This window comes from Bradyrhizobium sp. HKCCYLRH2015, assembly GCF_051168215.1.
Lineage (GTDB): Bacteria > Pseudomonadota > Alphaproteobacteria > Rhizobiales > Xanthobacteraceae > Bradyrhizobium.
Window position 1 is genome coordinate 336,148 of record NZ_JBNPUO010000007.1, and the last position, 55,078, is coordinate 391,225.

At 65.9% G+C, this 55,078-nt stretch carries 55 protein-coding genes and 2 tRNA genes (2 of these 57 running past the window's edge); 23 read left to right on the forward strand and 34 right to left on the reverse strand.

Going from position 1 to position 55,078, the window contains the following annotated elements; translation table 11 throughout:
- Both ACQR1H_RS20375 and ACQR1H_RS20380 read right to left on the reverse strand, forming a co-directional pair.
- On the reverse strand, positions 1-19 hold the 5' end (the start) of the coding sequence (locus tag ACQR1H_RS20375; RefSeq protein WP_434908100.1) for a methylated-DNA--[protein]-cysteine S-methyltransferase. Its footprint begins 881 nt before the window's first position; only the first 19 of its 900 coding nucleotides appear in the window; its start codon is at positions 17-19; its stop codon lies off the left edge, out of view.
- A gap of 493 nt (positions 20-512) precedes the next feature.
- A complete protein-coding gene (locus ACQR1H_RS20380; protein ID WP_434908101.1) occupies positions 513-1,046 on the reverse strand; it encodes a DUF2244 domain-containing protein in 534 nt (177 codons plus the stop codon).
- Between the two features lie 22 nt (positions 1,047-1,068).
- Between ACQR1H_RS20380 and nth the strand changes: the two genes are divergently transcribed.
- The 4 genes from nth to ACQR1H_RS20400 all read left to right on the forward strand — a co-directional run bounded on the left by nth (position 1,069) and on the right by ACQR1H_RS20400 (position 5,286).
- Positions 1,069-1,905: an endonuclease III gene (nth, locus tag ACQR1H_RS20385; RefSeq protein ID WP_434895458.1), complete on the forward strand. Its 837-nt coding sequence runs from the start codon at positions 1,069-1,071 to the stop codon at positions 1,903-1,905.
- A 209-nt stretch (positions 1,906-2,114) separates the two neighbouring features.
- Positions 2,115-3,167, forward strand: a complete 1,053-nt coding sequence (locus ACQR1H_RS20390; protein ID WP_434874511.1) for a type III polyketide synthase — start codon at positions 2,115-2,117, stop codon at positions 3,165-3,167.
- Positions 3,164-3,670, forward strand: coding sequence for an isoprenylcysteine carboxyl methyltransferase family protein (locus ACQR1H_RS20395; protein ID WP_315805622.1), 507 nt, complete (start codon positions 3,164-3,166; stop codon positions 3,668-3,670). The genes ACQR1H_RS20390 and ACQR1H_RS20395 overlap by 4 nt, the downstream gene beginning before the upstream one ends.
- Positions 3,667-5,286, forward strand: a complete 1,620-nt coding sequence (locus ACQR1H_RS20400) for a DHA2 family efflux MFS transporter permease subunit (RefSeq protein ID WP_434874512.1) — start codon at positions 3,667-3,669, stop codon at positions 5,284-5,286. Before ACQR1H_RS20395 ends, ACQR1H_RS20400 begins: the two co-directional genes overlap by 4 nt.
- Here the strand turns inward: ACQR1H_RS20400 and ACQR1H_RS20405 are convergent.
- Together ACQR1H_RS20405 and ACQR1H_RS20410 are read right to left on the reverse strand one after the other, a co-directional pair.
- Positions 5,224-5,976: a sulfate transporter family protein gene (locus ACQR1H_RS20405; protein WP_316183009.1), complete on the reverse strand. Its 753-nt coding sequence runs from the start codon at positions 5,974-5,976 to the stop codon at positions 5,224-5,226. The two genes, ACQR1H_RS20400 and ACQR1H_RS20405, sit on opposite strands and share 63 nt — an antisense overlap.
- Positions 5,977-6,052: 76 nt before the next feature.
- Positions 6,053-8,545 carry a heavy metal translocating P-type ATPase gene (locus ACQR1H_RS20410; protein WP_434908102.1) on the reverse strand — a complete coding sequence of 831 codons (2,493 nt, stop codon included), beginning with the start codon at positions 8,543-8,545 and terminating at the stop codon, positions 6,053-6,055.
- Positions 8,546-8,800: 255 nt separating this feature from the next.
- On the opposite strand from ACQR1H_RS20410, the gene ACQR1H_RS20415 reads away from it, so the two are divergent.
- Positions 8,801-9,076: a metal-sensitive transcriptional regulator gene (locus ACQR1H_RS20415; RefSeq protein ID WP_315805626.1), complete on the forward strand. Its 276-nt coding sequence runs from the start codon at positions 8,801-8,803 to the stop codon at positions 9,074-9,076.
- A 12-nt stretch (positions 9,077-9,088) separates the two neighbouring features.
- Here the strand turns inward: ACQR1H_RS20415 and ACQR1H_RS20420 are convergent, their stop codons facing one another.
- A complete protein-coding gene (locus ACQR1H_RS20420; RefSeq protein ID WP_316183007.1) occupies positions 9,089-10,066 on the reverse strand; it encodes a YiiX/YebB-like N1pC/P60 family cysteine hydrolase in 978 nt (325 codons plus the stop codon).
- Positions 10,067-10,258: 192 nt separating this feature from the next.
- Between ACQR1H_RS20420 and ACQR1H_RS20425 the strand changes: the two genes are divergently transcribed.
- Positions 10,259-11,671, forward strand: a complete 1,413-nt coding sequence (locus ACQR1H_RS20425) for a flavin monoamine oxidase family protein (protein ID WP_434908103.1) — start codon at positions 10,259-10,261, stop codon at positions 11,669-11,671.
- A 153-nt stretch (positions 11,672-11,824) separates the two neighbouring features.
- Here ACQR1H_RS20425 and ACQR1H_RS20430 read toward each other — a convergent pair whose 3' ends face one another.
- From ACQR1H_RS20430 to rpmI, 7 genes are all read right to left on the reverse strand, one after another.
- The gene (locus ACQR1H_RS20430; protein WP_434908104.1) at positions 11,825-12,769 is read right to left on the reverse strand and encodes an MBL fold metallo-hydrolase; all 945 of its coding nucleotides are present in this window, start codon (positions 12,767-12,769) and stop codon (positions 11,825-11,827) included.
- A gap of 33 nt (positions 12,770-12,802) precedes the next feature.
- Positions 12,803-13,579, reverse strand: a complete 777-nt coding sequence (locus tag ACQR1H_RS20435; RefSeq protein WP_315805630.1) for a sulfite exporter TauE/SafE family protein — start codon at positions 13,577-13,579, stop codon at positions 12,803-12,805.
- Positions 13,576-15,984 carry a phenylalanine--tRNA ligase subunit beta gene (pheT, locus tag ACQR1H_RS20440; protein WP_434908105.1) on the reverse strand — a complete coding sequence of 803 codons (2,409 nt, stop codon included), beginning with the start codon at positions 15,982-15,984 and terminating at the stop codon, positions 13,576-13,578. The genes ACQR1H_RS20435 and pheT overlap by 4 nt, the downstream gene beginning before the upstream one ends.
- Positions 15,981-16,478, reverse strand: a complete 498-nt coding sequence (locus tag ACQR1H_RS20445) for an endonuclease domain-containing protein (RefSeq protein WP_434908106.1) — start codon at positions 16,476-16,478, stop codon at positions 15,981-15,983. The genes pheT and ACQR1H_RS20445 overlap by 4 nt, the downstream gene beginning before the upstream one ends.
- 155 nt (positions 16,479-16,633) lie before the next feature.
- Positions 16,634-17,716, reverse strand: a complete 1,083-nt coding sequence (gene pheS, locus ACQR1H_RS20450) for a phenylalanine--tRNA ligase subunit alpha (RefSeq protein WP_434887933.1) — start codon at positions 17,714-17,716, stop codon at positions 16,634-16,636.
- 155 nt (positions 17,717-17,871) lie between these two features.
- A complete protein-coding gene (gene rplT / locus ACQR1H_RS20455; RefSeq protein ID WP_012040570.1) occupies positions 17,872-18,231 on the reverse strand; it encodes a 50S ribosomal protein L20 in 360 nt (119 codons plus the stop codon).
- A gap of 77 nt (positions 18,232-18,308) precedes the next feature.
- Positions 18,309-18,509: a 50S ribosomal protein L35 gene (rpmI, locus tag ACQR1H_RS20460; protein ID WP_008539890.1), complete on the reverse strand. Its 201-nt coding sequence runs from the start codon at positions 18,507-18,509 to the stop codon at positions 18,309-18,311.
- A 261-nt stretch (positions 18,510-18,770) separates the two neighbouring features.
- On the opposite strand from rpmI, the gene ACQR1H_RS20465 reads away from it, so the two are divergent.
- Positions 18,771-19,151 carry a hypothetical protein gene (locus tag ACQR1H_RS20465; protein ID WP_315805634.1) on the forward strand — a complete coding sequence of 127 codons (381 nt, stop codon included), beginning with the start codon at positions 18,771-18,773 and terminating at the stop codon, positions 19,149-19,151.
- Between the two features lie 94 nt (positions 19,152-19,245).
- On the opposite strand, the gene infC is transcribed toward ACQR1H_RS20465, so the two are convergent.
- Positions 19,246-19,785 (reverse strand): translation initiation factor IF-3, encoded by a 540-nt coding sequence (gene infC / locus ACQR1H_RS20470; RefSeq protein ID WP_315805664.1) that lies wholly within the window; start codon positions 19,783-19,785, stop codon positions 19,246-19,248.
- A 327-nt stretch (positions 19,786-20,112) separates the two neighbouring features.
- On the opposite strand from infC, the gene ACQR1H_RS20475 reads away from it, so the two are divergent.
- Positions 20,113-20,898 (forward strand): alpha/beta hydrolase, encoded by a 786-nt coding sequence (locus tag ACQR1H_RS20475; RefSeq protein ID WP_434908107.1) that lies wholly within the window; start codon positions 20,113-20,115, stop codon positions 20,896-20,898.
- A gap of 11 nt (positions 20,899-20,909) precedes the next feature.
- Here the strand turns inward: ACQR1H_RS20475 and queG are convergent, their stop codons facing one another.
- Together queG and ACQR1H_RS20485 are read right to left on the reverse strand one after the other, a co-directional pair.
- Positions 20,910-22,094 carry a tRNA epoxyqueuosine(34) reductase QueG gene (queG, locus tag ACQR1H_RS20480; protein WP_434908138.1) on the reverse strand — a complete coding sequence of 395 codons (1,185 nt, stop codon included), beginning with the start codon at positions 22,092-22,094 and terminating at the stop codon, positions 20,910-20,912.
- Complete coding sequence (locus ACQR1H_RS20485) at positions 22,043-22,735, reverse strand: glutathione S-transferase family protein (RefSeq protein WP_316182999.1); 693 nt, start codon at positions 22,733-22,735, stop codon at positions 22,043-22,045. The genes queG and ACQR1H_RS20485 overlap by 52 nt, the downstream gene beginning before the upstream one ends.
- A gap of 357 nt (positions 22,736-23,092) precedes the next feature.
- Here ACQR1H_RS20485 and ACQR1H_RS20490 point away from each other — a divergent pair, with 357 nt between their 5' ends.
- Entirely contained in the window at positions 23,093-23,899 is an 807-nt protein-coding gene (locus ACQR1H_RS20490; RefSeq protein WP_434908108.1) for an undecaprenyl-diphosphate phosphatase, read from the forward strand.
- Between the two features lie 126 nt (positions 23,900-24,025).
- On the opposite strand, the gene ACQR1H_RS20495 is transcribed toward ACQR1H_RS20490, so the two are convergent.
- The gene (locus ACQR1H_RS20495) at positions 24,026-24,994 is read right to left on the reverse strand and encodes a complex I NDUFA9 subunit family protein (protein WP_434893670.1); all 969 of its coding nucleotides are present in this window, start codon (positions 24,992-24,994) and stop codon (positions 24,026-24,028) included.
- A gap of 224 nt (positions 24,995-25,218) precedes the next feature.
- On the opposite strand from ACQR1H_RS20495, the gene ACQR1H_RS20500 reads away from it, so the two are divergent.
- Together ACQR1H_RS20500 and ACQR1H_RS20505 are read left to right on the forward strand one after the other, a co-directional pair.
- Positions 25,219-25,305: transfer RNA gene (locus ACQR1H_RS20500), tRNA-Leu, on the forward strand.
- Positions 25,306-26,441: 1,136 nt separating this feature from the next.
- Positions 26,442-27,173 (forward strand): hypothetical protein, encoded by a 732-nt coding sequence (locus tag ACQR1H_RS20505; RefSeq protein ID WP_434838713.1) that lies wholly within the window; start codon positions 26,442-26,444, stop codon positions 27,171-27,173.
- A gap of 75 nt (positions 27,174-27,248) precedes the next feature.
- Here ACQR1H_RS20505 and ACQR1H_RS20510 read toward each other — a convergent pair whose 3' ends face one another.
- The 5 genes from ACQR1H_RS20510 to ACQR1H_RS20530 form a co-directional block, all read right to left on the reverse strand.
- A complete protein-coding gene (locus ACQR1H_RS20510; RefSeq protein WP_434838889.1) occupies positions 27,249-28,169 on the reverse strand; it encodes an NAD(P)-dependent oxidoreductase in 921 nt (306 codons plus the stop codon).
- 139 nt (positions 28,170-28,308) lie between these two features.
- On the reverse strand, positions 28,309-28,737 hold the full coding sequence (locus ACQR1H_RS20515; RefSeq protein ID WP_434908109.1) for a hypothetical protein: 429 nt from the start codon (positions 28,735-28,737) through the stop codon (positions 28,309-28,311).
- Between the two features lie 127 nt (positions 28,738-28,864).
- Entirely contained in the window at positions 28,865-30,157 is a 1,293-nt protein-coding gene (locus tag ACQR1H_RS20520; protein WP_434838711.1) for a TRAP transporter large permease, read from the reverse strand.
- Complete coding sequence (locus tag ACQR1H_RS20525) at positions 30,148-30,693, reverse strand: TRAP transporter small permease (RefSeq protein WP_434908110.1); 546 nt, start codon at positions 30,691-30,693, stop codon at positions 30,148-30,150. Before ACQR1H_RS20525 ends, ACQR1H_RS20520 begins: the two co-directional genes overlap by 10 nt.
- Positions 30,694-30,803: 110 nt before the next feature.
- Positions 30,804-31,775 carry a TRAP transporter substrate-binding protein gene (locus ACQR1H_RS20530; protein ID WP_316178966.1) on the reverse strand — a complete coding sequence of 324 codons (972 nt, stop codon included), beginning with the start codon at positions 31,773-31,775 and terminating at the stop codon, positions 30,804-30,806.
- 461 nt (positions 31,776-32,236) lie between these two features.
- On the opposite strand from ACQR1H_RS20530, the gene ACQR1H_RS20535 reads away from it, so the two are divergent.
- The 7 genes from ACQR1H_RS20535 to ptsN all read left to right on the forward strand — a co-directional run bounded on the left by ACQR1H_RS20535 (position 32,237) and on the right by ptsN (position 39,081).
- Positions 32,237-32,851, forward strand: a complete 615-nt coding sequence (locus ACQR1H_RS20535) for a ribonuclease D (RefSeq protein WP_315805644.1) — start codon at positions 32,237-32,239, stop codon at positions 32,849-32,851.
- Between the two features lie 159 nt (positions 32,852-33,010).
- Positions 33,011-33,712 carry an LPS export ABC transporter periplasmic protein LptC gene (gene lptC, locus ACQR1H_RS20540; protein ID WP_316215388.1) on the forward strand — a complete coding sequence of 234 codons (702 nt, stop codon included), beginning with the start codon at positions 33,011-33,013 and terminating at the stop codon, positions 33,710-33,712.
- Positions 33,713-33,716: 4 nt separating this feature from the next.
- Entirely contained in the window at positions 33,717-34,403 is a 687-nt protein-coding gene (locus tag ACQR1H_RS20545) for an LptA/OstA family protein (protein WP_434838709.1), read from the forward strand.
- Between the two features lie 354 nt (positions 34,404-34,757).
- Positions 34,758-35,771, forward strand: coding sequence for an LPS export ABC transporter ATP-binding protein (lptB, locus tag ACQR1H_RS20550; RefSeq protein WP_315805647.1), 1,014 nt, complete (start codon positions 34,758-34,760; stop codon positions 35,769-35,771).
- 210 nt (positions 35,772-35,981) lie between these two features.
- Entirely contained in the window at positions 35,982-37,616 is a 1,635-nt protein-coding gene (gene rpoN, locus ACQR1H_RS20555; protein WP_316178970.1) for an RNA polymerase factor sigma-54, read from the forward strand.
- A 72-nt stretch (positions 37,617-37,688) separates the two neighbouring features.
- Positions 37,689-38,291, forward strand: a complete 603-nt coding sequence (gene hpf, locus ACQR1H_RS20560) for a ribosome hibernation-promoting factor, HPF/YfiA family (protein WP_315741249.1) — start codon at positions 37,689-37,691, stop codon at positions 38,289-38,291.
- A 328-nt stretch (positions 38,292-38,619) separates the two neighbouring features.
- Positions 38,620-39,081 (forward strand): PTS IIA-like nitrogen regulatory protein PtsN, encoded by a 462-nt coding sequence (gene ptsN, locus ACQR1H_RS20565; RefSeq protein ID WP_315805649.1) that lies wholly within the window; start codon positions 38,620-38,622, stop codon positions 39,079-39,081.
- On the opposite strand, the gene ACQR1H_RS20570 is transcribed toward ptsN, so the two are convergent.
- The 10 genes from ACQR1H_RS20570 to ACQR1H_RS20615 form a co-directional block, all read right to left on the reverse strand.
- Complete coding sequence (locus tag ACQR1H_RS20570; protein WP_434908111.1) at positions 39,042-40,046, reverse strand: sulfotransferase domain-containing protein; 1,005 nt, start codon at positions 40,044-40,046, stop codon at positions 39,042-39,044. The genes ptsN and ACQR1H_RS20570 overlap by 40 nt on opposite strands.
- Before the next feature lie 187 nt (positions 40,047-40,233).
- On the reverse strand, positions 40,234-40,740 hold the full coding sequence (locus tag ACQR1H_RS20575) for a GNAT family N-acetyltransferase (RefSeq protein WP_315805651.1): 507 nt from the start codon (positions 40,738-40,740) through the stop codon (positions 40,234-40,236).
- Between the two features lie 144 nt (positions 40,741-40,884).
- Positions 40,885-41,148: a DUF1150 family protein gene (locus tag ACQR1H_RS20580; protein WP_009026315.1), complete on the reverse strand. Its 264-nt coding sequence runs from the start codon at positions 41,146-41,148 to the stop codon at positions 40,885-40,887.
- Positions 41,149-41,206: 58 nt separating this feature from the next.
- On the reverse strand, positions 41,207-41,632 hold the full coding sequence (locus tag ACQR1H_RS20585) for an Hsp20 family protein (RefSeq protein WP_006613108.1): 426 nt from the start codon (positions 41,630-41,632) through the stop codon (positions 41,207-41,209).
- Positions 41,633-41,766: 134 nt separating this feature from the next.
- A complete protein-coding gene (locus ACQR1H_RS20590; RefSeq protein ID WP_315805652.1) occupies positions 41,767-42,846 on the reverse strand; it encodes a sn-glycerol-3-phosphate import ATP-binding protein UgpC in 1,080 nt (359 codons plus the stop codon).
- Between the two features lie 138 nt (positions 42,847-42,984).
- Positions 42,985-43,833: a sn-glycerol-3-phosphate ABC transporter permease UgpE gene (gene ugpE / locus ACQR1H_RS20595; RefSeq protein WP_315805653.1), complete on the reverse strand. Its 849-nt coding sequence runs from the start codon at positions 43,831-43,833 to the stop codon at positions 42,985-42,987.
- Positions 43,833-44,714: a sn-glycerol-3-phosphate ABC transporter permease UgpA gene (gene ugpA, locus ACQR1H_RS20600; RefSeq protein WP_434908112.1), complete on the reverse strand. Its 882-nt coding sequence runs from the start codon at positions 44,712-44,714 to the stop codon at positions 43,833-43,835. The genes ugpE and ugpA overlap by 1 nt, the downstream gene beginning before the upstream one ends.
- A 49-nt stretch (positions 44,715-44,763) precedes the next feature.
- Positions 44,764-46,083, reverse strand: coding sequence for a sn-glycerol-3-phosphate ABC transporter substrate-binding protein UgpB (gene ugpB, locus ACQR1H_RS20605; protein ID WP_316178976.1), 1,320 nt, complete (start codon positions 46,081-46,083; stop codon positions 44,764-44,766).
- A gap of 203 nt (positions 46,084-46,286) precedes the next feature.
- On the reverse strand, positions 46,287-47,489 hold the full coding sequence (locus ACQR1H_RS20610; RefSeq protein ID WP_434908113.1) for a CaiB/BaiF CoA transferase family protein: 1,203 nt from the start codon (positions 47,487-47,489) through the stop codon (positions 46,287-46,289).
- Between the two features lie 121 nt (positions 47,490-47,610).
- On the reverse strand, positions 47,611-48,036 hold the full coding sequence (locus ACQR1H_RS20615; protein WP_315741241.1) for an organic hydroperoxide resistance protein: 426 nt from the start codon (positions 48,034-48,036) through the stop codon (positions 47,611-47,613).
- Between the two features lie 166 nt (positions 48,037-48,202).
- On the opposite strand from ACQR1H_RS20615, the gene ACQR1H_RS20620 reads away from it, so the two are divergent.
- Positions 48,203-48,664, forward strand: a complete 462-nt coding sequence (locus ACQR1H_RS20620) for a MarR family winged helix-turn-helix transcriptional regulator (RefSeq protein WP_316239369.1) — start codon at positions 48,203-48,205, stop codon at positions 48,662-48,664.
- A 36-nt stretch (positions 48,665-48,700) separates the two neighbouring features.
- Here ACQR1H_RS20620 and ACQR1H_RS20625 read toward each other — a convergent pair whose 3' ends face one another.
- The 3 genes from ACQR1H_RS20625 to ACQR1H_RS20635 all read right to left on the reverse strand — a co-directional run bounded on the left by ACQR1H_RS20625 (position 48,701) and on the right by ACQR1H_RS20635 (position 49,876).
- Positions 48,701-48,937: a GIY-YIG nuclease family protein gene (locus ACQR1H_RS20625; protein ID WP_315805659.1), complete on the reverse strand. Its 237-nt coding sequence runs from the start codon at positions 48,935-48,937 to the stop codon at positions 48,701-48,703.
- Positions 48,938-49,314: 377 nt separating this feature from the next.
- Positions 49,315-49,390, reverse strand: a tRNA-Ala gene (locus ACQR1H_RS20630).
- Positions 49,391-49,471: 81 nt separating this feature from the next.
- Positions 49,472-49,876, reverse strand: a complete 405-nt coding sequence (locus ACQR1H_RS20635; RefSeq protein WP_315805660.1) for a TIGR02300 family protein — start codon at positions 49,874-49,876, stop codon at positions 49,472-49,474.
- 151 nt (positions 49,877-50,027) lie between these two features.
- Here ACQR1H_RS20635 and aroA point away from each other — a divergent pair, with 151 nt between their 5' ends.
- The 4 genes from aroA to sppA all read left to right on the forward strand — a co-directional run.
- A complete protein-coding gene (gene aroA, locus ACQR1H_RS20640; RefSeq protein WP_434908114.1) occupies positions 50,028-51,365 on the forward strand; it encodes a 3-phosphoshikimate 1-carboxyvinyltransferase in 1,338 nt (445 codons plus the stop codon).
- Entirely contained in the window at positions 51,362-52,000 is a 639-nt protein-coding gene (cmk, locus tag ACQR1H_RS20645) for a (d)CMP kinase (protein WP_434908115.1), read from the forward strand. The genes aroA and cmk overlap by 4 nt, the downstream gene beginning before the upstream one ends.
- A 250-nt stretch (positions 52,001-52,250) precedes the next feature.
- Positions 52,251-53,960, forward strand: a complete 1,710-nt coding sequence (rpsA, locus tag ACQR1H_RS20650; protein WP_315741235.1) for a 30S ribosomal protein S1 — start codon at positions 52,251-52,253, stop codon at positions 53,958-53,960.
- Positions 53,961-54,269: 309 nt separating this feature from the next.
- Positions 54,270-55,078, forward strand: the 5' portion of a protein-coding gene (sppA, locus tag ACQR1H_RS20655; protein ID WP_315803968.1) for a signal peptide peptidase SppA. Its footprint extends 172 nt past the window's final position; the window shows 809 of its 981 coding nt (coding positions 1-809); it begins with the start codon at positions 54,270-54,272; the stop codon falls past the right edge of the window.

Genomic DNA, 55,078 nt, shown 5'->3' on the forward strand with positions numbered 1-55,078 from the left:
GAATGGCGAGGGTCATCATGGTCCGGATGTAGGGCGGCCGGGGCGGGGACTCCACCCGATTTCTGATCGGAGGGCTATAGCGAGATGAGGTCCGGCGGGAGCGGCGGCGCAGGTGCACCTTGCCCCGCTCTCGTCCGCCGTAGCTCGAAGAGCGAAGGCGGATGCGGGGCGCGACGAGCTTCGCTCGCGCTGAGAGGCCGGATTGCATCGCCAGATGCAATCCGGGTGAGGGGGCTCTCCGCACGGCCGGTGGGTGGGGCGGCCCCTCACCCCAACCCTCTCCCCGTAAGAACGGGGAGAGGGAGCGCGCTGCCGCCTGGGCGAGGACTGCGACCGACGTTTTCACCGTCATTCCGGGGCAATCGTCAATGCGCGGGCGCGAAGCGGCGGCGCGTTGGCGATTGACCCCGGAATCTCGAGCTGGTTGGAAAAGAACCCAGACAAGCTCGGGATTCCCGGTTCAAGGCCTGCGGCCTTGCCCCGGAATGACGGTGCTCGTGGCAGAACAGGGGCTACAGCGGATTGTACACCGGCCCGCGTTTCGCGGCCTGCAGGCCGGCCGTCAGGGCTTTCGCAAAGCTCGCCTTTTCCTCCGGCCCCAGAAAGCTCGCGATGGCGACGCGCTGGCCGCGCGCCACCAGGTACAGGTGCTCGATGCCGAACTCCTCATGGCTCTCCGTATCGAGCCGAACCCACAGCGGGTTGAAGCGCCATTCCATGACGTGGCCCTTGTGGCTGACGCGGCGCAGGCGCAGCTCGGTCAGGGTGATCGTCACGTCCTCATAGGCGTTGGCGCGGCGGAAATTGACCTTGAAGGCCCAGTAGATCGCCAGCGCATCCAGGCCAAAGAAGCCGAGCACCGGCCAGGCGCCCATCAGCAGCGAGGCGAGGCCGCCGATGAAGCTGATGGCGCAGACCACGACCATCAGGACCAGAAAGCCGGTGCGGCCGAGCGAGCGATGCGGCGTCAGCCGGGCCGAGAACAGCTCGGGATCAGCGGCCTCGGTGCCGGTCTCCTGATACGCAAAAGCATTGCCTGGCGTCATGGGGCCTCAGTATACCCGGATCATGGCCAAAATCACCCGCCCCCAACGCGCCAAGCCGGCGCCGGTTCGCAAGCCTGCCAAGAAGGCCGCCAAAAAGGCCGCGAAGGCCGCGCCCAAGACGGCCTCCAGGCCGGCAGCAAAAAAGGCCGCCAAGCCGAGCCCGGCGGCGAAGTCCAAGGCCGGCGCGGTCAAGCCGGTTAAGAAAGCCTTGAAGGCGATCAAGCCCTGGACCCCGGCCGAGATCCGCGAGGCCTTCAGCCGGTTCGCGCAGGCCAATCCGGAGCCGAAGGGCGAGCTCGAGCATCTCAACCCCTACACCCTGCTGGTCGCCGTGGTGCTGTCGGCGCAGGCGACCGATGCCGGGGTCAACAAGGCGACGCGGCCGCTGTTCAAAGTCGCCGACACGCCGGAGAAGATGATCGCGCTCGGCGAGGAGCAACTGCGCGAGTACATCAAGACCGTCGGCCTCTACCGCACCAAGGCCAGGAACGTGATCGCGCTGTCGCACAAGCTGATCAACGAGTTCGGTGGCGAGGTGCCGCGCACGCGCGCGGAATTGGAGTCGCTGCCCGGCGCCGGCCGCAAGACCGCGAACGTCGTGCTCAACATGGCGTTCGGCGAGCATACGATGGCAGTCGACACCCATGTGTTTCGCGTCGGCAACCGCACCGGCCTGGCCCCCGGCAAGACCCCGCTCGAGGTCGAGCTCGGGCTGGAGAAGGTCATTCCCGCCGAGTTCATGCTGCATGCCCATCACTGGCTGATCCTGCACGGCCGCTACACGTGCCTGGCGCGCAAGCCGCGCTGCGAGCTGTGCCTGATCAAGGACCTCTGCCGCTGGCCGGAGAAGACCGCCTGATACGTTGTCGGTGACGAACGGTTTCGCGCGAGAACGCGTTTGACAGTCACTATTGTGTCACGGCGCGACGCCGTCTCACCATGGCCGGGCCACATCGCCGCCCGCATTGGACATAAGATGACAGCCGTAATCCGGGGCGATGTGAGTGGCGCGTGTTAGTTCCCGCGTTCTCGGACCCTTCTGCGCCGGGACGTTGAAGGATCAGCCGCATGGACAACACTGCCGCACTCGTGTCGCTCGCGACCTCGGTGCCACCGCATCAGTTCCGCCAGAACGAGGTGATGGAGGCGGCGCGCGTGGTGCTGTCGCCGCGCTTTCCGCAGTTCGATACGATGGCGAGCCTGTTCGCCAACACCGGCATCCGCCAGCGCTACGGCGTCAAGCCGATCGAATGGTACATGGAGCGGCGCGGCTGGCCGGAGCGCACGCAAGCCTATCTCGAAGGCGCCGAGGCACTGTTCGTCGACGCGACGAACAAGGCGCTGGCGCAGGCCGATCTCACGGCTGCCGAGATCGACACCATCGTCAGCGTGAGCTCGACCGGCATCGCGACGCCGACCTTGGAAGCGCGCGTCGCCGGCCGCATCGGCTTCCGCTCTGACGTCTCGCGCGTGCCGGTGTTCGGGCTCGGCTGCGCCGGCGGCGTCTCCGGCCTGTCGATCGCCGCGCGGCTGGCGCAGGCGCGGCCCGGCACCAATGTGCTGTTCGTGACCTTCGAATTGTGCACGCTCGCGGTGCGCCACGACGAGCTGAGCAAGGCCAACATCGTCGCGCTCAGCCTGTTCGGCGACGGCGCGGCGGCCGCGATCCTGCGCGCCGGCGATGGCGGCCAGACGCGCGTCGAGGCGACCGGCGAGAAGCTGTGGCCGGATACGCTTGATATCATGGGCTGGAGCGTCGATCCCGAAGGTTTTGGCGTGATCTTCCAGCGCACGATTCCGGACTTCGTCACCGAGAACATGGGCCCCGCGGTCAACGAGATCCTCGGCAACATGAAGCTGTCGCCCGGCGACGTCGACCGCTTCGTCTGCCATCCCGGCGGCGCCAAGGTGATCACGGCGCTGGAGCGCGCGCTGTCGATCGGCCAGGGCACGCTCGACCATGAGCGCGAGATCATCGCCGACTACGGCAACATGTCGGCGCCGACGGTGCTGTTCGTGCTGGAGCGCGCGCGCGCCCGCGGACTGCCGCCGCGCTCGGTGCTGACGGCGCTCGGGCCCGGTTTCACCGCAAGCTGCGTTTCATTGAGGCACGCCGCATGACCTTCGCCGCCTTCGTCCTCGCCCTCGTCACCATGCAGCGGCTCGGCGAGCTCGTGCTCGCCCGCCACAACACCAAGCGTCTGCGCGCCATGGGCGCGGTCGAGGTCGGCGCAGACCATTATCCGCTGATGATCTCGATGCACGCGGCCTGGCTGGTGTCGCTGTGGCTGCTCGGCGCCGACCAGGAGGTCGATCCGTGGCTGCTGTCGGGCTTCGTGGCTCTGCAGGGCCTGCGCTGGTGGGTGCTCGCGACGCTTGGTCCGCGCTGGACCACGCGCATCATCATCCTGCCCGGTGCGCCCTTGGTGACCGATGGTCCCTATCGCTACATCTCGCATCCGAACTACCTGGTGGTCGCCGCCGAGATCGCGCTGCTGCCGCTGGCGCTGCATCTGCCGCTGATCGCGCTGATCTTCTCCGGCCTGAATGCGGCGGTGCTGTTCATCCGCATCCGCGCCGAATCCGAAGCACTCACCGGCATCGGCGGCGGCCAGACCGCATGAGCGCGTCGGCCGCGCCGCAGGATCGTCCGAGCCTCGCCACCTGGCTCGGCTTCATCCTGATGTGCGTCGGCATGTTCATGGCGATCCTGGACATCCAGGTGGTGGCGACGTCGCTGCCGACCATCCAGGAGGCGCTCGGCATCACGCCCGAGGCGATGAGCTGGATCCAGACGGCGTATCTGATCGCCGAGATCATCGCTATTCCGCTCACCGGCCTGCTCACGCGCGTGTTCACCTTGCGCTGGCTGTTCACGGGCGCCGTCGGCATCTTCACCGCCGCCTCGCTCGGCTGCGCGTTCAGCGGCGATTTTCACACGCTGCTGGCGTTCCGCGTGCTGCAGGGCTTCTTCGGCGGTCTGTTGATCCCCGTGGTGTTCTCCGCCGTCTTCCTGCTGTTTCCGCCGCGCCTGCACGCGGTCGCGACCACCATCGGCGGCGTCGTCGCGGTGCTCGCGCCGACCATCGGGCCCGTGGTCGGCGGCTTCATCACCAACACCTGGTCGTGGCCCTGGCTGTTCCTCATCAACATCGTGCCGGGTGTCATTGCCGCGCTGGTGACGCCTGGCCTGCTGCCGAAACAGCGTATGGATCTCGCGGAGCTCGACAAGCTCGACCTGTTCGCGCTGCTGCTGCTCGCGGTGTCCCTGGCCAGCCTCGAGCTCGGGCTGAAGGAGGCCCCGAAGGGCGGCTGGCTGTCGTCGAACTGCATTGCGTTCCTGGTGCTGAGCGCGTCGTGCCTCACCTTGCTGATCCAGCGCCTGCTCGCCTCGCCGTATCCGATCCTGCGGCTCGGCAGCTTCCAGCGGCGGTCGTTCACACTCGGCTGCCTGTCGAGCTTCTGCCTGGGCATCGGGCTGTTCGGCTCGGTCTATCTGATGCCGGTGTTCCTCGCCTTCGTGCGCGGCCACGATGCGTTCGAGATCGGCAAGATCATGCTGGTGACCGGCGTGGCGCAACTGATTGCGGCCCCGCTGGTGACGGCGCTGGACGGCAAGGTCGATGCGCGTCTGCTGACGGCGTTCGGCTTCGTGCTGTTCGGCGCGGGGCTTGCCGCGAGCGCGTTCCAGCCGCCGACCGCAGACTATCAGGAGATGTTCTGGCCGCAGGTGGTGCGCGGCGTCGGCATCATGTTCTGCCTGCTGCCGCCGACACGGATCGCGCTCGGCGACCTGCCGCAGGCCGAGGTCGCCGATGCCAGCGGGCTGTTCAATTTGATGCGCAATCTCGGCGGCGCCATCGGCATCGCGCTGATCGACACCATCATCTACGGCCGCGTCGCCATGCATGCGCAGGCGTTCCGCGACCGCCTGCTGGCCGGCGACACCGCGGCGGCCAAGGCGATCGGGCTGGCGCCGGAGCTGCTGCGCAACCGGCCGCGCGGCGTCTCGGAGGAGCAGGCGATCGCCTATGTCCGGCCGCTGGTGGAGAAGGCCTCGCTGGCGCTGTGCGTCAACGAGGCCTGGTCGCTGCTCGCAGGCATAGCGCTGCTCGGCTTCCTGCTGATCCCGTTTGCGCGCAACAAAGCCGTGAGCCTGTCGCCGCGGATGATGGCGCTAGAGGCTGCGCAGCCGGCGCTCCGGCGACGGCTCGATCAGCTCGGGCCGCGGTCCGGATAGGCGCTTGTGCAGGTGGACCATGAAGGCCATGCCGAACAGCGGCGTCGCCAGGTTCACGATCGGGATGGTGACGAAGGCCGCGATGATCAGGCCCGCGGTGAACACAGTCACCGCATTGTCGCGCCGCATCGCCTTCGCTTCCGCCGGCGGCCGGAAGCGCATCGCGGCGAGCTCGAAATATTCGCGGCCGAGCAGCCAGGCGGTGGCGAGGAAGAAGATCACGAAGCCGGCGCCGGCCAGGAACACGAAGGGCAGGGCGATCAGATAGACCAGGATGGTGAGGCCGGCGGCCTTGAGGCCTTCCGCGATCGCGACGCCGAACGGCAGCGCGACGCCGGGGCGCTCGGCCGGATAGTGCTCGCGCTCGACGAGGTCGGCGACGTCGTCGACGAACAGGCTCGCGATCAGCGACGTGATCGCCGGCATCAGCATGATGCCGCCGAACACCACGCCGAACCCGGCGGCGATCGAGATGATCCAGGTCAGCACCTCGAGCGTGCCGTGCGAGTTCGGCCCGAGCATGGCTTCCGCCCAGCCCTCGCCGGCGGTCGCGAGCCAGGTCAGGAGCCGCTGCAGCCCGATCGCGAGCACCGTGACCAGCACCAGCGCCAGCCCGATCGAGCGCCACAGGATCGAGCGCATCGGTGGCGACAGAATTTGCGAAATCGCCTTGATGGCGGCGTCGATCATGGCGGAGTCCCTCGCTGCAAAGCCCGCGGCAGAGGTAGACATGCCGGCGGGCTTCGGCAAGTCCGCCGGCATCGTCTCAAAGATCGGTCGCCCGCAGCCGCAGCGCGTTGCCGACCACGCTGACCGACGACAGCGACATCGCGGCAGCGGCGATGATCGGCGACAGCAGGATGCCGAACACGGGGTAGAGGATGCCGGCCGCGATCGGGATGCCCGCGGCGTTGTAGATGAACGCGAAGAACAGGTTCTGGCGGATGTTGCGCATCGTCGCCGCCGACAGTTTTCGCGCCCGCGCGATGCCGCCGAGATCGCCCTGCAGCAGCGTGACGCCGGCGCTCTCCATCGCCACGTCGGTGCCGGTGCCCATCGCGATGCCGACATCGGCCGCGGCGAGCGCCGGTGCGTCGTTGACGCCGTCGCCGGCCATCGCGACCACCTTGCCGCTGGCGCGCAGCCGGGCGACCACGGCGCTCTTCTGGTCCGGCAGCACCTCGGCCTCGACCTCGGTGATGCCGATTTTTCGCGCGACCGCGGTGGCCGTGGTGCGGTTGTCGCCGGTCAGCATGATCACCTTGATGCCGTCGGCCGCGAGCGCCTTCAGCGCCTCCGGCGTCGAGGCCTTGACCGGATCGGCAATCGCGAACAACGCGGCCGGTTTGCCGTCAACGGCCATCGTGATCACGGTCGCGCCCTCTTCGCGCAGCCGCTTGCTCTCGACCCCCAGCGTATCGGTGATGATGCCGAGCGAGGCGAGATAGGTGGCATTGCCGAGCACGACCGACTTGCCGTCGATCTCGCCGCGCGCGCCCTTGCCGGTCGGTGCGTCGAAGTTCTTGACGTCGGCGAGCTTGAGGTTGCGCTCGCTGGCGTGCCGGACGATGGCCTCGGCGAGCGGATGCTCGCTGGCGCGCTCGACGCTGGCGGCCAGCCGCAGCGCCTCCGCCTCGTCGAAGCCATCAGCGGTGACGATGGCGGTGACCTTCGGCTTGCCCTCGGTCAAGGTGCCGGTCTTGTCGACGACCAGCGTATCGACCTTCTCCATCCGCTCCAGCGCCTCGGCGCTCTTGATCAGCACGCCGGCCTGCGCGCCGCGGCCGACCCCGACCATGATCGACATCGGCGTCGCCAAGCCGAGCGCGCAGGGACAGGCGATGATCAGCACGCTCACGGCGGCGACGAGGCCGAAGGCGAAGCGCGGCTCGGGACCGAACGCGTACCACGCGACGAAGGCGGCAATGGCAGCCGCGATCACCGTCGGCACGAACCAGCCCGCGACCTGGTCGGCGAGGCGCTGGATCGGCGCGCGCGAGCGCTGCGCATCGGCGACCATCTGCACGATCTGCGACAGCAGCGTCTCGCGACCGACCTTGTCGGCGCGCATCACGAAGCTGCCGGTCTGGTTCAACGTGCCGGCGATGACGCGCTCGCCCTCGTCCTTGGTGACAGGCATCGATTCGCCGGTGACCAGCGATTCGTCGAGCGACGAGCGGCCTTCGAGGATGACACCGTCGACCGGCACCTTCTCACCGGGACGCACGCGCAGCCGGTCGCCGACGACGAGCTCGGCGATCTCCACCTCATGATCGTTGCCATCGGCATCGAGCCGGCGCGCCGTCTTCGGCGCCAGTTGCAGCAGCGCCTTGATCGCGCCCGACGTTGCTTCGCGTGCGCGCAGCTCGAGCACCTGGCCGAGCAGGACGAGGATGGTGATGACCGAGGCCGCCTCGAAATACACCGCCACCGCGCCGCCATGGCCGCGGAACGCCGGCGGAAACGCCTGCGGCGCCAGGGTCGCGATCACGCTGTAGACATAGGCGACGCCTGTGCCCATCGCGATCAGGGTGAACATGTTGAGATTGCGGGTCTGCACCGATTGCCAGCCGCGCACGAAGAACGGCCAGCCGGCCCACAGCACCACCGGCGTCGCCAGCGCGAACTGGATCCAGTTCGACAGCACGGGATCGATCAGGCCGTGGCCGCCGACGAGGTGCCCGCCCATCTCCAGCACGACCACGGGAGCTGCCAGCACCGCGCCGATCCAGAATCGTCTGGTCATGTCGGCGAGCTCGGGATTGGGCGCATCGTCGAGGCTGATGACGTCGGGCTCCAGCGCCATGCCGCAGATCGGGCAAGTGCCTGGGCCTTCCTGCCGGATCTCGGGATGCATCGGGCAGGTGTAGATCGTGCCTGCCGGCATCTCCGGCGGCGGCTCGCGCTCGCCGAGATATTTGTCGGGCTCAGCCGCGAATTTGGTTCGGCAGCCGGCCGAGCAGAAATGGAAAGTGTGACCCGCGTGCTCGAAGCGATGTTTCGAGGTCGCGGGATCGACGCTCATGCCGCAGACGGGATCGATCACCTTCGCGTCGTCATGCTGATGCGCGTGATGGTCATGACCGCCACAGCACCGCGCGGCGACTGCAGGCGCGGCCGTCACGAGATACTTGGCGGGATCGGCGGCGAACTTGGTGCGGCAGCTCGCGGAGCAGAAATGGAAGGTCTGTCCCTGATGTTCGAAGCGGTGCTTGGAGATCGCGGGATCGACGGACATGCCGCAGACGGGATCCTTCACCTTCGCGCTCGGCGGCGGCGCCTCGTCACGGCCGCCGCAGCAGCCACCATGGTTGTGGGCTGGTGTCGCATCGGCACGATCACTGCAACATCCCTCTGCAGCCGCGGTCTCTTGTCCGGTTTCCACCGCGCTCGCCTGTGGTCCACAGCCGCATCCGCTGGCCTTGACCGCTGCGGCGCCATGTCCGTGTTCGGTTCCCGACATTGCCCAGCCTCGCCTCTTGAAACCTATACCCTGTAGGGGTATATAGGCCGCATGCGCGAGGACATCAAGACATCCTGTCAGAAACGTTTGAGCCGGATCGAAGGGCAGGTCAGGGGCCTGTCGAAAATGGTCGAGGACAACCGCTACTGCATCGACATCGTGACCCAGATCTCGGCCGTCCGGGCGGCGTTGCGCCGGGTCGAGGAGGAGATCCTGCGCGACCACGTCGCCCATTGCGTCGAGCACGCCATCGCATCGGGCGACAAGGCCGATCAACGGCAGAAGATCGCGGAGTTGATGGATGTGATCAGCCGGTCGGATCGCTGAGGCCAGCCCGGGTCAGACTGCCACTTTTTTGCGGCGTCGTGCGGTCGGACGTGGCGCGACGTTTCGTACCGGCTCGGCGACGAGAAAATGCTCGCTGACCACGAGCCGCTCGCCGAGCTTCGCAACTACTTCCTCAGCCGCAGCCTGCTGCGTCGCTTCTTCGTCAGCCGTCTCAGGAACGAGCGGCGGCGCTGTGATGGCTCCTGGAAACACGGCGAACTCGCCCGCTACCTCCGCGAGCGGCTTCTGCTTGTCGGCCCAATGCAGCGTCGTGTAGTCGAATCCATTGACGATGGTCGGCTTGACGATCTCGAAATAGGGCGAGATGTCGAAGTCGCGCGGCATGTAGAGCGACGAATCGCGGATGTGCAGGATCTCGCGCTTGGCGCGCCGCGATGGCGCCCGCGTGATCTTCGGCAGGATCGGATAGCGCACCGCATCGAACGCCTGCGCGATCAGCGCCGAGCAGATCATCTTGGTCGGATCGCCCGAGCCCAGCGCGATCATGCGCCGCCGCCAGCGTTGCGGAATCGGCATCGGGATCAGATAGCGCATCAGGTCGATGATGTTCTTGGTGTCGTAGCCGAAGCCGATGCGATTGATGGCGTAGCGGCACACCGTGTGCCGGTCCTCATACGTTAGTCCGACCGGCCGGCAGACACGGGTGTGATAGGCGAAATATTTCGACAGCGGCGCCGAGATCACGCCATCGCCGACATAGGCCTCGACCAGCACGTGCGGCTCCCCATCGGGCTCGACGGCGCCGTCGATCGGTCCGACATAGAGCGCGGCATGCGACCAGGTCGACTGCGTGAGGTATTTGATGATGCCGGAAATACGGCTGTTGCCCTCGACGAGCAGCACGTCGCCGGGCTGGACATCCTTGCGCAGATAGTCCGGATCGCTCGGCGTGAACGGCTCATAGCCCGGGATCTCCTTCTGGAGATAGGCGGCAATCAGCTTGCCGATGTGATCGAGCACGATACCCATAACGCTCCCCGGGCGACCTTGGCCGGTCGCCGGCTTTTTCCCTTTCCATGATGGTCGATTGCGGTTGCAATTTGGTTCATAGTCGATGCGTTCTGCACGGTATCACGTTTACCATCCCGGTTGCCGCAGCGCGGCAGATGCGGCAAATTCGGCGGGTATTCGTTTGATTCAAAAGCTTTCGGAAACCATGTCATGAATGTCACGCGCCGCGGCTTCCTCTCCGCTTCCGCGGCGCTGGCCGCGCTGCCTATTGCCGGCCGCGCCGCGCAGGCGGCTGTTCCACGCGAGGCTGACATTGTCGTGATCGGGGCGGGAGCGGCGGGAATCGCCGCGGCCCGTCGGATCGTCGCGGCCAACCGCAAGGTCGTGGTGCTGGAGGCCGCGCCGCAGCCCGGCGGCCGTTGCAGCACGGATACTGCCACCTTCGGCGTGCCGTTCGATCGCGGCGCCCGCTGGCTGCTCGACGCCGACGGCAATCCCATCAGCAGGCTCGCGCGGGGTCTCGGGCTCGATCTCGTCGCGGCCCCCGTCGGGCAGAAGATACGGGTCGGTCGGCGCAATGCGCGGCCCGGTGAGACCGAGCAGTTCCTGGCGGGGCTGGTGCGCGCCAATCGCGCCATCGACGAGGCGGCGCGCGGCAAGCTCGACACCTCCTGCGCCGCGGCGCTGCCGAAGGATCTGGGCGACTGGACCAGCACCACCGCCTTCGTGCTCGGCGCCAGCGCGACCGGGAAGGATCTCGCCGATCTCTCCGCGATGGACAAGGCGCGTGCGCAGGATCGCAGCGCGCCGCTGGCCTGCCGCCAGGGGCTGGGCACGTTCATCGCCAGGCTCGGCGAAGCGTTGCCGTTGTCGCTGTCGACTCCAGCAACGCGCGTCCTGTGGGCCAACCGCGACGTCGCGGTGGAAACGCCGGCGGGGCGGATCGCGGCGCGCGCCGTCATCCTCACGGTGTCGACCAACGTGCTGACATCAGGCGCCATCAAGTTCGCCCCCGAGCTGCCCAAGCGGCAGCTCGACGCCGCCGCCAAGCTCAGCCTCGGCAGCTACGATCACATTGCGCTGATGCTGGCGGGCAATCCGCTCGGCCTGTCGCGGGACGAGGTCATCATCGAGCAGAGCAATTCCAACCGCACGGGTCTGTTGCTGGCCAATATCGGCGGATCGTCGCTCTGCGCCGTCGATGTTGCCGGCGCCTTCGGCCGCGAACTCTCAGCGCAGGGCGAGGCGGCGATGGTCGACTTCGCGAGGGAGTGGATCGGCAAGCTGTTTGGAAGCGAGGCCGCCGCGGCGGTGAAGTCGTCCGCAGCCACGCGCTGGAACCAGGCGCCGGGCGTGCTCGGCGCGATGTCGGCGGCCACGCCCGGCAGCCAGGGGGCGCGCAAGATCCTCGGCGAACCCCTCGGTCCGCTGTTCCTGGCGGGCGAGGCGACGCACGAAACGCTGTGGGGCACGGTCGACGGCGCCTGGGACTCCGGCGAACGTGCCGCCGAAGCCGCGCTGCGGCGGATCGGCGCGCTGAAGGATCCCGAGCCGGAGCCGAGCAGTGAGCGGCAACGGCCGCGCCGCCGCGGCAAGGTGCGCTCGGCCTCGCCGGAGGATTGAAGTAGGGCCGTAGGGTGGGCAAAGGCGCAGCCGTGCTATCACCACATTCGAAAATCGTCGCGGCGCTGTGCCCACCATTTTGCTGATGAGTTCGCGGGTGGATGGTGGGCACGCTGCCGCCTTGCGGCGGCCGCTTTGCCCACCCTACGCGGGCTACACCGGCAGCTTCAGCTCCATCAAATCCTTCGCCACGATGATCCGGCCCGTGTAGTTCTTCTTCACGTCGCGCGTCCAGTCGTCGTCGGTGACCTCCGGATCATCACCGGGCACGAAGTGGCTGAGCGCCAGCACCTTCACGCCTGCCGCCGCAGCGATACGCCCGACGTCCTCGGTCGTCGTGTGGCTGTCGAGCAGGTGCTTCTTCAGCGTCGAGCCGTTCTTCGTTTTCGCGACCAAGCGATCGACCGCCGGCACATATAGGCATTCGTGCACCAGCACGTCGGCGCCCCTGGCGAACTCGGCGAGCTTCGGATTGTAGGCGGTGTCGCTCGAGAACACGATCGTGCCGTTCGGGGTCTCGAACTTGTAGGCGAAGTTGTCGGTGATCGGCGGATGCGGCGTGCGGAACGCGGTCACCGTCACATCCGCCGTCTTCAGCACGACGCCGTCCGCGTCGATGTCCTTCGCGACCAGGAGCGGCCGAGGATCGGGCCTGCCTTCATCTGCGATGCGGGTGTCGACGTCGAACTTGTTGGTTTCCCAGAAACTCCTGATCATCGCCTCCAGGCCCTTCGGTCCGAACGACTGGATCGGCGTCGACAATCCTGCGGCCCAGGCGTTGTAGAACAGGTTGCCGTATTCGAGATTGTGATCGGAATGGTGATGGCTGATCAGGATGTACTTGACCGACGGGATCGGAACGCCCGCATTGACGAGCTGACGGCTGACGCCCATGCCGCAATCGATCACGAACGGCGTGCCGTTGACGACGACGAGATTGGCCGGATTCGAAGCGCCCACGCCGACGCGTGGGCCGCCCTTGGTGCCGAGGAAGACGATCCGCGTGCCGGTCTTGGCGCCTTGCGCGAACACCGAGCGCGCTGCGACAGCTCCGGCCGTGCCCAGCGCGAGCGACAACATCGTGCGGCGATTGATCATGGTGTCCTCCCGGTCGGTCTCGTTGCGGGGAGGCTAGCCTCGCCCGAGCACGCCGTCGAGGGCCGGCAGGCCGGCGATGACGGCAATTGCGATCAGCACATAGCAGATGGCGCGGAACACCTGCTCGCTGGCGCGGCCGAACAGCGAAGCGCCGAACGCAACGCCAAGCGCGTAGACCGGCCCGATCAGCAGCGAGAGCTTCAGCGAATCCCAGGAGATCAGCCCGCTCATTGCGTAGCTCACCATCGCGAAGAAGTCCGATGCGCCGAAGAACAGCACGATGTTCGCTCGCGCGATCTTCGGCGGGATCGGGCGTCCCAGCCAGTAGCCGACGATCGGCGGGCCCCCGGTCTGCGCCAGTCCGCTGCAAAATCCCGAGATACAGCCGACAGCGACCGACAGTGCGGTGTACTCCCTGCCGCGATAGCGCCAGCCGGACAGCAGCAGCGCAAGCAGCGCGAGCACGAAACCGGTGATGATCCAGCGGACGGTGACCGGGTCCAGCCGGCTGAGGAAATAGGTGCCCACGGGCACGCCGACCAACGCGCCCGCAACGATCACCGCGGTGGCCCTGCGGTCGGCCTCGCGCCAGGCTGGCGCCACCATCGGGGCCATCGAGACGAAATCGATCACCAGCAGCAGCGGCGCGACCAGACGGGGCGTCGCAAAGCTGCTCGCGAGCGGCATGAAGATCAGCGCCGAGCCGAAGCCGGAGAACCCGCGCGCGGTCGCAGCAATAAAAGCTGTGATCGCCAGTGCGACCGTCGCGAACAGGCTGAGGTCGGCAGGGATGAGCCCGGACAGGCTCATCCGCGCAACGTGCCGCCGGTCTTCTTGGCGACGTCAGCGGTGATCTTCGCCGCGACGGCGTCGATCTCCTCGTCGGTCATGGTCTTGTCGCGTGGCTGCAGGGTCACGGCGATCGCGACCGACTTCTTGCCGTCCTCGATGCCCTTGCCCTCGTAGACGTCGAACACGGTAACATCCGTGATCAGCTTCTTGTCGACGCCCTGCGCGGCGCGCACGATGTCGCCGGCCTTGACCTTGCGATCGACGATGAAGGCGAAGTCGCGCGACACCGGCTGGAATGCCGAGAGCTCGAGCACCGGCTTGGCGCGGGTCGGCTTCGCCTTGGCGGCCGGAATGCGATCGAGGATGACCTCGAAAGCGACGAGCGGGCCGTCGACCTTCAGGGCCTCCAGCGTGCGCGGATGCAGCTCGCCGAAATGCCCGAGCACGTTCTGCGGTCCCATCTGGATGGTGCCGGAGCGACCCGGATGCATCCAGGCCGGACCGCCGGCAACGATCTGCAGCGACGCCATCGGCGCGCCGGCCGCCGCCAGCACGGCGAGCGCATCGGCCTTGGCGTCGTAGGCACTGGCCGGCTGCGATCCCGTCCAATGCCGGCCGAGTCCCTTCGCCGAGGCGATGCCACGGCGGATGCCGCTCGCGGCCACGAACTGATCCGTGGGGCCGTCGCCCTTGAAGACCTGCCCGACCTCGAAGATCGCCGCATCGCCGAAGCCGCGATCGGCGTTGGCCTGCACAGTCGCGATCAGGCCCGGCAACAGGCTCGGGCGCATGTCCGATAGATCGGCTGCGATCGGATTGGCGAGTGCGAGTTCGGCCTTGCCGCCGCCGAACAATTCGGCGGCCGGCTTCGAGATGAATGACCACGTCACGGCTTCGACCATGCCGCGTGCCGCCAACGCGCGCTTGGCGCGCCGCGTGCGCAATTGCAGCGGCGTCAGAACCGGCTTGCGCGGCGCATCGCCGCGCTCGAACGGCGTCATCGGCACCTTGTCGACGCCGACGATGCGCACGATTTCCTCGACGATGTCAGCCTTGCCGTGGACGTCGCTGCGCCAGGAGGGCACCGCGACCTTCACGACCGGGCCATTGCCTGCGACCACGAAGCCGAGATTCGTCAGGATCCGCCGCATCTCGGTCAGTGGCACCTCGATGCCCGCCAGCCGCTTCACCTCGGTGAGCGGGAAGTCGACGATGCGGTCATCGCCGAAGGGATTGCCGACGACGAGGGTTTCCGATGGCGTGCCGCCGCACAGGTCGAGCACCAGCCTGGTCGCCATCTCCAGGCCCGGCACCATGAAGGCCGGATCGACGCCGCGCTCGAAGCGGTAGCGCGCATCGGAGTTGATGCCGAGCTTGCGGCCGGTCTGGGCGATGTTGATCTCGTTCCACAGCGCCGATTCGATCAGCACGTCGGTGGTGTCTTCATCGCAGCCCGACGCCTCGCCGCCCATGATGCCGGCGAGCGATTCGACAGCGGCGTCATCGCCGATGACGCACATCGAATCGTCGAGCGTGTAGGTACGGCCGTCCAGCGCCAGCAGCGTCTCACCGTCGCGGGCGCGGCGGACGACCAGGTTGCCCTTGACCTTCTTGGCATCGAACACGTGCAGCGGACGCGCGCGGTCGAATGTCATGTAGTTGGTGATGTCGACGAGCGCGCTGATCGGGCGCAGGCCGATCGAGGTCAGGCGCTGCTGCAGCCATTTCGGCGACGGGCCGTTCTTGACGCCGCGCACCAGCCGCAGCGCGAAGCCGGGACACAGCTTCTCGTCTTCGAGCACGACTTTCACGGGACAGGGGAATTCGCCCTTCATCGGCTTGATGCCGGGGTCTTTCAGCTTACCCATGTCGGCGGCAGCGAGGTCGCGTGCGATGCCGTGCACGCCGGTGCAGTCCTGGCGGTTCGGCGTCAGATTGATCTCGAACTGGGGATCGCCGAGCCCGGCCCATTCGGCATAGGGGGTGCCGATCGGCGCATCCGCCGGCAGCTCCATGATGCCGTCGTGATCGTCGGAGATCTCGAGCTCGGCCGCCGAGCACAGCATGCCGCGGCTCTCGACACCTCTGATCGTGCCGACCGAGAGCGTGATGTTCTTGCCGGGGATGTAGGTGCCGGGCGGCGAGAACACCGACACCAGCCCCGCGCGCGCATTCGGCGCGCCGCAGACCACCTGCACCGGCGCGCCACCGTCACCGGTGTCGACCATGCAGACGCGCAGCCGGTCGGCGTTCGGGTGCTGCTCGGCGGAGACGACGCGCGCAATCCTATACGGCGCGAGCAGCTTCGCCTTGTCCTCGAGATGCTCGACCTCGAGGCCGATCATCGTGAGCTTGTCGGCGATTGTCTCGACCGACTCATCGGTGTCGAGATGGTCCTTCAGCCAGGACAGCGTGAATTTCATGGCTGCATGCCTCGGATCTTGCTGGTGTTTGTATCGTGAGTGTGGTCGTGTTCGCTGTCTTGGTCGCTTGCGACGCTCTCTCCGCTCCCTCCCCCCTTGTGGGGGAGGGGTGGGGAGGGGGGTAAGCCGCGGGCGCGGTCGGCAATGGCTTGGCGGATTGCCGCAACAACACCTTCCAGATTCGAGGTCACCTGCTCATTAGTGAAGCGGAGGACCTCGAAGCCTTCGGCTGCGAAGAAGGCGTCACGCACGGCGTCTCTTGCCTGCCGTTCGGTGAAATCGTGCGACTCGCCATCGAGCTCGATCACGAGCTTGGCCGAGAAGCAGGCGAAGTCTGCGATGTAGTTGCGAAATGGCACCTGGCGGCGAAAGCTGGCGCCGTCAATTCGGTCGGCCTTGATGTAGCGCCACAGCAGCGTCTCGGCGCGCGTCATCGCCTGGCGAAGTTGCTTCGCTCGGTTGCGCTGGCGGTTGCTGACAACGGCGTGCGGCATCCTGGGCTACCCCCCTCCCTGACCCTCCCCCACAAGGGGGGAGGGAACGGAGAGACCGATGGTTGTCGAAGTAAGAGCGCGCAGATCCCAGCCCTCCCCCGCAAGCGGGAGAGGGAGTCCTAGCGTTTGCTGGGAAACATTGGGGCCGACAATCGTCACGTGCTCAATCCCCCGGCCAGCGTCGGCACCTCCAGCGGCTTGAAGCCGTAATGCGACAGCCAGCGGACGTCGCCTTCGAACAGCTGGCGCAAATCGCTCATGCCGTATTTCAGCATCGCGATGCGGTCGATGCCCATGCCCCAGGCGAAACCCTGGTACTCGTCGGGATCAATGCCGCAGGCGCGCAGCACGTTCGGATGCACCATGCCGCAGCCGAGAATCTCCAGCCAGTCCTCGCCCTCGCCGAAGCGGATCTCGCCCTTGTCGCGGCGGCACTGGATGTCGACCTCGAGCGACGGCTCGGTGAACGGGAAGAACGACGGCCGGAACTTCATGTTGATGTGGTCGACCTCGAAGAACGCCTTGCAGAATTCGTGCAGGATCCATTTGAGGTGGCCGAGATGCGAGCCCTTGTCGATGACGAGGCCCTCGACCTGGTGGAATTGCGGCGTGTGCGTCGCGTCCGAATCGATGCGGTAGGTGCGGCCCGGACAGATCACGCGGATAGGCGGCTTCTGGCTCAGCATCGTCCGCACCTGCACCGGCGAGGTGTGGGTCCGCAGCAGCATGCGCGAGCCGTCAGGCTTAGGGTTGAAGAAGAAGGTGTCGTGCATCTCCCGCGCCGGATGGCCTTCCGGGAAGTTCAGCTTGGTGAAGTTGTAGTCGTCGGTCTCGACATCGGGGCCTTCCGCGATCGAGAAGCCCATGTCGGCGAAGATCGTGGTCAGCTCGTCCATCACCTGGCTGAGCGGATGGATGCGACCGGTGTCGGCCGGCGTGTCCTGCAGCGGCAGCGTGACGTCGATGGTCTCGGCGGCGAGGCGAGCATCGAGCGCCGCGGCCCTGAGCACCTCGCGGCGCGCGGTCAGCGCCTGCGTGACCTTGTCCTTGGCGAGGTTGATGGCCGCGCCCTGCGTCTTGCGCTCGTCCGGCGACATCTTGCCGAGCGTCGCCAGCAGCGCCGAGATCGAGCCCTTCTTGCCGAGCGCTGCGACGCGGACGGTTTCCAGCGCGGCTTCATCGCCGGCGGCGGCGATCTGGTCGAGGATCGAGGTTTCGAGCGAGGCGAGGTCGGACACGGGCAAAATCTCCGCGGGACAAAAGGCGGCTGGGTTGTCGCCGCGCGGGCGACAGGGGTCAAGCGAAAGCAGGCAAGCAATCGGCATGTCGCCGGATAGCAAAAAGCGGCCGAGAGCATCGGCCGCTTTTGAAACCCTCACGATGCGCTGGGCGATCAGGCGGCGAGCGCCGCCTTGGCCTTCTCAACGATCGCCTGGAACGCGGCGGGCTCGTTGATCGCGAGATCGGACAGCACCTTGCGGTCGACGGTGATGCCGGACTTCGAGAGGCCGTCGATAAATCGGCTGTAGGTCAGCTCGAACGGGCGCACGGCGGCGTTCAGGCGCTGGATCCAGAGCGCGCGGAAGGTGCGCTTCTTGCGCTTGCGATCGCGGAACGCATACTGGCCGGCCTTCTCGACGGCCTGCTTGGCGGTGCGGATCGTGTTCTTGCGGCGGCCGTAATAGCCCTTGGCGGCCTTGAAGACTTTCTTGTGCTTGGCGTGGGCGGTCACACCGCGTTTGACGCGAGACATGCCGGAAATCCTTGGATTCAGAGATGACGATCAGCCGCGGCTTTGAGGCGGCCAGGGGTTCGGAAGCGAGAGGCCGGTCAGGCGTTCGGCAAGAAGTACTTCTTGACGTTGTCGCCGTCGGTCTTGAACAGCACGCGGGTGCCGCGCAGCTGCCGGATCTGCTTCTTCGTCCGCTTGATCATGCCGTGGCGCTTGCCGCGCTGGGCGTGCATCACTTTGCCGGTGGCAGTCACCTTGAAGCGCTTTTTGGCGCCGGATTTGGTCTTCAGCTTGGGCATTTGGCTCTCCTTGATGCCAACGGCAAGCCGCCCGCAAAAGCGGCGCCATCCGGCGAAAATGCTCGTTAGAGCGTTGGTTGTGCTCAGGTTTCGGGTCCAAACGAGGATCCACCCGCACAGAAACATCGCCACGGCAGCCCTTGATCAGCCGGGCGACGAAGGCCGCGCTTATGCCAGAGACAAAGCCAGTTGGCAACGTCGAACCACGGAATCGGCTATTCCGACCCATGATCAGCCGACCATGACAGTCGAGGATCGACCATGACCCGCCTCATTCGCCGCGCCATCTCCGCCGCCCTTACGACCGCGCTGCTGACGGGCCTCGCAGGCCTGCCGGCGAGGCCTGCGCACGCTGCCGGCTTCGATGGCGCCTGGACCGTGCTGATCATTACCGAGGCCGGCAGTTGCGACCAGGGCTACAGCTTCCCGATCCGGATCAGCAGGGGCCGGGTCCTCTCGAACAGCACCGCCAACATCACCGGCTCGGTTGGCCGCGGCGGCGCCGTCACCGTGCGGGTATCCCAGGGTGGCGCCTCGGCCAGTGGCACCGGCCGGCTCGGCGCCACCTCAGGTTTCGGTCGCTGGAGCGGCAAAGGCTCGTCCGGAACCTGCCGGGGGCGGTGGCAGGCGACGCGGTCCTGACCCCGGCCCGCAAGAGCGGTCCTGGCGGGCGCCCTCAAGAGAAAAGCCCGCCAAACGCGTGGCGGGCCCGGCTTCAGGTGTCGGTGTGCTGGACCTAGCGCGGCGCCAGAACCATGACCACCTGACGGCCCTCGAACCTGGCGTCCTGCTCGACCTTGGCGAACGCTGCGACGTCGGACTTCACCTTGTCGAGCAGCTTGGTGCCGATCTCCTGGTGCGCCATTTCGCGGCCGCGATAGCGCAGCGTGATCTTGACCTTGTCGCCCTCTTCGAAGAACCGCTGCATTGCGCGCATCTTCACGTCGTAATCGTGGTCGTCAATCATCGGGCGGAGCTTGATCTCCTTGATCTCGACGACCTTCTGCTTCTTGCGGGCCTCGGCGGCCTTCTTCTGCGCCGAATATTTGTACTTCCCGTAGTCCATGATCTTACAGACGGGAGGCGTGTTGTTCGGCGAAATCTCGACCAGATCCATGCCGGCGTCAGCGGCCATCTTGATCGCGACAACGGTCTCGACGACACCACGGTTGGTGCCTTCGGCATCGATCAGCTGGATCTGCGCATTGCGAATCTCATCATTGGTGCGCGGCCCGTCTTTGACGGCAGCGGGCGGGGCTCGATTGGGGCGGCGAATGGGTAGTTCTCCAAGGTTGTGGAAGAAGGCGGCTAGTTTGAAGGAAGATGCTTTCGCGGGCAAGGTCGCAACTGTCCGGTGCGTCGAAATTCCGCCCGGCCGTCGCGGCTCCTGCGACGCATGCGCGAGACTCGTGCGTCGATGCATTCCCCCAAGGAAGCCACACGGCCGAGAATTGCGATCAAACTCGCGCTTTTTCGGGCCCTCGTGGTTCCGCCGGGGGACATAGAGTGCGCCGCGCGCTTTCGCAAGCGGCAGCGTCAAGCTTGGCCGATTGACGGAAACGGCCGGTTCGCCCACACAACACCCGACAGCGAGTAACGATCCATGAACCCTGCTGCAGAGAATGCCGATCCGCCTGTCTTCATCACCGTCGGCCCGGGCGAATCGTCGCGCCGGATCGCGGTGCGGGCGCGGCCAGGCCATCCGCCCGGGCTGTTCTGGCTCGGTGGCTTCAATTCCGACATGAAAGGCACCAAGGCACTGGCCCTCGATGCCTGGGCCGCCGGGCGCGGCCGCGCCTGCGTCCGCTTCGACTATTCCGGGCACGGCGAATCCGGCGGACGCTTCGTCGACGGCACGATCAGCCGCTGGCTCGAGGAGAGCGTTGCCGTGTTCCGGCAATTCTGCCGCGGACCGCAGGTCGTGGTCGGCTCCTCGATGGGCGGCTGGATGGCGCTGCTGCTGGCGCGCGCGCTGCTCGATGAGCCGGCCGAAGCGACGCTGGCGGGCCTGGTCCTGATCGCCCCGGCGCCCGATTTCACCGAGGAGCTGATGTGGAAGGGCTTCTCGCCGGCGGTCCGGACCGAGATCGAGACCAACGGCGTCTGGATGCGCCCGTCGGAGTACGGCGAGCCCTATCCCATCACCAGGGCGCTGATCGAGGACGGGCGTCATCATCTCCTGCTCGGCGGTGCCATCAAGATCGGCTGCCCGGTGCGCATCCTGCAGGGCGCGCAGGACCCGGACGTCCCCTGGCAGCATGCGTTCGCGCTGACCCACCGCCTGCCCGCCGAAGACGTGGTGCTGACCATGATCCAGGACGGCGACCACCGGCTGTCGCGTCCGCAGGACATCGCGCGCATGCTGGCCGCCGTTGGCGAGATGGGCTGAGGCGGCCTGCTTCAGCATCCGGCCTGCCATTCCGCGCGGACGCTCGCGTCGGCCTCTGACGTCAGCGCCGCCTTTGCCCGTCGCGCGTAAGCGGCGTCGTCGAGCAGCCAAGCGAGCGCCCAGGCGGCGGCACCGCGCACCAGCGGACTCGGATCGGAGGCCAGCCGCTCGGCGGACGGCGTCAGCGCCACATCGCCGGAGTTGCCGATCGCGATCAGCACGTTGCGCAGGAAGCGGTCGCGGCCGATGCGCTTGATCGGCGATTTCGCGAACAGCGCGCGGAACGCGGCATCGTCGAGCGCGGCCAGCTCCGCCAGTGAAGGCGCGCGCAACGCGTCGCGCGCCGCCAGCTTCGCCTCACGTCCAGCCTGCGCGAACTTGTTCCACGGACAGGCGGCGAGGCAGTCATCGCAGCCGTAGATGCGATTGCCCATGGCCTTGCGGAACTCGCGCGGGATCGGCCCCTTGTTCTCGATCGTCAGATAGGAGATGCAGCGCCGTGCATCGAGGCTGTAGGGGGCCGGGAAGGCCGCGGTCGGGCAACTGTCGAGGCAGGCCCGGCAGGAGCCGCAATGATCGAGCTCCGGCGCATCCGGCGGCAGGTCCAGCGTGGTGTAGATGGCGCCGAGGAACAGCCAGGAGCCGAAGCCTGATGACACCAGGTTGGTGTGCTTGCCCTGCCAGCCCAGCCCGGCCGCTTCGGCCAGCGGCTTCTCCATGACGGCCGCGGTGTCGACGAACACCTTCACGTCACAGCCGGCCCGCGCGACCAGCCAGCGCGCGAGTGCCTTGAGGTTCTTCTTGATGATGTCGTGATAGTCGTCGCCGCGGGCATAGACCGAGATCGCGGCGCGGCCGCGCTGGGCGAGGACGGCGCGCGGGTCCTCGTCGGGGCCGTAATTGACGCCCAGCATGATCACCGAGCGGACCTCGCTCCACAGCGTCTTCGGATCGGTGCGGCGGGACGGCTCGCGCGCCAGCCAGTCCATGTCGCCGTGCTGGCCGGCGGCGAGGAAGCGTTCGAACGCGGCGGCCCGCTCGGCGCTCACGACCGGGGCGGTGAGACCGATGACATCGAAGCCCAGCCGCTGCGCCTCGGCGGCCAGCGCCGCCTTCAACGTCTCCGGCGTGGGCCTATCGGCGCTCAGAAGTCCAGATCCACATAGGTGCGCGACGCCGGCACGCCGGCCAGCCAGTCGCTCAGCAGCGGCCGGAACGACGGCCGCGACTTCACCCGCGCGTACCACGCCTTCGCGGCGTCGTCCTCGATCCATGGCACGTCGCCCAGATAGTCGATCGCCGACAGATGCGCGGCGGCGGCCAAATCAGCATAGGTCAGGCGGTCGCCGGCCAGGAAATTGCGCCGCTGCGCCAGCCAGCCGATATAGGCGAGATGATAGCGCACATTGGTCTTGGCGGCGCGAATCACGTCGGTCGACGGCGGCCCGCCGCCATCCTCCTCGCTCATGAAGCGCTTGTAGATGCGCTCGGTGACCAAGAGGTTCGAGGCCTCCTCGAAGAACTTGGTGTTGAACCAGTCCATCAGCCGGCGCACCTCGATGCGCTCGGCCGCCGTGCCCGGCATCAGCCGGCGATCGCCCATCTCAAGCCCGCAGGTCTCATCGATGAATTCGGCGATCACGCCGACACCGGGCACCGGCGGCAGGCCTTCGACCGACAGCACCGGCGTGGTGGCCGCGGGATTGAGCACGAGAAACGCCTCGCGGCGCTCCCAGGCGCGTTCCTCCACCAGGCGCAGATCGAGCCCGTATTCGCCGAGCACCAGCCGGACGAAGCGTGAATGCGGGCAGAAGGGATGGTGGAAGAGCGTGTACATGGAGCCTTTCGACGATTCCGCGGCTGCGGCGCTTAACGAACAATCAACCATCGGTTCGCACCGATGCCTCGTCCCGATACCGGCGCGCGGTTGCGCTCGCGAATCGGAGCATTAGCGCATGGTCGGCGAAAGTGTAAGCAGTAGGGCGACGGGTCAGCATGCGGGAAACGACGTTCGGGGAACACGCGTCGGTGAGCTGGATCGGCCCTCCGGACCCGTCGCGTTCTGATTCGTAAGCTGCGCTCACGCGCCGGTTCATTCATCCGATAGGACCGCCCATGCCGTTTTTTGCAATTGCGGGCGGGGGCCGAATAGGCGAGAAGGGCGGCGTTTTGCCGGCAATCCAGGATCCGATCCATGATGTCAGATACGCTGCGGGCGGTGCTTCTCGGCATCATCGAGGGCGTCACCGAGTTTCTTCCGGTATCCTCGACCGGCCATCTCTTGCTGGCGGAGCGCTTCTTCGGGCTCGGTGACGAGGGGTTCTGGAAGAGTTTCGCGATCCTGATCCAGCTCGGCGCCATCCTCGCCATCGTCGCGCTGTACTTCTTCAAGCTCACCCGCGTCGCGATCGGCGCGCTGACGAACCCTGACGACCGCCGCTTCATCATCGGCGTGCTGGTCGCCTTCCTGCCCGCGGTCGTTGTCGGCCTCATCGCCGGCAAGTACATCAAGGCGCTCCTGTTCGATCCCTGGGTGGTGTGCTTCTCGCTGATCGTCGGCGGCGCCATCCTGCTGTGGGTCGATCAGATCGATCTCAAGCCGCGGGAGCACGACGCCACGCGCTATCCGCTGATGATGTATCTGTGGATCGGCGTCGCGCAGTGCCTGGCGATGATCCCCGGCGTGTCGCGCTCCGGCGCCACCATCGTGGCGGCGATGCTGCTCGGCGGCGACAAGCGCTCGGCGGCGGAATTCTCCTTCTTCCTGGCGATCCCGACCATGGTCGGCGCCTTCGTCTACGACTTCTACAAGAGCCGCGCCGAGATGACGTCCGATCACCTCGGCCTGATCGCGATCGGCTTCGTCGTGTCCTTCATCACCGCGATGATCGTGGTGAAGGCGTTCCTCGGCTACGTCACCCGCCATGGCTTCGTGCTGTTCGCCTGGTGGCGCGTCATCGTCGGCACGATCGGCCTGATCGCGCTGGCCCTCGGCAAGTAAGTCGGCCCGTCTCTCTCCGCTCGTCATTGCGAGCGCAAGCGCAGCAATCCAGTGTGGTGGGCGGGACTCTGGATTGCTTCGTCGCTTCGCTCCTCGCAATGACGGCGTTTAGCAGGGGGGCCCTTCTTACGCGTTCTTGCGCTGGAACTGCCCGGCGGGACGGAAGCGCCAGAGATATTGCGGGGCGACCGCCTCGAGTGAATCCGGCGTGATGCCCAGGCCCTGAAAAGTCAGGCCGGCCGCCTTCGCCGCCTCCGACACGACGTTGTCGTGGCGCAGCAGCTCGACCTGGTCGGGCGTCAGCTTCAGCGGCCCCGGCGCGAACTGCAGGAAGGTTGCCTTCATCTTCGCCAGTCCGAACGGCACCGGCAGCAGCGCGCGGTCGCGGTCGGTGATCTCGAGGATGATTTTCAGGATCTCCCGGAAGCTCAGCACTTCGGGCCCGCCGAGCTCGTAGGTGGCGCCCGGCTGCGCCTTGCCGTCGACCGCATCGGCCACTGCTGACGCGACGTCGCCGACATAGACCGGCTGCATCTTGGTCTCGCCGCCGCCGATCAGCGGCAGGAACGGCGAGATCCGCGCAAGCCCCGCAAAGCGGTTGGTGAACTGGTCCTCGGGGCCGAACACGACCGAAGGGCGCATGATCACGGCCTCGGGGACCGCCGCCAGCACGGCGGCCTCGCCGGCCGCCTTGGCGCGGGCGTAAGCAGACGCCGACTCCGCATCGGCGCCGATGGCCGAGACATGCACCATGCGGGCGCCGGCCGCGGCGGCCGCCTTGGCGACGGTGGCGGCACCCTCGGCCTGCACGGCCTCGAAGGTCTGCGCGCCGCTCTCGGTCAGGATGCCGACGAGGTTGATGGCGACATGGCTGTCGCGCAGCGCTGATGCCACCGAGTCGGGATAGCGCAGATTGGCCTGTACGGCGTGGATCTGACCGACCCGGCCGAGCGGCTGCAGGTGGCCGGCGAGCTCCGGCCGCCGCACCGCGACGCGGATGCGGTAGTCGCGCTTGGCCAGCGCCCGGACCACGTTGCGCCCGACGAAGCCGGAGCCGCCGAAGACGGTAACCAATGTGTCCAGATTCGATGCCATGGAATGCTTCCTGGGATTGCATCGGGCGGTCGGGCCGCCTCGACGAGAGGGCTCTGAGCGGCGATTCGCACCCCGCGGGCCGCCATCCTGGCCCGCTGTATAGCCCATCGTCCGCACCGCGGAAAAGTGGCCGTGTTTTTGCGCATGGCGTGAGAAAAATTGTCATCTTGGGCGTTCAGCGGTTTGACAAGCCGCCGTTCGATCCGTACACACCGCCTCCACATGCCCAGGTGGCGGAATTGGTAGACGCGCTGGCTTCAGGTGCCAGTGGCTTAACGGCCGTGAAGGTTCGAGTCCTTTCCTGGGCACCACGCTTCGCTCTTCGAGCTTCGCGTGGCGCCGCCGAGCTAAGGCTCGGTTTTGATTTTTCCCCGACATCGCTGTAGCTCCGAAGTCGCCGGACCACGCATCCCGTCGGTCGCAGACACGCTTCGCCGCGCATCGGCGGCTTTCGCCGTGAGCTCCGGTTCGGCCATGCCAACACCTCGTGTCATTCTCGATCTCGCCGCAGCGACGGTCAGATCCCCTCCCCCTTGCGGCGAGGGGTTGGGGGTGGGGGTCCGCACGCTCCGCTGCAAATGAGGCGCACGTCGCTTCTCTTGCTTCAGAGAGGTGGTGCCTGTCGCTTGCTTCATCGCCCGGAGACCCCCACCCCCGACCCCTCCCCGCAAGGGGGAGGGGAGTGGACCGAGACCTTGGTGAGACTTTGATCCGATCGCGTAACGAAGAAAGGCAAGGCGCCTCCTGCACGAAGATGCATCTGTGTCAGTCGTCCTCATCGTCTCGGATCTCGTGCGCTTCTCGGAAATCATTCTGGACGAGCCTCCTCAACCTCGCGACGCATCCGCGCCCGAGTCATGCTGATCGTCTCGCCCTCCAAATCATGAGGGCGCAGGGAAGGCCGGGTGCCGACCGCACCCATGGCCCGCCAGCGGAAGAAAATGCTGGCGGCAGGAACCACAGGTACGCGCCGGAGCATCCGGCCCGCCCTGCGCAACGGTTTTAACGGCTGCTTCGCGTTCTCCCTGGTGCGCCGGGCTTGTTGGCCACCATCCCCCACGCAATGCGCCAGCATTGCGCCAGGTTGATATCAGCGTCGGGATATCAGGACCGCGCGACTTGACCGTGCGTGCATCGCCGTTCGTCCGCGCGATTAGCTCACGCTGCGTCGACACACGCCCATCGCATCCCACTGCCAACGTCTCGTGACGGTCGCGACACGCCCCTCATGCGGCAGCAGGGACGCGCGGAAATGTGCAGCTGATTTGCCCGACGGTGCAAGCGGGAATACTGCGACAGACTGGCACGACGGGCAGTTCGTGCATGGGAGGTAAGCTAACAACTCCACCGTCATTGCGAGCGCAGCGAAGCAATCCAGGGCTCCGGGCGTCGCCCTGGATTGCTTCGTCGCTTCGCTCCTCGCAATGACCGTGGCTGGGATCGTGCCGTGAACCGCTGGGATGAGATCTGCAACTTGCCCGTGTTATTGGTCTGCAAGATCACGACGCGGGATCGTGTATATAGAGGTTGGGCTAATCATAGCTGGATCGTCACGATCTGGCAGATGATCGCAACATCGAACAGGATCGTCATGGCGGATCACCTCGTTGTCGGCCTCTCGGCCTGGATCATCCAGGACGGCAATTACGGTGATTTCACGCGCGGCGACCGCACCGCGTTCGCGCTCGAATTCTGGGCGCAGCCGCCACCGACGCGAGTCGAACCGCGAGACGAGATCATCGCCTCAATGGCGCATCGCGGAAGTGCGATATATGAAGTCGTCGCGCGCGTTGTTCATGTTGCCGAGGATTGGTGGGCGATCGACGTCGGCGTTCTTGTGTATCAGTACAGCAGGCCACCGGACTCTGCGCAGCCCGGCGCCTGGCTGCGGGGAAACGTCTTCATCGGGATCGATCCATTTCTCTATTTCGAGGACTGCGGCCGCCGGCCTGGCGCGCCCGCGCTGGTCTACGAATGGAGCATCGACAAGATCGAGATTGAGACCGCGCCATTCGTAGAAGTGAGCCCGCGGCGATTTGAGCGTGATGCCAGTCAGCTCGGCTGGCGGGAGGTCGCCGCGACGACAGCCTGGGAAGACGACTCGGGCATGGGAGACTATTTGCTCCATTGCACGCTGCTCGCCGGCCCTCGTTTGCCTCGCAGCAAGGATCTGCCGTAGACGCGCGACCTAGTCGCTGCGAAGCATGTTGCTGGCGCGACCTCGTTGTCAGCGAGGCAAAGTCCGACGTCCAGGTCACTCCGTGCGTGACGCCGCGATCACGCGCGCCAGCACGGGCCAATACAGATCGCCATACCCCGCCTCAATCGCCTCTCCGAGACGTCGGTCCGCGAGCTCCGCGCCCGGCAGATCGATCTGCACGGACCTGGCGAGATCCAGCGCGTAGCCGATGTCCTTGCGCGCATATTCGGTCGAGAATGCGCGCTCGGGAAATGTGTCCGGCAGCATTGCCTTCATGCCGTGGTTGCGCAGCGCGAAGCTGTCGGCGGAGCCCTTCGCGAGGGTCTCGAACAGCAGCTTGGGATCGAGGCCCGCACGCTTGGCGGTCTCCAGCGCCTCGCCGAGCGCGACCACGGTCTGCATCAGCACCATGTTGTTGAGGATCTTCACGACCTGGCCGGCGCCGACGCCCCCGCAATGGGTGATGTCGGTCGCGAACAGCGCGATCAGCGGCCGCAGCCGTTCGAACGTCGCCGCGTCGGCCCCGACCATCACGCTCAGCGTGCCGTCCTCGGCCGCCTGCCGGGTGCGGGCGATCGGCGCATCGGCGAAGGCCGCGCCCTTGGCGGCGAAACGGGCGGCGAGCTCCCGGCTGGCCTGCACCGGCGAGGTGCCGAGGTCGACGATGGTGTGGCGCGCCTCGACATGGCGGAGCAGGCCGTCATCGCCGTCGCACACGGCCTGGACATGCTTGCCGCTCGGCAACGCCATGAAGATCAATTCGGCCTCCCGCGCCAGCTCCGCGAGCGACGCGGCCCTGATGACGCCGACCTCGGCGAGCCGCTCCAGCGGGGCGTCCGCACGATCGAAGCCGAACACCGTGGCGCCGGACTTCCGCGCCAGATTGCGGCAGATCGGCTCGCCCATGACACCCAGACCGATGAATCCGATCGCCGCCATTGCAAGCTCCCTTTCATTCGGACCTGCCTGTCCGATCGACCATGGTGCCGCTCTGCGGGGCAGCCCAGTCCAGATCCGGATAGTCGTCTGAATATTCGCCGGTGTCGATCGAGCAGACGATCCTGCCGCTCTTGCCGGCAGCACGGACCTCGTTGCCGAGTTTGCGATCTGACCGTCAGGGGAGCGAATCCGGTTGGTCCTTGCCTTCGGGACCGCGGGACTTGCGAAAAGGATACACCGTGATGCCGATGGCTGCGCCGAGCGTTGCGATGCGCAGCAGCAGGTCGGCGGAGATCGTGGTCTCAAGCGCGGGGAATTCGCGGCCGCCCTCGAAGCCGTAGGAAAAGGTGCGCGACGTGCAGCCGTTCCACAGCGCCCTCGCGGGTTGGGGCAGCGATTCGATCAGCGTCAGGAATTGCTCGGTGCATGTGGTCGGATCGGGGGATTCTGTCGTGTTGATCTCCAGGACCAACAGAAACTCCCGCTCATGCTCCGCATGATGCAGAATGTACACGCTCTGATCCAGATACGCGATCAGCGGCGTGAAGTCGAATGTCGACTTCAACGCCAGATCGAGATTCAGGAAATGCGAGAGTGCGGCCATCCTCGCTCACGCGGATTGCTGTGGAGACAGGTGTCGAGTGTACCGCGAGCAGTCGCGGCAGGTCGAGGCCGAACGCATCGGGATGCGGCGGAGGATCGCCGGCCGAAGCCGGCGATCCTCGGGACGGCTATCCCTTATACCCCATCAACAGCCGCGGCAGCCAGAGCGAGAAGGCCGGCACGTAGGTCACGAACATCAGGGCGGCGATCAGGGCGGCGTAGAACGGCAGGATGGTGCGCATGACGGCGCCGACTGAGATGCCGCCGATGGCGCAGCCGACGAACTGCGTGGTGCCGACCGGCGGGGTGTTGAGGCCGAGCGCGCAGTTGATCAGCATCAGCATGCCGAACTGCACGGGATCCATGCCGGCCTTCATCGCGATCGGCAGGAAGATCGGCGTGCAGATCAGGATGGTCGCCGCCATGTCCATGAAGGTGCCGAGCAGGAACAGGATGACGTTGATCAAGAGGAAGATCATCCAGGGCTGCGTCGAGACCTTGCTCATCAGGTCGCCGGCGAAATCGGCGACCTCGTAAAGTCCCATCAGGTACTGGAACATGGTGGAGACGCCGATCAGCAGCAGCACGACGCCGGTGGTCTTCACCGCCTTGGCGGCGGCGCGCAGGAAGTTGCCCAGGGTCATCGTGCGGTAGATGAAGAACGTCAGCAGGATCGTGTAGGTCACCGCGACGGCCGCGGACTCCGTGGCGGTGAAGACGCCGGACAGGATGCCCGTCAGGATGATGCCGACGATCAGAAGGCCGGGCAGCGCCGCCGCGAACGAGCGGAAAACTTCCGCCCAGCCTGGAAACTTGCCGGCGGGATAGCCGCGCTTCACGGCGACCGCATAGGCGGCCACCAGCATGCAGACCATCAGCACCATCGCCGGCAGGAGGCCCGCGGCGATCAGCGCGCCGATCGACACCTTGCCGCCGGCGGCCAGCGCATAGATGATCATGTTGTGGCTGGTCGGCATCAACGCGCCGACCAGCGAGGCGTGGGTGGTGACGTTGACGGCGTAGTCGGTGTCGAACCCTTCCTTCTTCATCATCGGGATCATCACCGCGCCCATCGCCGAGACGTCGGCGACGGGTGAGCCGGAGACGCCGCCGAACAGCGTGCAGGCGACGACGTTGGACATGCCGAGTCCGCCGCGGATGTGGCCGACGAGGTTCTTGGCGAGCTGCACGATCTTGTCGGCGACGCCGCCATGCAGCATCAGCTCGCCGCTGAACACGAAGAACGGGATGGCGAGGAACGAGAAGATGTTCATCCCCGACATCATCTGTTGGAAGATGACGGCGACCGGCAGGCCTTCATACAGAATGGTGCAGATCGCGGAGAGGCCGATGGCGAAGGCGACGGGGACGCCGAGGATGAGAAAGCCGAAGAACGTGACGCCGAGAATGATCAGTTCCATGACGGGATGACCTCTTCACCGCGCAGGAGAGCAATGATGTGCTCGATCGAGAAGGAGACGATCAGGAGCCCGGAGACGACCAGCGGGACGTAGCGGACGAGCTCGGGCAGGCCGAGATTGGCGATCTTCACGGTGCCGACGGAGGCGCCGAGGATCCAGCCGTTGTAGGCCATGGCGATGCCGAACAGGGCGACCAGCACGTGAATCACGATCTCGATCTTCTCGCGCGTCGAGTCCGGCAGCATCACGAGGAGACTATCCATGCCGATATGTCCGGCGTCGCGGACGCCGACGGCGCCGCCGATCAAGGTGACATAGAGGATCAGGACCAGCGCCAGGTTCTCGGTCCAGGTCGGGCTGGAGTTCAGCACGTAGCGGCCGAACACCTGGTAGAACACGATGGTGACGATGACGAGCAGGCCGGCGACGGACAGATACATGCCCAGCCGCGCGATGACGGCGTTGATCCGCGTCAGCGGGCCGCGTGACGGGCGTCTCTCCCCATGCTCGTGGTCGCCGACATGTGGGTCTGTCATTCCCGTCCCTCCCCTGGCCTTCCTCCGGCGCCGCCTGAGGGCGACGCCGGAGCGTATGATTGTTGTTCTTGGTAGATGTCTTTGAAGTCGCGATTGTTACGTCGCCACTCTTACTTGGTATCCTGGATGCGCTTGACGAGACTCGAGAGCTTCTCGTCGCCGGCGAACTTCTGGTAGACCGGCTTCATCGCGTCGACGAATTCCTGCTTGTTGGCGATCGTCACGACCTGGACGCCGGCGGCCTCGACGGCCTTGCGGGAGGTCTGCTCGCGCTCGTCCCACAGCTTGCGCATGACCGGCACGGAGTCCTTGGCCGCCTTGCGGATCATCGCCTGATCCTCCTTGCTCAAGGTGTCCCAGACCTTCTTGGACATCACCAGGACTTCGGGCGCCAGCGAGTGCTCGGTGACGTTGTAGAACTTGGCGGCCTCGAAATGGCGCGAGGATTCGTAGGACGGCCAGTTGTTCTCGGCGGCGTCGACGAGGCCGGTCTTGAGCGCGGTGTAGACCTCGCCATAGGGCATCGGCGTCGGGTTGGCGCCGAGGCTCTGGATCATGCCGACCCAGAGGTCGGACTGCTGGACGCGGATCTTCAGGCCCTTGAGGTCGGCGAGCGACTTGACCGGCGCCTTGACGGTGTAGATCGAGCGCGCGCCGCTGTCATAATAGGCGAGGCCGATCAGGCCGGCGGGCTCCATGGCGGCCAGGATCTCGTCGCCGATCGGCCCGTCCAGCACGGTGCGCATGTGCTGGGTGTCGCGGAACACGAAGGGCAGGCACAGCGCGACGGTCTCGGGCACGAAATTGTTGAGCGGCGAGGAGTTGATGCGCATCATGTCGAGCGCGCCGATCTTGAGCTGCTCGATCGTGTCCTTCTCGGAGCCCAGCGCCCCGTTCGGAAACACCTTGACGCCGAGCTTGCCGCCGCTCGCCGCCGCGAGCTGCTTGCCCATGAACTTGACGGCTTCGACGGTCGGATAATCGGCGGGGTGCACGTCGGCGGAGCGGAAATCGCGCGCGGTCGCCAAGGGCGACGAGACCGCCAGCACAGCGGCCGCAATGATACCTGTAAGTGCCTTCATCCTGGCTTCCTCCTCATGTGATTATGTCGTTGTCGGCAGATGCTGCGGCCGCCTTGGGTCGCTGCACTTCAGATGCGAAGTCATGCGACAATATCACGCGTACGGCCAGTGGCATTTTCTGTCCAAGCCAAAGGCGGCATCGATCAATGCAAGAGTTGCATCGATCGCTTGGGTGCGATCTGGCGCGATGCAACCGGCGGGTCGACCGCCTCATGAGGAGGGCGCCGCCTCGACCGGCCGCGTGACACCTGCCGGCGCCAGCTCGGATGCGATCACCTTGCCCCGTCCGGCCCTTGCGCCCGGGCGGCGGGGCTGGCATTCCCACGGCTGATCTCCGGACCGGCCCGGCGCGTTTGCCGGTTGGTTACCAGCGCCGGGCTACAGCCGGTTCCCGAGCGCTTCCCGCGGCGTTGCTCCGGCCCGTCGCGTCCGATTTCGATTCGACCGAGGTTTTGAGAGCCATGACCGTACGCCTGCACCGCGGCGACCTGCCCGATCTTTCCCGCTACACCTCGTCGGTCGCGATCGACACCGAGACGATGGGGCTCAATCCGCACCGCGACCGGCTGTGCGTGGTGCAGCTGTCGCCCGGCGACGGCTCGGCCGATGTGGTGCAGATCCCGAAGGGGCACACCGACGCGCCGAACCTGAAGGCGCTGCTCGGCAACCCGGACATCACCAAGATCTTCCACTTCGCGCGCTTCGACGTCGCGGCGCTGTTTCACGCGTTCGGGGTGATGCCGCAGCCGGTGTACTGCACCAAGATCGCCTCGCGGCTGGCGCGCACCTATACCGACCGCCACGGCCTCAAGGATCTCGTGCGCGAGCTGCTCAATGTCGATCTCTCCAAGCAGCAGCAGTCGAGCGATTGGGGCGCAGATACGCTCAGCGAGCCGCAGCTCGCTTATGCCGCCTCCGACGTGCTGCACCTGCATGCCCTGCGCGAGAAGCTCGACGTGATGCTCGCGCGCGAAGGGCGGCTGGCGTTGGCGCAGGCCTGCTTCGCGTTCCTGCCCCACCGGGCCACCCTCGATCTGGGCGGATTCGAGGCCGAGGACATCTTCGCGCATTCCTGACGGGGGCGAATCGCAGACGTGTTCACGATCATTAATGTCTCGTAATGATCGCGAGGCCCTTGCGTCGCGATTTCGCGCCAGTTCCAGGCTGCAATGGTGGGGCCCCCCATGGTAGGATGGGCGCTGTTTCGCGCGCATCCCGTGTCCGTCGGAGCCCTGGTGAACTCGGTCCACAACCCCGCCTATGATCCCACCCTGCAGGCGCGCTTTGCGGTCGCGGCGCGCCACAGCCGTTTCGTGCGCGTGCTGCGGGTCGCGGTGCCGGCGGCGGTCGGACTGGCGATGGCGGTCGTGATCGGCATCGCGCTGTTCAATCCGTTCCACATGGAGATCAACACCCCCAATCTCACCGGCAACCTCGTCATTTCCGGCCGCAAGATCACGATGGAGACGCCGCATCTGACCGGCTTCACGCCGGACCAGCGGCCCTATGATCTCGTCGCCCGGAGCGCGGTGCAGGACCTCACCGATCCCGATCACGTCGAGCTCAACATCCTCCGCGCCAAGGTGCTGATGGAGGATCAGTCGACGGTGACGTTGAAGGCCAATACCGGCGTGTTCGACACCAAGCAGCAGCAGCTCGAGCTGAAGAAGGACATCCTGCTGACGACGTCGACGGGCTACGAGGCGCGGCTGAGCCGGGCCTCGGTCGACATGGCCAAGGGCACCGTGAGCTCGGACGAGCGCGTCGACGTCAAGCTCACCAACGGGACGCTTTCCGCCGACCGCCTGCGCATCACCGACAATGGCGAGGTCATCCGCTTCGAGGGCAACGTGATGATGAACCTCGACAACATGAATGCCGCTCCGGCCACGACCGCGAGCGCCGATCCCGGCCGTCCGGCCCGCAACGTGAAGTGAGCTCATGACGACGTATCGTTTGATTGCCGCGGTCCGGCGCGGCGCCTCGTTCGGTGCGCTGGCGCTGATCGCGTTCGCCGATCCGCTGCAGGCGCAGAGCGCGACCACCGGGGTGCCGAACGCGCTGCAGGGATTTTCGCAGAACCGCGACCAGCCGATCCAGATCGAGGCCGCTGCGCTCGAGATGCGCGACAAGAAGAAGGAGGCGACCTTCACCGGCAACGTCAAGGTCGTGCAGGGCGATACCACCATGACCTCGAAGTCGCTGGTGGTGTTCTACGACGGCGGCGCCCAGCCGGGCGGCGCCAAGTCGACCAAGGCCACGCCGGCGGCGACGCCGGGGCCGGACGGCAGCTCGGCGATTCGCCGGTTGGAGGCGCGCGGCGACGTCAAGGTGACCCAGAAGGATCAGGTCGTGACCGGCGAGACCGCGGTCTACGACACCAAGACCAACATGATCTCGATGCAGGGCGGCGTGGTGCTGACCCAGTGCAAGAACGTGATGCGTGGCGACCGCTTGACGGTGGACATGACCACGGGCGTGTCGCGCGTCGAATCCGACAGCGGGCGCGGCGTGCAGGTGCTGCTGCCGCAGGCCGGCGCCGGCGCGGGCGGCGGCTGCGGTCCGTCGACCGCCTCGGCTCCGGGCAGCGCCGCGCCGCTGCAGCTCGGTCCAGGCAAATCGAAGTGACTTCAATTATTTAGCAAAACGCCGGCGGCCCAGTTGAACCGCGCCGCTGCTGCCTCTATCTAGCGGGCGGGCGGTTCTGTCGCAGGACCGATGTAACGGGAGGCCGTGGAGCCCGTTGCATGGCTGCGAAAGAGTGATGCCGGACACGATTGCGATCTTGCGATCGGTCGCCTGCGTGGCGACCGCGACTTCGCCGTCAGACGACAAACTCCGAAGCGCGGCCTGCCGCGCTTTGGCCGGCCTCGCGCTCCCTGTGATCCGCGAGAGAGGTGAGATGCGTTCGCTCGCGGTGAGCGGGCGAGCCAGCGCTGCGGTCGGTGACGGGCAGCCTCGAAGGGCGTAAGCGAAGCGGGGATGGTGGATCTACTCGGCATGTTTCGTGGGCGTCCCGCCAAGCGCGGCCAGCGAGGCTCCTCGCGCCGGCGCGACGACATCACGGCCATGGACGATCCGTTCGGCAATTCCTACAGCGATGATCCGCTCGCCGCGCTCGCCGACTCCGTGCGCGATGAAACGGTGCCACGCATCAATCCGCGCTCGCCGCAGAACACCGAGCAGATCCAGCGCAAGCGGCCGGCCTCACAGCCGGCACCGGCCAAGCCGCGCAACAATGGCGCAGGCGGTGGCCCGCAATTGCTGCGCCGGCCGGGCTTCCTGGCCGTGCATTCGATCGAGAAGAGCTTTGGCAGCCGCCAGGTCGTGCGCGGCGTCTCGATCTATGTCCGCCGTGGCGAGGCGGTCGGGCTGCTTGGGCCGAACGGCGCGGGCAAGACCACCGTGTTCTACATGATCACCGGCCTGATCAAGGCCGATCGCGGCGCCATCGAGCTCGATGGCCATGACGTGACGCGGCTGCCGATGTATCAGCGCGCGCGGCTCGGCATCGGCTACCTGCCGCAGGAGGCCTCGATCTTCCGCGGCCTCACCGTCGAGCAGAACATCCGCGCCGTGCTCGAGGTGGTCGAGCCGTCGCGCAAGAAGCGCGAGCGCGAGCTCGACGCGTTGCTGGAAGAGTTCACCATCACGCGGCTGCGCAAGTCGCCGTCGATCGCGCTGTCCGGCGGCGAGCGTCGCCGCGTCGAGATCGCGCGCGCGCTGGCCACGCGCCCGAACTACATGCTGCTCGACGAGCCGTTCGCCGGCATCGATCCGATCGCGGTCGGCGACATCCAGCAGCTGGTGCGCCATCTCACCAACCGCGGCATCGGCGTGCTCATCACCGACCACAATGTCCGCGAGACGCTCGGCCTCACCGATCGTGCCTACATCGTCTATGCGGGGCAGATTCTCACCGAAGGCAGCCCGGAGGAGATCGTCGCCGATCCCGACGTGCGCCGGCTGTATCTCGGTGAGGAATTCCGGCTGTAGGGTTGCCGACGCGCTGTTTGTCCGCTTTGTCGGACACGGGACGGGTCGCGGAAACGCTGCGAATACCGCTGTTTCCAACTGCTTTGCGAGGCCGGTAACCTCGTCTTCCGCGCGCGCCATACTCCCTTTTTCTTATTCGTCAAGCCGTGTACATCGCGCGCAGATTAGGATAAGCAAGAATTGGACCAGTAAGGGAATGTTCTTGCTCCCATGGCGTTGACGCAGAGATTAGAATTCCGCCAGTCGCAGTCGCTGGTGATGACGCCGCAGCTGATGCAGGCGATCAAGCTGCTGCAATTGTCCAATCTCGACCTCTCCACGTTCGTCGAAGAGGAGCTGGAGCGCAACCCGCTGCTGGAGCGCGCGAGCGACGGTCCGGAAGCGCCGGTCGCCGGCGAGCAGCAGATGTCCGAGCGGGCCGAGTTCTCGGAAGGTGGCGAGGCCGGCGGCGACGATTTCGGCGAGGGCGCGAGCGGCGGCGAGAGCTTCGAGGGCGCCCAGGACGACTGGATGAGCCGCGATCTCGGCACCCGTACGGAGATCGAACAGACGCTCGATTCCGGGCTCGAGAATGTGTTCTCCGAAGAGCCCGCCGAAGCGGCCGCGCGGACCGCGCAGGACGCCGCGCCGACCACCTACACCGAATGGGGCGGTGGCGCCTCCGGTGATGAGGACTACAATCTCGAAGCCTTCGTCGCGGCCGAGACCACGCTGTCGGATCATCTCGCCGAGCAGGCGGCGGTGGCCTTCACCGCGCCGGCCGACCGCATGATCGGCCAGTATCTGATCGATCTCGTCGACGAGGCCGGCTATCTGCCCGCCGATCTCGGCCAGGCCGCCGACCGGCTCGGCGCCGAGCAGGCCGACGTCGATGCCGTGCTCGGCGTGCTGCAGACGTTCGATCCGCCCGGCATCTGCGCCCGCAATTTGAGCGAATGTCTCGCAATCCAGCTGCGTGAGCTCGACCGCTACGATCCGGCGATGCAGGCGCTCGTCGAGCACCTCGATCTCCTGGCCAAGCGCGACTTTGTCGCCCTTCGCAAGCTGTGCGGCGTCGACGACGAGGACCTCGTCGACATGATCGGCGAGATCCGCAGGCTCGATCCGAAGCCGGGGCTGAAGTTCGGCACCACGCGCACACAGACCATGGTGCCCGACGTCTACGTCCGCCCGGGTCCCGACGGCGGCTGGCTGGTCGAGCTCAACAGCGACACGCTGCCGCGCGTCCTGGTGAACCAGCACTATTACTCCGAGCTGTCGAAGACGATCCGCAAGGACGGCGACAAGTCCTACTTCACCGACTGCCTGCAGAACGCGACGTGGCTGGTGCGTGCGCTCGATCAGCGCGCCCGCACGATCCTGAAGGTCGCGACCGAAATCGTGCGCCAGCAGGACGGCTTCTTCACCCACGGCGTCGCGCATCTGCGGCCGCTCAACTTGAAGGCCGTTGCGGATGCGATCCAGATGCATGAATCGACCGTGTCGCGCGTCACCGCCAACAAATACATGGCGACCAATCGCGGCACGTTCGAGCTGAAATATTTCTTCACCGCCTCGATCGCATCGGCCGATGGCGGCGAGGCGCACTCGGCGGAAGCCGTGCGCCATCACATCAAGCAGCTGATCGATGCGGAAGATCCCTCCGCAATTCTCTCCGACGACACCATCGTCGAGAAGCTGCGGACCGCCGGCATCGACATCGCCCGCCGCACGGTCGCGAAATACCGGGAGGCGATGCGGATCCCGTCCTCGGTGCAGCGCCGCCGCGACAAGCAGAGCATGCTGGCGCATGCCCTGTCGGCCCCCGCCAGCGCCGACCGCACCCGGGATGCCGCGTCAGTTTGACCGTGCCCCGCGATTGCGCCTTAACCAAATAGGCTTAGTGTCACACTTGGTTCACATGAATCGAGGCGACACATGACCCTGCGGATTTCCGGAAAGAGCATCAGCGTCAGCGAAGCGCTGCGTGGGCGCGTCAGCGAGCGCACCGACGAAGTCTTGCGAAAATACTTCGACGGCAACTATTCCGGCCATGTCACGCTCTCCAAGGACGGTTTCGGGTTCAAGACGGATTGCGCCCTGCACCTCGATTCCGGCATCACGCTCGAGGCCGAATCGAATGCGCCGGACGCCTATGCCAGCGCCGACCAGGCGCTCCTGATGATCGAGAAGCGCCTGCGCCGCTACAAGAGCCGGCTGAAGGACCGCTCGGGGCGCAAATCCCATGCGGCCAATGCGGCGCTCGCCAATCTCGACGGCGCGGTGCTGGATGCGCCGAGCTACGTGATCGAGGCGCCGGCCGAGGGCGACGAGGAGATCACTGGCTACAGTCCGGTGATCATTGCCGAGAACACCACGGCGCTGAAGCGGCTGTCGGTGTCGGAAGCCGTCATGGAGCTCGATCTTTCGGGGGCGCCCTGCATGGTGTTTCAGCACGGCTCCAGCGGCCGGGTGAACATCATCTACCGCCGCGCCGACGGCAATATCGGCTGGGTCGATCCACCGGCGGTGAAACCGTAGTCACGCGGATGCGTTCCAGGGATCTCCTGGCGGCGCGAAAACCGGTTCCCGATCAGGCGGTTGGCGGACGGGTTGCGACGTCACGCCACGGCAATGAAGGGATGCGACCAAGCGGTTGGGGCGCTGGCGCCTTCAGGCCGCCACGCTCCGGCGATCTTTAAGGATAGGCTGCGGGAACACGCTTGCGGGTGTTGGCACGGCCGTTGCGTTGGGGTAGAAGCCCCACCCATCGGACACGGGTTAAGCCCGCCTGCCGCCTCAGCTTCTTGACGCCGGTCTGTCCCGACCTATTTCGCACCCTGACGGTTCAATCACCTCGGAACGCCCTATGCCGATTACCGATCTGGTCGCACCCGAGGCGATCGTGCCGGCTTTGAAGGTCATCAGTAAGAAGCAGGCGCTGCAGGAGCTTGCCGCCCGCGCGGCTGCGCTGACCGGGCAGAACGAGCGCAACATCTTCGAAGTGCTGCTGCAGCGGGAGAAGCTCGGAACCACGGCCGTCGGGTATGGCGTGGCGATTCCCCACGGCAAGCTGCCGAAGCTGGAGAAGCTGTTCGGCCTGTTCGCCCGGCTGGAGCGGCCGATCGATTTCGAGGCCATGGACGGCCAGCCGGTCGATCTGGTGTTCCTGCTGCTGGCGCCGGAGGGCGCCGGTGCCGACCATCTGAAGGCCCTGGCGCGGATCGCCCGGCTGCTCCGCGACCAGGATGTCGCCAAGAAGCTCCGTGCCTCGCGCGACGCCCAGGCGATCTATTCGGTGCTGGCGCTGCCGCCCGCCTCCGCGGCCTGACGTCGTATCGCGCCGCCGCCCTGCAAGGACCGGGAAAGCCTGCTGGCCAGCTTCCGCGCCGCACTGAACCCGCTCGTCCGCGCGGGTGGGTGCAACGGCGTCGGCTCGTAGCCGAACTCGACGACGAGCTCCTGGAAGGCCTCGCTGCGGAGCAGGTCGAAATGATGCGGCATCATTCGCTCCTTGTAGATGCCGACCTTCCGGCCCCGTCCCGACGACGTCAGACCGCGGCCGAGCACATCGAGCTCCGCGGCCGTCTTCCGCGGCAGCCCCAAATAGTCACAGATGCCGTGAAGGACGGGAAACGACGACCGCGCCACATCGTCGGCCGCGAGCTCTGCATAGAGCTCTTCGAACCTCACGGTCAGGCAGGCCGGCGAGGCCAGCCAGCTCATGAAGTTCTTGATGCCGGACCGGGGCAAAGAGAGGAGGGTCGACGTGATTCGGGAGGCGTCGTCGGGGTGAGCAGCCGATCCGGCCGCCCGCAGATAGGCGTTCCACTTCCGCATCTTCGGGTAGGCCGCCGAATGGTAGACGAAGTCGACCCAGCTCACGACGATGTCGCGGGGGTCGCGGACGATGAACAGCATCTTGTGGTCCGGTCTGCCCAGCAGGTATTGCTCGAGATACGGACAGTACTCGGTATGCGAGGCGCAGGAGTAGCCGGAACTCAGGGCCGACGCCCAGAGCGGCGCCGGGAGCGCGCGTCCGTAGTCGAGCGAGCCGTCGGGATTCAGCCTGCTGATCGATGACGTGTAGGTGTGATAGCCGACATCGACGTGACCACCCAGCGCTCTGACGAGTTCGACCAGCAGGTACGTTCCTGCTTTCGGCACGCTGTTGCAGATGACGTAGCAAGGGCTCGGTCCCGGCGGAGGACTGTCCACAAAGACGTGCCGGTTGGGGAGGGTCCCGCGTGCAAGCTCTCGATAGACGCCGCCTGCATCAAGCCGTGATCCATGCATTTGCCATCCCTACACATGCTCGTCACACATCGGACTAGCGCGTGCCGCAACGGGGACAACTTAAGGATTGGACACCTTCGCCTTAAACCCGGTTGGATTGTATCTGGTTGTCAAATCGACCGTTCCAGACATCGATGGAAACAAATTTCTCAAAGGCGCTTTCAGCAGCCGCGTCGTCCGACGCCGGCTATCGCAACGATCTCGCCATGTAGCGCACCGTCTTGGCGCCGCCATGGATGCCGGCCGTCGCCAACGGCGCGAAGCCGAGCGCAGCATGAAACGCGTCCGACTGCGGATTGGGCGGATCCAGATTGACCTCGCAGACGATGTGGTCGTGGCCCGCCGCGGTCGCCTCCCGAATCAGCTCCTCATAGAGCTGCCGCGCCAGGCCCCGGCCGCGGGCGGCCGGCGCCACCACGATGCGGTCGACATAGACGAACCGATCGTAGCGCGCCCGGAACCAGCGGTGATTCGGATTGTCATAGGCGGCGGCGTGATCCAGCGCGATCACCAGCGCGTCGGCCCAACCAACGCGCCGGGCGCGCCAGGCTCGATCGACCAGCTGCTCCAGCGCATCGGGCGAGAGCCAGGACAGCTCCGAGGCATGCGCATTGTTGAGCGCGAGCAGTGCGTCCGCGAGCGCACGATCTGCGCTCAGCTCTGCGGCACTCAGGGGTGTTGTCGGCAACGTCATGTGCGGCGCTCGCTCCGGGCAGAAAAAAGGGCCGCCCCCGTTTCCGGGGACCGCCCTCGTGTCAGTGCGTGAGCCGCATGGATCTCGTGAGCATCAAGTCTCACGAGACGCGGTTGCCGCAGGCGCTGCGGCGCGGCCTTTGCGTCAGTGCACGCTCACGGCCTGGAGTTCGTGGCTCCAAGCATTCGCAATCGCGGCTTCGCGGCTGTCGGTGAGCATGATCGGCGTGCCGTCAGCGGCATGCAATGCGAACAGCTTCAGTCCCGGCGCGATGTGCGGTGCCTGCGGAAACAGTCCCGGTACGTCCTCGGAGCGGATCTGCTTCACATAAGCAATGTGGCCCTCGCCCAAGGTAGCCAGCGACTCCAGGGAGACGGGGGATTCCGACGCAACATTACCTTCAGTCATGGTCTCGACTCCTTCTGAGACTCAAGCGGTCGAGTCCGCTACTCGTTCCATCAAACCATTATTCGTGTTCATTGATCGCTATTGTCTTAACGATCCGCTCAGGCTCCGGCCTGGCCAGATCGACCGACAACAACCCGTTCTTCAGGTCCGCACCGAGCACATGCATTCCCTCCGCCAGCACGAAGGTGCGCTGGAAGTGGCGCGCGGCAATGCCGCGATGAATGTATTGCCTGGTCTTGTCGTCCTGCTGCCGGCCGCGGATGACCAGCTGGTTTTCCTCAATGGTGACATCGAGTTGGTCGCGGGTGAAACCCGCCACCGCCAGCGTGATCCGCAGACGCTCGGGCTGGCCATTGGTGCGTTCGAACCGCTCGATATTGTACGGCGGATACCCGTCGGCACCTTTGACGACGCGGTCGAGCACGCGCTCGATCTCGTCGAAGCCCAGCAGAAACGGACTGGAGAGCGAAGGAACACGAGACATGGTTTACAAAGTCCTCTCGAAGCGACTTTGATGTATCAGGGCCCTGTCGGCACCCCTTGAGCAGCAATATGGGCACGATCCGGGGTGCGTTCAAGCACCCCGAATGCGCCGGAACGGTCAGCCTGTGGAAGGGCTTAAGCCGATAGCCGCTGCCGGCCGTCGGCCGAGAACAGGTGCAGTTTGGCCCGCGGCGCCACGGCGCGAATCCGCGCGCCGATCTCCGGCGCGGCCGTGCCCGGCAGCCGCACGATGATGTCGTTGGCGGTGGCGGAGAGCCGGTCGTCGCTGCCGGCGTCCTGGCGCGCGCCGTAGACATAGGTTTCGGCGCCGACGTGCTCGATCGCTTCGACGCGGAGGTCGAGCCCGACCCCGCCCGCCGGAACGGTGTCGCCGAGCTCGAAATCTTCAGGGCGGATGCCGAGCTGGCCGGCATCGGCGGGAACCGCGTCGGCACCGTGCAACTGGGGACGGAGGCCATCGACCGGCATCAGGTTCATCGGCGGCGCGCCGATGAAGGATGCGACGAAGGTGGTGGCGGGCTTCTGATAGATCTCGAGCGGATTGCCGATCTGCTCGACCTTGCCGCCGTTCATCACCACCAGGATGTCGGCGAGCGTCATCGCCTCGAGCTGGTCGTGGGTGACGTAGATCGCGGTGGTGTTGAGCCGGCGCTGCAGCTTGCGGATCTCGACCCGCATCGCGATGCGCAGCTTGGCGTCCAGGTTGGAGAGCGGCTCGTCGAACAGGAACACCTTGGGCTGGCGCACGATGGCGCGGCCCATCGCGACGCGCTGGCGCTGGCCGCCGGAGAGCTGGCGCGGCTTCCGCTCGAGCATGGTGCCGAGCTCGAGGATGCGAGCGGCGTCCTCGACGCGCGTCCTGATCTCCTTCTCGGCCATGCCGCGATTGCGCAGGCCGTAGGCCATGTTGTTGTAGACGGTCATATGCGGGTAGAGCGCGTAATTCTGGAACACCATCGCGATGTCGCGATCGGCCGGCTCGATCGCATTGACGATGCGGCCGCCGATGTCGATCTCGCCCGAGGTGATCGTCTCGAGCCCCGCGACCATCCGCAGCAGGGTGGATTTGCCGCAGCCCGACGGGCCGACCAGCACGCAGAACTGACCGTCGCCGACATCGATATCGACGCCTTTGATGGCTTCGAAACCGCCCTGGTAGACCTTGCGGACGTTGCGGAGGGTGACGTTGGCCATGGAATGATTACCGGTAGAGGTTGAGCAGCGGGCGGTGGCAGGCGAATGGTGAATGGGGTGTGGCGAGGAGGGGAAGGCGAACGGCTTCTGATACCCGGATGTCTCTATTCGCTATTCGCCACTCCCTATTCGCTGTCCTCACTTTTCCGTCTCCACCAGCCCCTTGACGAACAGGCGCTGCATGACGACGACGACGAACACCGGCGGCAGCATCGCGAGCACTGCGGTCGCCATGACGATCGGCCACTCCGTCAGCGCGTCGGTCGTCGTGATCATCTTGCGGATGCCGATCTGGATGGTCTGCATGTCGTCGCGCGTCGTGATCAGCAGCGGCCAGAGATATTGATTCCAGCCGAGGATGAACAGGATCACGAATAGCGCCGCCATGTTGGTGCGCGACAGCGGCAGCAGGGTGTCCCAGAAGAAGCGGAACGGCCCGGCGCCGTCGATGCGGGACGCCTCCAGCAGCTCGTCCGGCACGGTCATGAAGAACTGGCGGAACAGCAGCGTCGCGGTGGCGGACGCGATCAGCGGCAGCGCGAGCCCCGCATAACTGTCGAGCATATGGAGGTCGGCGACGATCTTGTAGGTCGGATAGATGCGCACCTCGACCGGCAGCATCAGGGTGATGAAGATGAGCCAGAAGATCGGCATGCGGAACGGGAAGCGGAAGTAGACGACGGCATACGCCGAGATGATCGAGATCGCGATCTTGCCGACGGCGATCGAGAGCGCCATGACCAGCGAGTTCAAAAGCATGGTCGCAACCGGCTCGCGGGTCGAGCCGCTCGTGCCGACGAAGATCGTCTGATAGTAGGTCGACAGGAAGTGCCCGCCCGGCAGCAGCGACATCTGCCCGTTGGCGATCACCGCATTGTCCTGCGTCGAGGCGACGAATGCGAGATAGACCGGGAACGCGACGATCGCGATTCCGATCCACAGGATGACATGCGCGACATAGCGTCGAATGCCTTCTTGCTCGACCATCAGTAGGTCACCTTGCGCTCGACGAAGCGGAACTGGATCGCCGTCAGCACGATGACGATGACCATCAGAACGACGGATTGTGCAGCCGAGGAGCCGAGATTGCCGCCGAGCAGGCCATCGGTGTAGACCTTGTAGACCAGCGTCTCGGTGGACTTGCCAGGACCGCCGCGGGTCATCGTGTCGATGATGCCGAACGTCTCGAAGAAGGCGTAGACGATGTTGATCACCAGCAGGAAGAAGATGGTCGGCGACAGCAGCGGGAAGGTCACGGTCCAGAACCGCCGCATCGGCCGTGCGCCATCGATCGCGGCGGCTTCGAGCACGCTCTTGGGGATGCTCTGCAGCCCGGCGAGGAAGAACAGGAAGTTGTAGGAGATCTGCTTCCAGGCGGCCGCGAGAATGATCTGCAGCGCCGCCTGGTCACCGTCGAGCAGCGGATTCCAGTCGATGCCCATGGCGCGCAGATAGCGCGAGATCACGCCGAGCGAGGGATGCAGCATGAAGATCCAGAGCACGCCCACCACCGGCGGCGCCACGGCATAGGGCCAGATCAGCAGCGTCCGGTACAGCGTCACGCCGCGCAGCGGCTTGTCCGCCATGACCGCGAGCAGCAGCGCGACCGACAGCGACGAGAATGCGATGGCGAAGGAGAAGCCGAAGGTGCGGAGAATGGCTTCAAAATAGTCCGGCTGGCTGAGCAGGTCGGCGTAGTTCTCGAACCAGACGAAGCTCGTGGACAGGCCGAACGCGTCCTGCAGCAGGAACGACTGGATGACGGCCTGGATGGCGGGCCAATAGAAGAAGATCAGCACGATCGCGAGCTGGGGAGCGACCAGCACGAACGGCAGCAGCTTTGACTGGAAGATGGCGCTCTTCTGCATGATCGGTCGGCGAGCCGGCAGGCCGCGGGTGGCCTGCCGGCTCTTGGCCTTATTTCACGGCCGTCTTTTCGAACTGGCGCAGCATCTGGTTGCCGCGCTCGACGGCGGCGTCCAGCGCCTGCTTGGCGGTCTTCTTGCCGGCCAGAGCCTGCTCGATCTCCTCCGACCAGACGTCACGCAGCTGCACCATGTTGCCCAGGCGCAGGCCGCGGGAGTTCTCGGTCGGCTCCTTGTTGGTCAACTCGAGCAGCGGGGTCTCCAGATAGGGCTGATCCTTGTAGAAGCCCTCGGCCTTGGCCTTGGCATAGGCGGCCTTGGTGATCGGCAGATAGCCCGACGCCTTGTGGATGTAGACTTGGCGGTCGGTGTCCGAGAGGAAGGTCAGGAACTTGGCGACGCCCTTGTACTCATCGGCCGACTTGCCGCCCATGACCCAGAGCGAAGCGCCGCCGATGATCGAGTTCTGCGGCGCGCCCTTCACGTCGGGGTAATACGGCATCGGCGCGGCGGTGAAGGCGAACTTCGCCTGCGCCTTGACGTTGCCGAAGAACGCCGACGAGGTCAGGTAGATCGGGCATTCGCCCGAGGTGAAGCGGCCCTCGCCGGTGTTGGTGCGGCCGGCGTAGTCATAGGTCTTGTCCTTCTGCAGCTCGACCAGGTTTTCGAGATGCTTGACCTGCAGCGGACCGTTGAACTCCAGCACGGTGTCGAAGCCGTCGAGACCGTTCGCCTTGCTGGCGAGCGGCACGTTGTGCCAGGCGGAGAGCTGCTCGAGATTGACCCATGTCACCCACGAGCCGGAGAAGCCGCAGGTCGGGTGGCCGGCCGCATGGAGCTTCTTGGCGGTCTCGAACAGCTCGGGCCAGGTCTTCGGGATCTCGGCGTTGACCTTCTTCAGCTCATCGAGATTGACCCACATGACGGTGGAGGACGAGTTGAAGGGGAAGGACAGCATTTCGCCCTTCGAGGTCGAATAGTAGCCGGTGATGGCCGGCAGGTAGCTCTTGGGATCGAACTTCTCGCCGGCGTCCTGCATCAGCTTGTAGACCGGCTTCACGGCGCCGGTGGCGGCCATCATCGTGGCAGTGCCGACCTCGAACACCTGCATGATATGCGGCGCATTGCCGGCGCGGAACGCGGCGATGCCGGCATTCATCGTGTCGGCGTAGTTGCCCTTGTAGGTCGGAACGACCTTGTAGTCGGTCTGCGAGGCGTTGAAATCATTGGCGAGCTTGACGATGACGTCGTTGTTGGCGCCGGTCATCGCGTGCCACCACTGAATCTCCGTCACCGCGTGTGCGGGTGCGGCGGCGCCAAGGACCAGCGTGGCTGCCGCAGCGGCGGCTGTCCAGAATTGTCGAAGTGACATTAAAAAAATTCCTCCCATGGAACGTCATCGGCGTCGCGGCCGTAGCAGCGCGAGATGACAGTTTTGTGAATGTATAACCGGTTGGATCGTCAGCGGAAAGCGCGTTCGTCGCGGCGGAACGCAGCGACTTGCGGGAGACGGTAGCGGCGCCGGGGTGATGCCCGGGCGGCGCTAGCGTTGGGAGACGACAGGCTGATGGCTCCTCAGCGCTTGCGCTCGGCGCAGACCGTGCCCTCGGAGAGCAGGGCCTGGATCTCGTGCTCCGAGTAGCCGAACTCGCTGAGCACCTCCTGCGCGTGCTGGCTGTACTTCGGCGGGGTGGAGCGCAGGCTCGGCTTGGTGCGTTCGAGCCGGATCGGCGACGCCACGCCCTTGTACCAGTCCTTCTCGATGACATCGCCGCGATAGATCGTGTGCGGATTGGTCAGCGCCTGGTCGATCTTCTGCACGGGTCCTGCCGGCAAACCGGCCGCAAGCAGGCGGTCGCACAGCGGCTCCGCCTCGAATTGGCTGAACACGGCGGCGAGCTCGGCGCGCAGTGCCTCGCGATTGGCGACGCGATCCTTGTTGCGGGCGAAGCGCGGATCGGTGCCGAGTTCCGGCCGGCCGATTTCCTTGGCGAGCTTGCGGAAGGTGCCGTCATTGCCGACGCCGATGAAGATATCGTCGGTCCTGGTCGGGAAGATCGCATAGGGCACGAGGTTCGGATGCTCGTTGCCGGTCAGCGACGGCGGCTTGCCATGCATGAAGTAGTTTGCGGTATGCGGATGCATGATCGCGAGGCCGGTCTCATACAGCGTGACCTCGAGGAACTGACCGAGCCCAGAACGCTGCCGTTCCGACAGCGCCATCAGGATGCCGATCGCGGCATAGAGGCCGGTCGTGATGTCGACCAGCGGCACGCCGATCCGCATCGGCCCGCTTTGCGGCGAGCCGGTCGCGGCGATCATGCCGGTCATCGCCTGGATGATCGCGTCATAGCCGGGATTGCCGCCGCGCGGACCGTCGGCACCGAAGCCGCAGATGCGGCAGTGCACCAGCTTGGGGAATTTCTCGCGCAGCGTGTCGCTGCCGATGCCCCACTTCTCCAAGGTGCCGGGCTTGAAGTTCTCGATCAGCACGTCGGCGGTCTCGAGCATCCGCATCAGCACGACGCGGCCGCCCTCGGACGCGAGATCGAGGCCGATCGAGCGCTTGTTGCGGTTGATCCCGACGAAATAGGCCGCGTCCTCGTCGTGGAACGGAGGGCCCCAGTCGCGCACTTCGTCGCCGGCCGGCGGCTCGACCTTGATCACGTCGGCGCCGTGATCGGCCAGGATCTGCGTGCAATAGGGCCCGCCGAGCACGCGCGTCAGATCGATCACGCGCAGTCCGGCCATGGCGCCGGGAGCAAATTGAGGTGTCATCGGATGTCGCGAGGTTGGTTTCAGCTCGCGATCATTAAGCATTGCTGCGGCGGTGGCGCAAACGGGGGCTGCCATGCGGCAGGACAACGGAGGTCGTCCTGCCGCACGACGGAATTGAAGCTCAGACGACGGTCAGCTTGACGTCGACATTGCCGCGCGTGGCGTTGGAATAGGGGCACACCTCATGCGCCTTGGCGACCAGCGCCTCGGCGTCAGCCTTGGCGAGGCCGGGCAGAGAGACGGCGAGCTCGACGGTGATGCCGAAGCCGCCTTCCGAGCGCGGCCCGATGCCGACGGTGGAGGTCACCGACGTGTCGGCGGGAACCTTCGGGCCGCCCTGCGAGCCGACGAACTTCATCGCGCCGATGAAGCAGGCGGCGTAGCCGGCCGCGAACAGCTGCTCGGGATTGTTGCCGGCGCCGCCGCCGCCACCGAGCTCCTTCGGGGTGGAGAGCTTGACCTTGAGCGAGCCGTCGAGGGTCGCCGCCTCGCCGTCGCGGCCGCCGGTGGCCTTGGCGCTGGTCTTGTAGAGCACGTTCACAGACATGGAGTGTCTCCTGGTTGGACGAATTCAGCGAGTCAATATTGCACACAATTAGATTGTGCACAATATAATTGTCCGGTAGAAAATTCGTGATCGGTGCGCCGGGCCCGTTGTCGATGCGAGGCGTGCGGGCTCAAGATGCCGATAGGATCGACCTGTGGTGACCTCGATGCGAAAGAAGTCCGCGGCAGACGTGCCGCTCCAGCTCGGCAACCAGCTCTGCTTCGCCGTCTATTCGACCGCGCACGCCTTCAACCGCGTCTACAAGCCGCTGCTCGACCGCCTGGGCCTGACCTATCCGCAATATCTGGTCATGCTGGTGCTGTGGGAGCAGGACGGCCTGACGGTGAAGGACATCGGCGCCCGCCTGTTCCTCGATTCCGGCACGCTGACGCCGCTGCTGAAGCGGATGGAGGCTACGCATCTGGTGAAGCGGACCCGGTCGGCCGAGGACGAACGGCAGGTGCTGGTCACCCTGACGAGCCAGGGCGCGAGCCTGCGCGACAAGGCAAGAGCGATCGTGCCGCCGGCGATCCTGGACGCGACGGGATGCTCGATCGCGGAGCTCACGGATCTGCATGGCAAGCTGGTGAAGCTGCGGGAGCGGCTCGATGCGGCGGCGGAGGGGTGAGACCTCCCGCCAGATCAGCCTCGGAGCACCGCATCGTTAGAGGCGCTTCTTCGCAAACGCCCGACCTGAGCCAGATTTCAGATACTTCTCGAAGGCGAAGGCCTGCTTCACGTCGTTGAAAGCGATGTAAGTCTTGAGCCGCCACGGCCGAAACTTCGAGGTGTGCGGGACTTCGCCTGCATTGTGCTTCGCGACCCGAGCCGGGACGTCGTCTGTGATGCCGGCGTAGAAGTGCTCGCCATCGAGGCTTTCGAGGATGTAGACAAACTTCATGGCAGGCCGCCCCGACCCTTCTAGGTACGATTCTGGCAGGCGATGCCGCTTAGGGTCTACAACTTCGGTCGAATGAGCAGTTCGAAGGAGGTGGCCTTATCGCCCGGAGCCCAGGTCCGCCTTCGCCCTTCGGGCTATGCGCGACAGCCCTCGCACGCTTCGCGCAATTGGCGGATTAGGGTGGCTTGCCGAGCCGAAGCTCGCGAAGCGACGGAGAGGGGGGTATCGTCGTGCGGAGCGAAGTCCGCCTTCGCCTTCCCGCCTGCGCCAAAGAGGGCTCCGGCGTCCAGGCTACGGCGCGACAGCCTTCGCTCGCTTCGCTCAATTGGCAGATTGGGGTGGCTTGCCGAGCCGAAGCTCGCGAAGCGAGCGAAGGCTGGTGGAGCCAGGCGGGATCGAACCGCCGACCTCTTGCATGCCATGCAAGCGCTCTCCCAGCTGAGCTATGGCCCCTGAACCGAACCGGCGGTCTGGGTGACCGCCGGGGAGCACCGTGAACCACAGTTCGCGGCTGATCTCAAGTGTCTTCGACGATTATTCTTCGTCGCCGCCGACATCACCGATGATGTCGGTCACGTCCTCGTCGCCTTCTTCCTCGTCGGCGATGAAGGTCGAGTCATCATCCTCGTCATCGTCGAGGGTCTCGTCGATCTCGATGTCGTCCTCCGATTCGGGAACGACGGCCTTGACCTTGCCGGAGTTCTCCTCGGCATCGGCCTCCTCGAGCGACACCAACTCCTCGGCCTCGGCGGGCTCAACCACGTCGGCCGCCGCAGCGGCACGCGCAGCCTCGCCGCGCATGGCGCGGGTCGGAGCCACGGGCGCGATCGGCACGACCTCGCCGGTGTAGGGCGAAATCACCGGGTTCTTGTTGAGGTCATAGAACTTTTTGCCCGTGGTCGGGCAAATGCGTTTGGTTCCGAGCTCGGATTTGGCCACGTGCAGGCGTCCTGGCAATGTCTGAAAAGCGGTGTCTCACTTGGCTAGTTGCCGCGCCGCTGTCAATAGCGCTGTCAACGGGAAAATCACCGCTCGTGACGGAGGGCGGGGGCTGTGATACCTGCCGCGTCCGAAACACGAGGATCCCGCCGTGAGCACGTCAGCCGCCCCGACTCCCCTGGAATCACGCGCCTCCGGGCCCCTCTCGGGCACGATTCGCGTGCCTGGCGACAAGTCGATCTCGCACCGGGCGCTGATCCTGGGGGCGCTGTCGGTCGGCGAGACCCGGATTTCCGGCCTGCTCGAGGGCGAGGACGTCCTCAACACCGCCGAATCGATGCGATCCCTGGGTGCCAAGGTCGAGCGCACCGGCGGCTTCGCGTGGACCGTCCGTGGCGTGGGGGTCGGCGGCTTCGCCCAGCCCAGCACACCGCTCGATTTCGGCAACTCCGGCACCGGCTGCCGGCTGGTGATGGGCGCCGTCGCCGGTTGCCCGATCACGGCCGTTTTCGACGGTGATGCCTCGCTGCGCAGCCGTCCGATGCGGCGCATCCTCGACCCGCTGGCGCTGATGGGCGCGAAGGTGGTGTCGATCGCCGAGGGCGGCAAGCTTCCGTTGACCCTGCAGGGCGCCGGCAACCCGGTGCCGATCGAGTATCGCACGCCGGTGGCTTCGGCCCAGATCAAGTCGGCGGTGCTGCTCGCGGGCCTCGCCGCGCCCGGTGTGACCACCGTGATCGAGCAGGAGGCCAGCCGCGACCATACGGAGCTGATGCTGAAGCATTTCGGCGCGGAGATCGTGACCACGCCGGAAGGGTCTCATGGCCGCCGCATCGCACTGACCGGCCAGCCGGAGCTGTGTGGTGCCCCCGTGATCGTTCCCGCCGACCCGTCCTCGGCCGCGTTCCCGCTGGTCGCCGCGCTGATCGTCGATGGCTCGGACCTCGTGCTGTCGGACGTGATGACCAACCCGCTGCGCACCGGCCTGTTCACGACCCTGCGCGAGATGGGCGCCTCGATCGAGGAGGACGACGTCCGCGGCGATGCCGGCGAGCCCATGGCCCGGCTGCGCGTGCGCGCCTCGAAGCTGAGGGGCGTCGTCGTGCCGCCCGAGCGCGCGCCGTCGATGATCGACGAATATCTCGTCTTGGCCGTCGCCGCCGCCTATGCCGAGGGCACCACCGTGATGCGCGGCCTGCATGAGCTGCGCGTCAAGGAATCCGACCGGCTGGAGGCCACCGCGGCGATGCTGCGTGTCAACGGCGTCAAGGTCGAGATCAGCGGCGATGACCTGATCGTCGAGGGCCGCGGTCACGTGCCGGGCGGCGGCATCGTCGCGACCCACATGGACCACCGCATCGCGATGTCCGCCCTCGTGATGGGCCTCGCGTCCGACAAGCCGGTCACCGTCGACGACACCGCCTTCATCGCCACCAGCTTCCCGGATTTCATCCCGCTGATGTGCAAGGCGGGCGCGGATTTCGCATGATCATCGCCATCGACGGCCCGGCGGCCTCGGGCAAGGGCACCATGGCCAAGCGTCTCGCGGCGCATTACGGCCTCAGGCACCTGGATACGGGCGTGATCTACCGGGCCGTTGCCCATGCGCTGCTGACCGCCGGCATCGACCTCAAGGACGAGGCGCGGGCGGCGGACGTCGCCATGAGCCTGGATCCCTCGACCTTCGACAATCCGGCGCTGAGGTCGCACCAGGTCGGGTCCGCAGCCTCCGTGGTCTCGGCGTTGCCGAAAGTGCGCGAGGCGCTGGTGGCCTTCCAGCGTCAGTTCGCAAGCCAGCCGCCCGGTGCCGTGCTCGACGGCCGCGACATCGGAACCGTGATCTGCCCGGACGCCGAGGTGAAGATCTACGTCGTCGCCGATCCCCGCATCCGGGCGCATCGTCGCACGCTCGAGGCGCTTTCACGGGGGGAACCGGCCGATGAGGCGGCCATTCTGGCCGACATCCTGGCGCGCGACGAGCGTGACCAGAACCGGGCCGTCGCGCCTTTAAAACAAGCCCCGGATGCTTACTTGCTTGACAACTCCCATTTGGATATAGAGAGCGGCGTCCGGGCCGCCATCGACATCGTCGAGGCCGTTCGAGCGGGCCGCCAGCGGGTTTGATTTCCGCCGGCGTCATTGGAGGAAAGCCCGCTCCCGCCCTTGACCGTCGATAGCTCGATTGCGGTTCAATCGAGTCCGATCAGCCGGACGCACTTCATACGTATCGCATGTGCAGGCACTGCCGGCCCGCGCCGTTTGCGCTTATCGCGCTGACAGCGCGGACGTCTGGGGATTTGTGGACCTCCAGGCACTGTCCATTCGATGCGCCGATCAACCCAAGCTGGCGAGAATGTCCGCATCTGGAGAACAAATGGCTTCGAGTACCTCTGCTTCTTCCTACAATCCCAGCCGCGATGATTTCGCCGCGATGCTGGACGAGTCCTTCACCAAGGGCAACCTGCAGGAAAGCTCTGTCGTCAAGGGCAAGGTTGTTGCGATCGAGAAGGACATGGCCGTCATCGACGTCGGCCTGAAGACCGAAGGCCGCGTGGCGCTGCGCGAATTCGCCGGGCCCGGCCGTGACAGTGAATTGAAAGTCGGCGACGAGGTCGAAGTGTTCCTCGATCGCATCGAGAACGCGCTCGGCGAAGCGGTGCTGTCGCGCGACAAGGCGCGCCGCGAAGAGAGCTGGGGCAAGCTCGAGAAGGCGTTCCAGAACAACGAAAAGGTCAACGGCGTCATCTTCAACCAGGTCAAGGGTGGCTTCACCGTCGACCTCGACGGTGCCGTGGCCTTCCTGCCGCGCTCGCAGGTCGACATCCGTCCGATCCGCGACGTCGCGCCGCTGATGAACAACTCGCAGCCGTTCCAGATCCTCAAGATGGACCGTCGCCGCGGCAACATCGTCGTGTCGCGCCGGACCGTGCTGGAAGAGACCCGCGCCGAGCAGCGCCAGGAGCTGGTGCAGAACCTCGAAGAGGGTCAGGTGATCGACGGCGTCGTCAAGAACATTACCGATTACGGTGCGTTCGTCGACCTCGGCGGCATCGACGGCCTGCTGCACGTCACCGACATCGCCTGGCGCCGTGTCAACCATCCGACCGAGGTGCTGAGCATCGGTCAGACGGTCAAGGTCAAGATCATCAAGATCAACCACGAGACGCACCGCATCTCGCTGGGCATGAAGCAGCTGCTCGACGATCCGTGGCAGGGCATCGAGGCGAAGTACCCGCTGCAGGCCCGTTTCCATGGCCGCGTCACCAACATCACCGACTACGGCGCGTTCGTCGAGCTCGAGCCGGGCATCGAAGGCCTGATCCACGTCTCCGAGATGTCGTGGACCAAGAAGAACATGCACCCCGGCAAGATCGTCTCGACCTCGCAGGAAGTCGAAGTGCAGGTGCTCGAAGTCGACAGCGTCAAGCGCCGCATCTCGCTCGGTCTCAAGCAGACCATGCGCAACCCGTGGGAGGTCTTCGTCGAGAAGCATCCGACGGGTTCGGTGGTCGAGGGCGAGGTCAAGAACAAGACCGAGTTCGGCCTGTTCCTGGGTCTCGAAGGCGACGTCGACGGCATGGTCCATCTGTCGGACCTCGACTGGAAGCAGCCGGGCGAGCAGGTCATCGACAACTACAAGAAGGGCGACATGGTCAAGGCCGTGGTGCTCGACGTGGACGTGGAGAAGGAGCGCATCTCGCTCGGCATCAAGCAGCTCGAAGGCGATCCCTTCGCCGAGCCGGGCGATGTCAAGAAGGGTGCGGTCGTCACCTGCGAGGTACTCGACGTCAAGGACGGCGGCATCGACGTCAAGATCACCGGCACCGACTTCACCACCTTCATCAAGCGCTCCGAGCTGGCGCGCGATCGCAACGATCAGCGCACAGAGCGGTTCGCCGTCGGTGAGAAGGTCGATGCCCGCGTGATCCAGTTCGACAAGAAGGCCCGCAAGGTCCAGGTGTCGATCAAGGCGCTGGAAGTCGCTGAAGAGAAGGAAGCCATCGCGCAGTACGGCTCGTCCGATTCGGGCGCGACGCTGGGCGACATTCTGGGCACCGCGCTCAAGAACCGCGACTCGAAGTAAGCCTTCGATCCGCGTGACGAGATCAAAGCCCCGGCTTCGGCCGGGGCTTTTTTGTGCCCCCGGGGCATTTCGATCCGCCCCTCGCCATCGCATATGCGGATACGCCCGGCCATGACGACGTGGAGAGATGAGAGCAAGACTCCGATCATCGAATACGCTAGCCCTGCGGCCTGCTCGGAGCCCGTCGACCCTTTGACGGCTTCGTGGCGGAGCCTTCCTTTCTTCAAATTGCGCCGCGATTGATGTAATCGGATAACGAGATATTCAGGCTGCGGATGCAAAACGCGCCGAGACTTCCAGGAGCTGTCCATGTCGCTTGATTCGGATGTGATCGTCGATCGCCGCAGGCTGCGCCGCAAGCTGACGTTCTGGCGGGTGGTCGCGGTGCTGATCGCGGTCGCGGCTCTTTCCGCCATCGGCCTCGCCATGTCGCCGCGCGGCCGCACCGTGCTGTCGACCACCGGCTCGATCGCCCGCGTCAATATCGAGGGCCTGATCCGTAGCGATCATGAGCGAGTCGAGGCGCTGGAGCGGCTCGAAAACTCCTCGGCCGAAGCCGTCATCGTCCACATCAATTCGCCGGGCGGCACCACCGCCGGCTCCGAGCAGCTCTACGATTCGCTGGTCCGGCTGAAGGCGAAGAAGCCGCTGGTCGTCGTCGTTGAAGGTCTCGCGGCGTCCGGCGGCTATATCGGCGCGATCGCTGCCGATCACATCGTCGCGCAGCAGAGTTCGCTGGTCGGTTCGATCGGCGTGCTGTTCCAGTACCCCAATGTCGGCGAGCTGTTGAAGACGGTCGGCGTGAAGATCGAGGAGGTCAAATCCTCGCCGCTGAAGGCCGCCCCCAACGGCTACGAGCCCACCAGCCCGGAAGCGCGTGCGGCGCTCGACGCCCTGGTCAAGGATTCCTACGCCTGGTTCCGCGGACTGGTGAAGGATCGCCGGGCCATGAATGATGAGCAGTTGGAGAAGGTGGCCGACGGCCGCGTCTTCACCGGCCGGCAGGCGATCGAGCTGAAGCTGATCGACGAGCTCGGCGACGAGAAGACCGCGGTCGCCTGGCTCGTCGCGAACAAGAACGTCAAGAAGGACCTTCCGGTGCGTGACTACAAGCTCAC

Excerpts from the sequence above, each read along its gene's own strand:
- ACQR1H_RS20380 (WP_434908101.1), bottom strand. The coding sequence starts at position 1,046 with ATGACGCCAGGCAATGCTTTTGCGTATCAGGAGACCGGCACCGAGGCC.
- nth (WP_434895458.1), top strand. The coding sequence starts at position 1,069 with ATGGCCAAAATCACCCGCCCCCAACGCGCCAAGCCGGCGCCGGTTCGC.
- ACQR1H_RS20390 (WP_434874511.1), top strand. The coding sequence starts at position 2,115 with ATGGACAACACTGCCGCACTCGTGTCGCTCGCGACCTCGGTGCCACCG.
- ACQR1H_RS20395 (WP_315805622.1), top strand. The coding sequence starts at position 3,164 with ATGACCTTCGCCGCCTTCGTCCTCGCCCTCGTCACCATGCAGCGGCTC.
- ACQR1H_RS20400 (WP_434874512.1), top strand. The coding sequence starts at position 3,667 with ATGAGCGCGTCGGCCGCGCCGCAGGATCGTCCGAGCCTCGCCACCTGG.
- ACQR1H_RS20405 (WP_316183009.1), bottom strand. The coding sequence starts at position 5,976 with ATGATCGACGCCGCCATCAAGGCGATTTCGCAAATTCTGTCGCCACCG.
- ACQR1H_RS20415 (WP_315805626.1), top strand. The coding sequence starts at position 8,801 with ATGCGCGAGGACATCAAGACATCCTGTCAGAAACGTTTGAGCCGGATC.
- ACQR1H_RS20420 (WP_316183007.1), bottom strand. The coding sequence starts at position 10,066 with ATGGGTATCGTGCTCGATCACATCGGCAAGCTGATTGCCGCCTATCTC.
- ACQR1H_RS20425 (WP_434908103.1), top strand. The coding sequence starts at position 10,259 with ATGAATGTCACGCGCCGCGGCTTCCTCTCCGCTTCCGCGGCGCTGGCC.
- ACQR1H_RS20430 (WP_434908104.1), bottom strand. The coding sequence starts at position 12,769 with ATGATCAATCGCCGCACGATGTTGTCGCTCGCGCTGGGCACGGCCGGA.
- ACQR1H_RS20435 (WP_315805630.1), bottom strand. The coding sequence starts at position 13,579 with ATGAGCCTGTCCGGGCTCATCCCTGCCGACCTCAGCCTGTTCGCGACG.
- pheT (WP_434908105.1), bottom strand. The coding sequence starts at position 15,984 with ATGAAATTCACGCTGTCCTGGCTGAAGGACCATCTCGACACCGATGAG.
- ACQR1H_RS20445 (WP_434908106.1), bottom strand. The coding sequence starts at position 16,478 with ATGCCGCACGCCGTTGTCAGCAACCGCCAGCGCAACCGAGCGAAGCAA.
- rplT (WP_012040570.1), bottom strand. The coding sequence starts at position 18,231 with ATGTCTCGCGTCAAACGCGGTGTGACCGCCCACGCCAAGCACAAGAAA.
- rpmI (WP_008539890.1), bottom strand. The coding sequence starts at position 18,509 with ATGCCCAAGCTGAAGACCAAATCCGGCGCCAAAAAGCGCTTCAAGGTG.
- ACQR1H_RS20465 (WP_315805634.1), top strand. The coding sequence starts at position 18,771 with ATGACCCGCCTCATTCGCCGCGCCATCTCCGCCGCCCTTACGACCGCG.
- ACQR1H_RS20475 (WP_434908107.1), top strand. The coding sequence starts at position 20,113 with ATGAACCCTGCTGCAGAGAATGCCGATCCGCCTGTCTTCATCACCGTC.
- ACQR1H_RS20485 (WP_316182999.1), bottom strand. The coding sequence starts at position 22,735 with ATGTACACGCTCTTCCACCATCCCTTCTGCCCGCATTCACGCTTCGTC.
- ACQR1H_RS20490 (WP_434908108.1), top strand. The coding sequence starts at position 23,093 with ATGATGTCAGATACGCTGCGGGCGGTGCTTCTCGGCATCATCGAGGGC.
- ACQR1H_RS20495 (WP_434893670.1), bottom strand. The coding sequence starts at position 24,994 with ATGGCATCGAATCTGGACACATTGGTTACCGTCTTCGGCGGCTCCGGC.
- ACQR1H_RS20515 (WP_434908109.1), bottom strand. The coding sequence starts at position 28,737 with ATGGCCGCACTCTCGCATTTCCTGAATCTCGATCTGGCGTTGAAGTCG.
- ACQR1H_RS20520 (WP_434838711.1), bottom strand. The coding sequence starts at position 30,157 with ATGGAACTGATCATTCTCGGCGTCACGTTCTTCGGCTTTCTCATCCTC.
- ACQR1H_RS20525 (WP_434908110.1), bottom strand. The coding sequence starts at position 30,693 with ATGACAGACCCACATGTCGGCGACCACGAGCATGGGGAGAGACGCCCG.
- ACQR1H_RS20530 (WP_316178966.1), bottom strand. The coding sequence starts at position 31,775 with ATGAAGGCACTTACAGGTATCATTGCGGCCGCTGTGCTGGCGGTCTCG.
- ACQR1H_RS20535 (WP_315805644.1), top strand. The coding sequence starts at position 32,237 with ATGACCGTACGCCTGCACCGCGGCGACCTGCCCGATCTTTCCCGCTAC.
- ACQR1H_RS20545 (WP_434838709.1), top strand. The coding sequence starts at position 33,717 with ATGACGACGTATCGTTTGATTGCCGCGGTCCGGCGCGGCGCCTCGTTC.
- lptB (WP_315805647.1), top strand. The coding sequence starts at position 34,758 with ATGGTGGATCTACTCGGCATGTTTCGTGGGCGTCCCGCCAAGCGCGGC.
- rpoN (WP_316178970.1), top strand. The coding sequence starts at position 35,982 with ATGGCGTTGACGCAGAGATTAGAATTCCGCCAGTCGCAGTCGCTGGTG.
- hpf (WP_315741249.1), top strand. The coding sequence starts at position 37,689 with ATGACCCTGCGGATTTCCGGAAAGAGCATCAGCGTCAGCGAAGCGCTG.
- ptsN (WP_315805649.1), top strand. The coding sequence starts at position 38,620 with ATGCCGATTACCGATCTGGTCGCACCCGAGGCGATCGTGCCGGCTTTG.
- ACQR1H_RS20570 (WP_434908111.1), bottom strand. The coding sequence starts at position 40,046 with ATGCATGGATCACGGCTTGATGCAGGCGGCGTCTATCGAGAGCTTGCA.
- ACQR1H_RS20575 (WP_315805651.1), bottom strand. The coding sequence starts at position 40,740 with ATGACGTTGCCGACAACACCCCTGAGTGCCGCAGAGCTGAGCGCAGAT.
- ACQR1H_RS20580 (WP_009026315.1), bottom strand. The coding sequence starts at position 41,148 with ATGACTGAAGGTAATGTTGCGTCGGAATCCCCCGTCTCCCTGGAGTCG.
- ACQR1H_RS20585 (WP_006613108.1), bottom strand. The coding sequence starts at position 41,632 with ATGTCTCGTGTTCCTTCGCTCTCCAGTCCGTTTCTGCTGGGCTTCGAC.
- ACQR1H_RS20590 (WP_315805652.1), bottom strand. The coding sequence starts at position 42,846 with ATGGCCAACGTCACCCTCCGCAACGTCCGCAAGGTCTACCAGGGCGGT.
- ugpE (WP_315805653.1), bottom strand. The coding sequence starts at position 43,833 with ATGGTCGAGCAAGAAGGCATTCGACGCTATGTCGCGCATGTCATCCTG.
- ugpA (WP_434908112.1), bottom strand. The coding sequence starts at position 44,714 with ATGCAGAAGAGCGCCATCTTCCAGTCAAAGCTGCTGCCGTTCGTGCTG.
- ugpB (WP_316178976.1), bottom strand. The coding sequence starts at position 46,083 with ATGTCACTTCGACAATTCTGGACAGCCGCCGCTGCGGCAGCCACGCTG.
- ACQR1H_RS20610 (WP_434908113.1), bottom strand. The coding sequence starts at position 47,489 with ATGACACCTCAATTTGCTCCCGGCGCCATGGCCGGACTGCGCGTGATC.
- ACQR1H_RS20615 (WP_315741241.1), bottom strand. The coding sequence starts at position 48,036 with ATGTCTGTGAACGTGCTCTACAAGACCAGCGCCAAGGCCACCGGCGGC.
- ACQR1H_RS20620 (WP_316239369.1), top strand. The coding sequence starts at position 48,203 with ATGCGAAAGAAGTCCGCGGCAGACGTGCCGCTCCAGCTCGGCAACCAG.
- ACQR1H_RS20625 (WP_315805659.1), bottom strand. The coding sequence starts at position 48,937 with ATGAAGTTTGTCTACATCCTCGAAAGCCTCGATGGCGAGCACTTCTAC.
- cmk (WP_434908115.1), top strand. The coding sequence starts at position 51,362 with ATGATCATCGCCATCGACGGCCCGGCGGCCTCGGGCAAGGGCACCATG.
- rpsA (WP_315741235.1), top strand. The coding sequence starts at position 52,251 with ATGGCTTCGAGTACCTCTGCTTCTTCCTACAATCCCAGCCGCGATGAT.